We start from the raw sequence: 57671 nt of genomic DNA, 5'->3' as shown, positions 1-57671 counted from the left end.
GCCATGAGTCGCTGAGTTCCTGGCTGATGGTGCTGGCAAGACCGGCGTCGTTGTAGCCCCAGGTCGGGTCCAAGAGGAATTCGCCCGCCCAGGGGTGGGCGAGGAACTCGTTGTCTGTGTCCATAGCGATCATGGAGGCCAGGAACTCGAACCTGGAGCAGGCCTCGCGGAAGGCGATGTCACTGGGTTCGACAAGACGGAAGGGCTCACGAAGCTGATCCTTGAGCCAGTGGCTCTGAGGGTAATGCCACTTTCTTCCATCATCGGTGCGGTACGTGCTGCTGAGGCCATCGGTCTCGAGGACCACGATGGGGTTGAGGTACCAGGCGGGCTTCTGACGCGGGTGTCCGGAGGAAGGATCTGCCCACTCAGGGCGGGCGAGGACGCTGGCCAGCAGCTCTTCGCGGTGGCCCAGGACCGCCGCGACTCCGATCGTCCATGTCGCCAGGAGCGCCGGCAGGTGACGCAACTTCTCCAGGTACTCGTTGTACGGGCTTGGCCTGGTGTCACGCATGCGTACCAGACGTCCGACGGCACGGTGCCACAGTTGGTCGTGGGTGCCGGTGTCGTAGAAGACACCGTTGGCCAGGAGGTGCAGCAGGACGTCGCTGTCGGCCCGGTAGCGTCGCACACTGTCCGCGAAGACGTCGGCCCAGGTGATGGGCGTGGCAGTCATGGGATGACGTTCTGAAGTGCTGCCGTCGACGATCTGTCCGACGGCCTTGTCGATGAGGTCGGATAGTTCGATGCGACGTACCGGGTCGGGCAGAGCCCGTTTGAGCTGGACGACGGCCACGTCCCGGGTGATGGGAGCGGCCGACAGGTGGTCCAGCGCGTCGACCCGCCGCGTGAGGTCTGTGAAGAGCTCATCCGCGCTCAGTCCCTTGATGACGACTGCGTCGTGCTGGGCTGTCAGCCGGCGAGCGGCGAGACCGAGCTGGCCGTAGGTGGACCAGAACATCGGATAGCGGCGTGCTCGGGTGCCTTCGACGGCGCGGACGAGGGCCGTGTCCCAGTCCGCGGACCAGCCGCACACGATCAGTCCGTACTCGTCCAGCACCCGCTCCAGGAAAGCGTGCTGTGCCTGGGGATACGACTCCAGCTCGTCGACGGTGTTGCGCTGATCCAGGTCGGCGTAGTCACCGTGCAGCTTGATCACGGTGACCTGGCTGTGCGCGAGCGGCTTCATGGAATCGATCGCCTCCGGCCGGTGCACCACCTGGGGTGAGATGCCGACCTCTTGCAGCGCGCGCTCCATCAGCCGGTCGAAGTTGGTCGTCAAGATGACGCGGATGCTGCCTCGCTTGACCAGCTGCGCGATGGCCCGGTGCGCTGCGGTCGGGGCTTTGCCGGCATCGTCGTCGCCGTCCTCGGGCTCGAAGTACCCTGCGAGCAAGGCCTGGCGTGAAGCCGGCTTCGGTGCCACGGCAGCCAGCAGCCGGGAGTAGCCCAGGGGCTCGTCGCAGTTGGACTCCCACCACTTCGCGGGATCGGCCATGGCCTCGGCGCGGGCGTCGGGATTGTCGGGGTCGCGTACTGCGGCTACTTTCCCGACCAGGTCCTCGACAACGCCCCACCCGGTCTTCACACCCGATGCGATCGAGATCCCGGAGCCCAGCAGCAGCGCGTACACGCCCGGGCTCTCACGAACGTTGAGCGCCAGCGCCATCAACGGCTCGATCAGTTGCCCGGCCGGCACCATGGCCGGGCTGTCCACGCCGCCCAGCGTGCCCTCTTCCGTTCCCACCCCGAACGCCTCCTTGGATCGGTGACTCACCCCCCGTGGATGGGGGCATCACCACCATAGCCCACTAATCGTCACTCTGACGAATAATGAGCTCGGGGGCACCACAGCCGTTGGGCTCGGTGACGGTCTCCCGGACCCACGTGGAGACGCTCCCGGACGGCACCGAGGTGAAGCTCGGGGTGTTCCTGTCGAACACCAGGACCAGGCGCGTCAAGCTCACCGCCGACAAGAACCTGGCCGGCGTGGCGGTCGTTGGTGTGGTGTGTCGAGTACATCAGAGGCGTACGGACGTAGCGAGGCGGCGGAGCTGGCGGAGGAGTATCTCGGTCGACCCGATCACCACCGCATCAAACTGCCGGTCAGGATCCGACAACGCCCCCACCAAGGCTCCGGCCTCCGGCCGCCTGGCCCACGGCGCCACCCGGCTATGGCCCACATCGAAGAACTCCGTCACGATCCGCCCATGCCCCGACGTGATCCCCTCAGCCCGAAGCAACTGCCAGGCCCGCGAAGTCTCCGGATCTTGATGATCCTCCGTCGACACCCGACCGTAGAACGCGAACCGAAGACCACCAGTCGCAACCTGCCGGTCCACCAGGTCTGCGCCGCGGCGACGTACCCATCCGGACAGCGGCCCCTCCCCCACCCCTGAACCAGACCGGTCGGCACTCGGCTCCCCAACCACCACGACACCACCACCCGTCCAGGAACGCTCTCCGCTCTGAACCTGGCAGTCGACACGCCCCGCCATGCCACCGCACGAGCGGAATCACCCATACCGCCGAAAGATCATCTGACCTGTCATCCTGGCAAACGAGCTCACCCACCAACAGACGGAGACGTTGAGAACGTCCACAAGGCTCTGGATTCGCATCAGGCATGCCGATACCAGGCCGGCGCGGTCTGCTGGTGATGAGGCTCGTTGATTCTCCCCACCCCATGCTCAGGGTCTCCCCGGACCTGCTCTCCTTGGTTCCCCACCCACGGCGGGCTGACCTGCGGTCGGGCACCTCGTGTGGATTTCCCGCCGGGCACCCAGCTGAGTCAGCGCGCGCTACTGCTCCCGCAGCAGTGCTTAAATTTGCGTCCCGAGCGCATCATGCAGGGGCAAGGGCTGTTCCTGCGGGGTCGCACCACGGTTAGCGGCACGGTGGCGCCGACTGCTTGGCCCAAGGCCATGGCGCGTAGGAGGTAAGAGGGATCCTCGGCTGTCATTCCCTGCAGGTTCCTGCCGATCACGACGATCAATGACCCGTCAAAAGCCTTCCGATACCAGTGGGGGTAGAAGTTGAGCGGCCCAGGAGGCAGGAGAATTCCCTGGGGGCAAGTGATCGAGAGCTTGTTGCCTTCGAGTCGTGCCTCGACGCCGCCGCCGTCGATGCGTGGAATGTTGCGGAAGTCCAATAGCTGACCATCTTTGAGCTTGAGCATGCTTTGCAGATTGGTGAACCCTACCTCAAGGTAGGCTTTGAGGATGAGGTCTTCGACTTGCCTGCCGTCGTCGAATGAGCCCAATCCGCCGTAGCAGTCGGCGATGATCCCGGCTCTGTCCTGGCCGAACAGGATGCACTCAATCTCGGTACTCTCTTCTGGCTGCTTGGGCGCTGCGCCTTTCAGCTGGATCACCCCGGAGAGGATGCAGTGAGGGTGCGCCAGACGCAGTAGCATGTGGTCCATCTGTGGGTGCTGCAGGAAAAGCAATTCCGCTTCTCCGGTCTCATCGATCAAGAGATTGCAGGCTGCGCACGTCTGCCGTGAGTTCCCAAGACGGATAATGAGTGGCTTAAGGTCAACTCCATCCAGTTCCTCCAGCACGGCGTCCGAGACATTGATCTTTCGCATGCCGGCGACGGCGGTCGAACTACCGCTCTCCGGATCGGTTTTGACGACGGAGTCCCCCACAGACTGGTAAGCTCGGGCACGGAGGGCCTCCATGACGCGTTCGTCGACTCGCTGCCCATCACCCAGCAGGTCGTTGAATGTCGGCACACCGGCGTCCGGTGCTGCCTCCGATTGCAGCAACCCCAGGAGGAGTAGCGCCTCGCCTGCCTCCAACCAGTTGTCGAGATCGTGGTGAAGGACGAAGGCTTCGCGTGCATGCGCCCGGGAGCTGTCAACGTCGCCAAGCTCGCGGTCGGCACGAGCCAGGTTGAGTAGACAGTTGGCGCGCATCGGTTTGTCATCGAGCTGTTCGATGAGGCGCAGGGCCGTGCGAAATTCCCTGGCCGCATTCTCGTAGGCACCGGATCGGGCGTGATGGGCACCGATGTTGGAATGTAGGGCCGCCTTAGCTGACTGCATCCCCAACAGCTCTGACAGAGGAATGAGCTTGGTCATCGCGGCAACCCCCTGCACCTCCTCACCGATGCGGAGCTGGCAAAGCGCGGCCTGGCTCCGGGCAGTGAGAAGTACATGGAGGTCCTTCTGCTCTCCAGCGAGCTCGGCAGCTTTGTTGTACTGGTCGAGTGCCTCGGACCACTCCTCGTTCCGGGCCTGCACGTTACCCAGAGTCATCCGGCACTGAAGAATTCCCGATGTGTCGCCGGCTCGTTCGCACTGATCGAGCGCCTTGGTGATCGTGGACATGGCTTCCCGGTGGAGGCCCCGACGTGAGTAGAGCATGGCCAGTGCGCGGTAGGCCCGGGACTTGGTGGCAGGGGAGGCATGGTCGGACACTTCGGAGACGACAGACTGCAGGGTCTTGGCGCCTTCTTGCCATCGTCCCGCAACGATGAGAGCTTCCCCTAGAGCTGTCTTGATCTGGGCCATGGCCCGTTTCTCCTCGGTGGCCTCCAGGTGGCGAGCCGCTTCGGTTAGATGGCTGACGGCTTCGCCGATTTGACCCAGGTGCCAGAGGTACTCGGCTCTCTTCTGCAGAGTCCTGGCGAGTACGCCGGGATTTCGCAGATGCCGAGCCGTGTCCAGTGCGTCCGCGAAGTACGTCTCCGCTTTGTCGAGATGTCCGATACCTCCATGGTAGGAAGCTAGGTAGACGAGTGAGCGCGTGGCGTGCTCATAGTCGCCGATCTGATGGGCGAGGTTGGCGCATTCGCCCAGGAGTTCGGCTGCCCGGTGGATGTCTGCTTTATCTGCAGCCCGGTCGCCGAGTCGAAAAAGCGCCCGAATCTGGCCTTGGACGTCGTCTGTGTCGCGGTAGATGGCTAGTGCGGCCTCCAGAGGTTGGGCCGGAGCTGAGTCCGGCCGTTCCTCGACAGGTGTTTCCGCGAGCTCCATCAGCGCCTTGGCTTCCCACTCCCGGCTCCCGACAGCACGAGCTCGCTCGATGTCCTGCAAAGCCTCCCGCGCAGCCTCAGCCATGCGGCCCGTTCGGCGCAGCAGTGCGGCGATTACCCCGCGGTTCGACAGGTCAGCACGACTGCCCGCCTGGGACAAGGTCTGGCTGTTACGAAGGTATTGCTCAGCCCGACGGAGGCGGCCGATGGCCATGTGCGCCTGACCCAAGTTCCCCAGAGCTTGGGCTAGCGCTTGGTGGTCCTCGACGATTCGCCAGAACTGCAATCCGCTGCGCAGAAATGGGATTGCGTCACGGGCTCGCCCGAGGTTGATGAGCAGTGATCCCAGGGCCAACTGCGCCGAATACATCTGGTGCGGATTGCTGGCCTCATGTGCTGTTTCGGCGCTGCGCTGATATAGGTCAACCGCGCGCTGGCTGTCGCCTAGATGGCTGGCAACCATTGCCAAGTTATGCAGAGCCGTCGCCATCCACTCGGGTTTCTTGGACTGGGTACCCGCTTCAAGCACGCACTTGTAGACGCGTTCCAGATCGCTCCAATGACTCCCGTGCCACAGTGAATCCGTCAGGTCCGATACAAGCAGGACGAGCGGCTCCCACACTTGGTATTGCTGGGCCATCTCGGTCATGGCAACGGCTCCTGGGCGATCTGCATTGAGGGTGCGCAGGGCGACCACATTGCTCTGCGCAGGTACCGTTGCTTCCTGATCTACAAAGCCGATCGACTCCGTTGCGGACCGTGCCCGGATGGCCAGCATGAGGCATGTCTGGCGGATAGTGGCTTCCCGTCGCTCTGTTGTGATGGAGGCAGACTTAAGTCGCGCGAAGCGATGCAGAATTTCGTGGAGGACGAACCGGTCGTCGTCGATTTGCTCGATGAGGCTGAGTTCGAACAGCGAGTCCAACAGGTCCGTTACTTCGTCGACGTGATCGTCGTCGAGCTCGCTCAGCGACGCTGTGGCAGAGGCGATGACGTCCGTGGTGAGGGACATGTGGGGCAAGATGCCAAGCGTGGTGAAGAGATCTGCCTGCTCAGGGCTGAGCGCGGCAAAGCTTCGCTCGAGCACGGGCTCCAGTGCGGTCTGGCCGGCTCGGAGGGCCCTGACCCCACGGTCAGGGCTGGTGATGTCATCAAGGAATCGGTCAAAGTTGGCCTTGGGGCGGCGTGCCAAGTAAGCGGCTGCGACATGGAGCGCGAGCGGATGCCCGGCACAGGCTTCGACCAGGGAGGTCGTCTGCGCCTCCGTCAGGCGATCAGGGCCAGCGACCTCTCGCACCAGTTGCTCGCTGTGCTGGGCGGGCAACGTGTCGATCTCGATAAGGTGAACCAGTCCGGTGAGCCCGCTAAGCTTGGAGCGGCTTGTACACACCAGGGCGAAGGGCCCATCCATTCGAAGCACGTCGAGGAGCGCCTGTTCCGAGACGACGTCGTCGATGAGCAGTAACACTCTGCTTTGGGAGAGCGTTGCGCGCAGCAGAGCCAGTTGTTGCGCACGCCTTTCGGGCAGCGGCGCACCATCGGGGCACAGTGTGTGTAGGAGCGCCGGCACCAAATCTGCATGGTTTCCCTCGCCGGCAGAGAGGGCAACGTCGATATGGAACAGCCCATCCGGGTAGACGTCAGCCACGAGCCGCGATAGACGCAGAGCAACGACGCTCTTCCCAATGCCTGGCGGCCCGGTCAGCACGACTGCCGACCTGCCCTCACCATCCCGTTCCTCGACCAACCTCCGCCCTTCGGCGATTTCAGCCTCGCGTCCATACAGCGGACGCAACTCTCTGGGAAGGCCAGGGACCGCGTGAGGGACGGGCGCAGTGCGCGCCGTCTCCAACTGGCTTACAAACTCGTACAGACGGCCAAGTACATCCCCGGACAGTATGGCGTCGGCGTTGGCGTGACGAACGTCCTTGCTATCGTCCAGGAGCCGGCAGATCTTGTCGAAGTGCCAGATCTCCAGTCCTTTCAGCGGAAGGCGGAGTGCTCGCGCGTGTTCCTGCAGTTCCGCCTTGACCCTGTCGATACCCCCGCTGCCGGGGGCCGATGAGAGCACGACATTGCTGGTGATCAGCAGGTAATCCGGCACGCGCCCCTTCCGGACCCGATTTGAGTCCGGGTCGGCCCACGCGCGCAGCTCGGCGGTGATGTGGCGGATCAACCAATTTGCATTGTTGGCGGGTTCTTCCGGGCGCTTGCGGAACTTGGCCTGCAACACCCCGTAGCCAGTCCAGGGATCATCAGGCGAAGGAAAGCTGCTTAGACCATGAAAAGAGGCTTCGCGCCCACCGTCAGGGCCGTCTCCGAAGATCTCCACCGATGGCCCCAGCACCCGAAGGGCCAAAGCCTGGGACAGTTCCTCGAACCGGTGCGGCCCAAGGTTGGTGAGGGCGTAGTCAGTCACGGCGAACATTGTGGAGTACGGCACTGACAACGAGACACCTTGCTTCGGACGGTGGTGTGCCGTCCCCCTGCTGACCTGCGCCAGTCCCCGTCTACTCAGGTCTCTCGCGCGGACCTGGGGAAGGGCTGGTGCACACAGGTAAGATCCGGACAGCGCGCGTTCGACCGGCTCGTATGAGGCCGAAGCGGTAGCGGTGCGCGAGGGAGGGGCGCGCCACCGTCACGGCTGACGGACAGATCATCGTCGAAGGACACCCCAAGCCCTTCCCGTCCCCCTCGGCTGCGGTCACCGCGGTGACCGGGAACTTGATCAACGGATGGACTCTGTGGCACGTCCCGGGCGGCGACACCCTCGACGACCTCCGTAAGAAGCTCGACAGCATTCCGCAGTAGCACACCCCCGTGACTTCCGGGAATCACTCCTCTGGAACCCCGACTGCCCGTAGGGTCGGCCGGGTTCCGGAGCAGAGGGGACGATCCATCAGATGGCGCCAGGCGAGAAGACATCCAGCGGCGATCCTCCGCCTTCCGACTTCTGGGGAAGGCCCCTCATCGGCGGTTGGGCCAACCCCGGCGGCTACCGCACATGCGGCCACATGGGGTGCAAGAAGAAGGTAAACTCGACCATCACCGGTCACGACTGCTGCGGCCGATGCAGGGGCTCGCGCGCCCGGGACTGCCTGAGGGCCGCGCAACGTGATTACGACGGCCCCGGCAGCTTCGCTCACACCTATCGCGAAGGGCTCTTGTGCCCCGGCGTCTGCACCGTCTGCGGCGAACCGCCCGAAGCCCGCTGAGAACGACGGCCCCTGAGCGAGCAACATGAACAACAGCGGGCAGGCGGGCCGCCGCAGGGATGCGCCGCACCGCATCACGATGACGCGCCACGGCGCATCACGGGGCGCCCCAACACCGGGGCGGCCTGCCGTGCGTTACGGCAGAATCCCCCCAAGCGCACCAATCGCAGGGGAGAGCGACATGAGCGAGCACCCAACTGGCACCGTCGAAGTCCGGCTCCAAGGCCCCGCGGATCACCGGGAGGCAGCAGTCGCCGCCCTCACCGAGGCGGGTATCGCCGCGGAACCGTCCGAAGACCTCGGCGACGACTTCGTGGAAGCTCACTTCCACAACGGCGCCGACCGCCCCGACGCCGACTTCATCGCGGCCAGCGAGCGCAGCGCTGCCAAGGTCGTCAGCCCGTTCGGCTTCCAGCTCGTGGAGAGCACCACCTACACCAACAACCTACTGGCGACGAAGTGGGTGTACGACAAGGACGGGCGTTTCCTCGACACGTTCAACCCCGCCGACGTGTTCACGCCCTCGGCCGAGCGGCTGCTCGCGATCTCCGAGCGGCACGGCGTTCCCCTTGAGGAGCTCGATATCCGGGACCACCCCGATCTCGAGATGCCATGAGCCGGTGCTCGGCACGTCACCAATGCTCGGCCAAGCCCGTCCCAACGCTGGGGCGGGCCGGGTCGTTTCACGAGAAGATGTATGGCATGGAAGACCTGATCGCGTTCGTGCGCGCCCGCCTAGACGAAGACGAGGAAATCGCGAAGGCGCCCACCGGCGCAGCCTGGGCCCAAGCCAACTGGGACTACCACGAGAACGAGATAGGCGGAGAAGCCCACGTCGACCTCGGCACCAACCACCTCGACGCGACGAGCAGCCTCAACCAACTGGAGATGCGGCACGTCGCCCGACACGACCCGGCCCGCGTCCTGCGGGAGATAGAGGCCAAGCGGCGGCTGCTCGATATGTATGACTCACCCGAGACAAGCCCCGCATTGCCTGATTCGTTCAACCGATTCGCGCGTGACATCACGCGCAGTTTCTTGGGCGACATCTTCCGGCAACTGGCCACCGTCTGGGCCTACCACCCCGACTACCGGCAGGAATGGAAGCCGTGACCGACACGCCGAGAACCGGCCCGAACAGTGCGAACCCCCGTGTCTTCCGCTGCCTGACATGCAACAGCCCCGTTCTCGACTTACCGGAAGCCACCGAGGGCCACTTCCTCACCTACGGGCATGACTTCGCGAAGGGGCCCGCCGTTCCTCGCGCGAAGCCGAAGCCCGTCATCGCGCCACCTCCCAGCACGGCGCAATCCCCACCGAAGTCGAGTGGCCGCCCCATGCTGATCGCCGTCGTTGTCGCGCTCCTGGCGGTCGTGGTCTGGATCTGCGTGACCTACGAGGAGCCCGCCGAGGACTGCTTCGAGCAGGAGCAGATCGACCTGGCCGACGAACTCACCGCAGGTCCCGGTGTGGGAGAGCGCATCAATGCCGCCGAGATCTGCCGTAACCGCGCCGAACTTGGCCCCTGACCGGGCTCCGGACAGGAGATCGACAAAGCTTCCCCCTGCGCTGTAACATCCGAAGCCACAGGAACCCCCTGCCCAAAAACCACGAGGCCCCGGTCGAGCCACTCGCTCCCGGGGCCTCACCCATATCCGGGAGGTGCCGTGCCCCCGAAGTGCCCCAACCCCCCGCTCGACCGGATCCGACCCGAACACATCGTCACGCCCCAACAGGCCGCAGCCCAGTTCGGCGTCACCCCCGGTGCGATCATGCTCTGGGCACACCGCAACAAGGTCGAGCACCTGCCGCTCCCCGGCCGGCGCGTCTACCACCTCCCCACCCTCACCCTCGCCGAGCGCGACGCCTGGAAACACGGCGCCAACCGGTCAGCACGCGGCGGCCGCCCACCCGGCTGGAAGCCCTGCACCACCGCCGCCTAACCGGACAGCCCTGCACGGCCGGCCGACCCGCGACGGCACCATGGCGGCCGTGCAGTGGCCGAGCCGGGTGGCTCCGTCGTTCTCGCTCCGGCATCGAGCCACCCACGGCTACCCGCCCCGGCTGTGGGCGCGCGTGGGCGGGTAGCCACCAGCCTGGTTCCAAGGAACGGGCCACACAGCAGCAGCGCGTGCGACAGGATGTGCTCGTGGAGGACCCCGCCAGATCGCAGGCCGCGCCCGCGCCCGCACCCACCGCACGGCAGCAGTTCCGTGCCCGCGCGATAGCGGCCATCGCAGCGACCGCCCTCGCTACAGCCGCATTCGCCGCCGGCCGAGCCACGGCACCGGATCCCGAAAGCAGCGCAGAGTCCTGCGACGAGATCCACCAGGCCTACACCGACTTCATGACCGAGTCCGAACGCCAGCTGCACTGGTCCCAGAGCCGGACCTCGAGCGACCCCGAGGGTCAAGCCCAACAGGCGCGCACGGCCGCGATCTCGGCTCTCAACCTCGTGCAGCAGAACCCCGACTGTGTCAGCCCCGCAGATCGGGCGGCAGCCCAGACCTACCTGGACGAACTCGCACCCTGAACTCCGCGCCGGCCGGTATGGCGCACTCCCGCCCACCGCTATTGCTGCCCGGCCGGCGCGGCCAAGCCCTCCCAGGGCCAGGGCCACAACTCGGCCACGATCACCCGAGATATCTCCACGCCCCGGGAACGCGGCGCCACACTGACGGCATGCCGGCAACCCGAAGGAGGCCACGTGCGCATCTTCTGGTTTCTGATGAGCAATCTGGCCAGCGCCATCTGCCTGATGGCGGTCATGGTCACGTGCATGGTCGTGCCGATGACTTTCTCGCTCGCCATCACGGCGTACACCGGGCCGATCGCGATAGCGGCCGCCGTCATCGCCTGGCGCACTTGGCGGCGCTACCGCCGCTTCGAGCTTCGCGACGCCTCATAGACCACCCCGTCGGCAGGTGGTGGGCAAGGGCAGTGCCGCCCGGTAGCCCCAACTCCCGGGCGGCACACCCCACATCACGACTAAACAACACTATGCACACACCACCTGCACACGCTGGCACCATGCCGCCATGACCGACCAGCAGAAGAGACCCCGCCGCACCCTCGGCGCGCCGCCCCTGTGGCAGAGACTCACCGGCGGTGCCCTGGCCATCGCCGTCCTCGCCATCGCCGCGCTGCTCACCTGGAACGCGATCCACGAGACCCAAGACGATATCGCCGAGCGCTGCCTCCCCGCCCTCCGCGAACGCCCGGCCGGCGACACCAGCCGGCCCGACGAGTGCGACGGGCTGACCGAGGAGAACTACACCCTCCTCAACCTCAGCGTGGCCATCGACGAGTCCGGCGTCGACGACGATCTCATCGGCCGGGACCAGGTTGAGGTCGCCTGGCCGGTCCTGCCATAGCCGAAGGCGCCCGCAAGGGCCTGCCGGTGGGGCCCGGCACCGCTGCCAGAGGGCCGCCGGCCAGTGGCAGAGGTGCCAAGCATGGTGCGCGGCCGGCTCTGTGGCGAGCCTGCGAAGTCGCCGTCATGGATCTCCTAGACGCCGATCACCTCACCGCTCTCGCCCAACGCCTCGTTAGCCGCCTGGGTTCCGGCATCTTCGATCTAAGTCTGATGGCGCGCAAACCATGCCAAGTCCTGATTAGGACGAGCACACCGCAACCCTCACCAAGCCCGAGCCAGCAACGAGCCTGACCACGAGCACCTCCAACCCTACGTCCCCCGCCGTCCCAATACCGACAGCACCCGTGGTCCCGTTCCCGTATCCCAAGGGCAGCACTGCTCCGGTTGGCCGTCGCCAGTCACATACGCCCGTGTCAGCTCATCGCCTACCGCTCGCGGCCCGCCGGGAGTTCCACGAGTTCCCTCTTGCGCGTGTCCGTTTCCGCAGGGCAAGCGCCGAGGGCCCGGTTCGCGTCCGACGCGGGCTCTGCCGCCCCTGCCTCGGAGCGAATTGCGGCCACCAGCGCCCGGGATGTCCTCGCTCCGACGTGGAGCCGTTTCCGGAGCGTCTCGGCAGAGATCGGCCGCTGGTGCTCGCGCCGATGATGCGCATCTTCAGAACGGGCGCGCCGCAGGAGTTCCTGATCGACCGGCGATGCCTGCTTCCTGGTCGATCGCCTGCGGGACGTAGGTACCGGCCGACGATCCGGCACAGGGACGACCTCCCGGTGGCTCCCGCCCCGGCGATGGGAGGCGCCGACAGGCTCATTGCCCCGACCAGTCCTTCGAACCATGCCTGGCTCTTCCCGCGAGCCGACTTCTTCGTCGCTCGTCTCCGACGCGCTACCCGTGCTACTGATGGCCTGCAGCAAACCCGGCCCAACTTCCGCCCAGCCGATCAGGAGCAGCGGTCCGACCGCGTCGAAGGCGGCGCGCCCATAATGGCCGGCCAGCAGCGGCTCGGTGACGTTCAACGCCAGCGTCATCACGCTGGCGAGTACCAACAGGCGACGCGCCGGACGCATGTGCTCACGCGGGGCGCCGTTCAGCGCGAGGTAGCGCACGCCCAACAGGAGGCCAAGGACGGACAAGTCCACGGCTGGGGCGACCAGCGGAGCGACATACGCCGGCACACCCAGCCGTAGGCCCAGCGCCAACACGTTCCCGAACCCAAACAGAAACGTCAGCCCGATCACCGACGCCATAATTACCGTTACAGACCGCGCCACCACCGCCTGGCCAGTCGACGAACCCCGACTCGGCGCAGAGGGCCCAACCATCACCGCCCCCCATTCCGAGGAAAGGAGGTAGACCGCCCCTCGATCACGAGACGACCAGCGATAACCCGCTGGTCAGCTGCGCGACCGCATGCGTAGAGCCCCGCCAAAGGCACCACCCTGCACGGCCCCGACGAGCCGTCAACTCTTGGGCGCAGCGGCCCCTCATCACCGGCCAGGGCAACGTTGCACACGGCCGCCTGCCCGAGCCCTCCCCACATCCGTCCGAGGACGCGCCTTCCGTCACTCATCACTATCACCCCAAGGCAAACCGCGTCTGCCTGCTCAGGGCGTGGGCGTAGTGGTCGTGTCGGTCCTCGGACACCACCAGAAACCCCAGCTGAGCTGGGGTTCTTCTGTTTCCAAGGGCTCTCGGGGCCCCGCGCGGGCGTTGATCTCGCGGGGCCGGGAGTCGTTTCCGCTCGCGGCGTGACGGTCTTCGTGAGACCGGGTGCCGCGAGCACTCGTGCCCTCTTGACGGTGGGTCGGCCCGGCACTAGCTTCACTCCGATTTTCGAATGATGTTCGATATATCGAACACAAGAGGAGCCTCTGCTCCAGGTGGCTCCCCTGTCGTCACCTCGGTGCAGGGAACGACGACGCCGCGGCTCGACCGACCACGGCTGCCCCGCGCCGTTCGTCGTCCGAAGGCCCCCGAAGGTGACATCACCGACGCACCATGTCGGCCTCGGGCACCACGGAACCCGCCGCCGTGTGCACCGGATCCGCGCGAGCCGCCCCGCAGGACCCGTCAGCGGCAGTTCCTCGACGGCGCCCTCGTCGGAGCCACGGACGACGCCTACCGACAGAGCCATGAAGGGAGAGCCATGGTCGAGCACCGAGACCCGGGTCCCACGCTCGCCGCCATCGCACGGGCCGCGGGGGTGTCGGTTCCGACCGCTTCGAAGGTGGTCAACGACCGGGACGGCGTCGCCCCCGAGACCCGGGCGCGGGTGATGGAGGCCCTCGACCGCCTCGGTTACGTGCGGCGGCGCCGGCGAGGGGTACGGCCGGCGCTCGTCGAGCTGGTGGCCGACCGGTTGGACAGCCCCTGGTCGGGTGCGGTGCTGCGCGCGGTGGAACGTGCGGTGGGAGAGGTGGGGATCGGCCTGCTGGTCTCCAGCCCGTCCGCCGTCGCCGCGGAGAGGGGTGAGCCGGCCTGGCTGTTCCGATACCGCAGTGGGCGGTCGGACGGCGTGTTGTTCTGCCTCGACGTCTCGGCCCCCGCGGTCCACGCCTGGTTGGAGCGGTACCCGGCCCTTCCCTTCGTCCTGATCGGCCCCGGCCTCGGACCGCCGACGTGGGCGGTGTCGGTCAGCGCCACCAACCGTCAGGGGGGTGCCAGCGCGGCGGCGCACCTGCTGGGACTCGGGCACCGCCGGTTGGCCGTGATCGGCGGGCCGTCCGGTTCGCTCGCCGGGAGGGAGCGCGTGATCGGGTTCCAGAGCGTGCTACGCGAGGCCGGTCTGCCGGCGGCGCCGGTCGGGTTCGCGGACTTCGACGAGGCCCTGGCCCGGCGGCGGACTGTCGAGCTGCTGAGCCGGCCGGAGCGGCCCACCGCGCTGTTCGCCTGCAGCGACCGGATGGCGCGCGGCGCGTTCACCCAGCTGGCCGCGCTGGGCCTGCGGGTTCCCGAAGACGTCAGCGTCGTGGGCTTCGACGGCCTGCCCGAGGCGACCTGGCCGGGGGTGCGGCTGACCACCGTCCGCCAGCCCGTGAGCGAGATGGCCACCACCGGACTCGAGATCCTGCTGGGTCTGGTGGCCGGTGACTCACGGGACATCACCGGGGTGGAGGTCGCCACACGGCTTGTCGAGGGCGACACCACGGCCCGGCCCCCGGACCGCACGGGCCCGCGCGCGCCGCGAGTCGGCGGCAAGGCGATGTCGAGACACCGTCCCTCATGGTGATCAACGACCGCACCGGACGCCCCGCCAGATGGCGGCGACGCATAGGCTTCCAGGCGTCCGGATCACATCAGTGTGATGCGCGAAAAGCACACCGGCACATCACTCCCCAATACCGCCGGGCCGTCAACGGATCCGGCACCCGTCGGGCTCTCCGGCAGGAGTGACCGCACCGGCGCGCAATGGAAATCGCATCGCCAATAGCGCGATATCGACTTCGGCGCCCTACGGCACAGAGCGCCGGTGAGGCAAGTAGGCGGCGCGATTTTCGAGAATAATCGGGCCGGCCGGAAGAGTATTTCGCAGAGGCTGCTCCTGAGGGTTGACGGCTCAATGTCATGTGGATAACTTCGAGTTGCGGCCCGCCAATTCGCGTGAAATCGGCGTACGCCCGGCGAGGGTATTCGATGTCGCACAGCACCGCCCCGGCGGACACCGAACCGAGTCGCCGTGGCGTGCCACCCCCGCCCAGTTCCGTGGAGTCCGACCCGGACGTCGACATCGCATGGCGCACCCCCACACATAACCGGAGGCCCTCGTGTCACCACCCCCGCACAACCGTCGCGTGTTCCTGGGTTCGCTCGGCGCGGCCGGTGCCGCGTTCGCTCTGGGCGGTGCCCGCGACATCGCCTTCGCCCCGCCCGCGGCAGCGGCCATCCCCGGGCCGACCAGCTACTCCCCGACCTGGGAGTCCGTGGACCAACACCCGCCCGCCGCCGAGTGGTTCCAGGACGCCAAGTTCGGCATCTACTTCCACTGGGGGGCGTTCAGCGTCCCCGCCTTCGACAACGAGTGGTACCCCCGCAACATGTACGACGCGGGGTCGAGGGCCAACAACCACCACCGGTCCGTCTACGGTGATCCGGCGGCCTGGCCCTACCACAACTTCATCAACGGCGCGCGCGACCGGGCGGGAAACCTCGTGCAGTTCGCGCCGCGGCTCAGGTCCGCGGGGGGAAACTTCGACCCCAACGAGTGGGCTCAGCTGTTCGTGGACGCGGGCGCCAAGTTCGCCGGTCCCGTCGCCGAGCACCACGACGGCTTCTCGATGTGGAACAGCTCGGTCAACGAGTGGAACTCCGTCGCCAAGGGACCCCGCCTCGACCTCGTGCGGCTGCACGCGGACGCCATTCGGGCCAAGGGGCTGAAGTTCATGGTGTCGATGCACCACGCCTTCAACTTCACCGGCTTCTTCCAATGGGCCCCTCAGCAGTCCGACCCGTCCCTGCGAAAGCTGTACGGGCAACTCGACGCCGCCGCCCAGTACCAGCTGTGGTACGACAAACTCAGGGAGCTGATCGACGGCTACCAGCCGGATTTGATCTGGCAGGATTTCGACCTGTGGAGAATCCCGGAGTCGCACCGGCTGAATTTCCTGTCGTACTACTACAACCGAGCCGTGGCCTGGGACCGGGAGGTCGTCGCCACCTACAAGGACGGCTTCAACACCCGGGGTGAGGTCTTCGACTTCGAACGGGGCGGCCCCGCCGACATCCTGACGCCGTACTGGCTGACCGACGACAGCATCTCCAGCTCCAGCTGGTGCTACACGGTCGGCATCGGCTACTACTCGCTGCCCGCCATGCTCCACTCCCTGATCGATCGGGTGAGCAAGAACGGCACCATGCTGCTCAACATCGCCCCCATGGCGGACGGCACGATCCCCAGCGGCCAGCGCACCATCCTGCTCGGCATCGGCGACTACCTGCGGCGGTTCGGGGAGTCGATCTACGCCACCCGTGCGTGGAGCGACTTCGGGGAGGGGCCCACGCAGATGGGTGGGGGGTCCTTCGTCACCCCGATCGCCGGCACCAACACCGACATCAGGTTCACCCGGAACAAGGCCAACACCGTGCTGTACGCGACGGTGCTGGGCTGGCCCGGCTCGACGCTCAACATCACCACCCTCTCCGCCAACCGCGTCAACCTCGGTTCGCTCACCGCCGTCCAACTGCTCGGCCATACCCCGGGCAGCTACGTCAACCTGCCCAACCGCTCCCAGGACGGCGCCGGGTTGCACATCGCGATGCCCTCGGCCGCGGCTCCGTTCAACGCGCCGGCGTACGTGGTCAAGCTGACCTTCGCCGGGCAGATACCGTCGCTCGGCGCCCCCGCCCTCCCCGGCGGTTGGGCCCGGATCGCCAATGTCACCAGCGGCCTGGCCCTCGACAGCGGCGGCGACGTCGCCTCCGGGGCGGTTGTCAAACAGTGGAGCTGGAACGGCAGCACCAACCTCCAGTGGCAGCTGGTCGACCTCGGCACCGGCTACCACCGCCTCGTCAACCGGGCCAACGGCATGGTCGTCGACAGCTGGGGCAACACCGCCGCCGGCGCCGACGCCCGCCAGGCGACGTGGAACGGCGGCGTCAACCAGCAATGGCGCGTCGTCGGAGTCGGCAGCGTCGGCAGCGGCCGCTACCAGCTGGTCAACCGCGGTACCGGGGCGGCCCTGGACGGTCGCGGCGGCTCCGCCGCCGGAGCCACGGTGGGACTGTGGCCCGTGGACGGCAGTACCAACCTCCAGTGGACGATCACCGCGGTGTGAGGCCCTGGGTCGGGACCGCGTGCCGCTCCGCCGGGCGGGTCGACGCCCGGCGGAGCGGTGGCCATCCCGGCGTGTCCCCACCCGGAGTCGGAGCGACGGCCGGAGGAGGCACGCGAACCAGGCGATCCCAGGGGCGGCGACACCGCCGCCGGGAAGCGCGCGACGGCGGACGACTGACCGGTGCCGTCGTGGGTTGGTCATCGTCGACTCTCTCGGGTGCTGTGGCTGACTACCGTCAGCGTAAAAAGGTCTGATGTATCGGGTCAAGGGCTCGCGCCACGCCGGGGCCACTTGGTACCACTGCCGCCCAGTTGCAGTCCTGGGACACAGCTCATCGCCCCAGACGGTAACCGATACATCTGATGAAAGGTTCAGGCGCGCACGCCGTCACCCCACCACCGATTCCCGGCGCGAGCCGGAACCGCCAACTCCCCCGCTCCACCATTGCCCGGTTTGCCCCTTTTGCCCATGGGTACCTGTGGGGGCGGTCATGGAAAGGAGTGGGCATGCGAGGCTCGCACGACAGCCCCCGGCACGCCGTCGTCACCGGTGGTGCGGGGTTCCTCGGCTCCCATCTCTGCGCCGAGCTGCTCAGCCGGGGCACGGAGGTCACCTGCGTCGACGACCTGTGTACCGCCCTCCCGGAGGACGAGCGCCCCCTGTCGGACCAGCCCGGCTACACCATGCTGCGCACCGACGTCACCGAACCCTTCGAGATCGAGCGCCCGGTGGACCTCGTGCTCCACTTCGCCTCCCCGGCGTCGCCGGCGGACTACCTGCGGCTTCCCCTGCACACGCTGGAGACCGGCAGCCTGGGCACCCGCAACGCGTTGGCCCTCGCCCGCCGGCACGGCGCCCGGTTCGTCCTCGCCTCGACCTCCGAGGTGTACGGCGATCCGCTGGAGCATCCGCAGAGCGAGCGGTACTGGGGCAACGTCAACCCGGTGGGCCCGCGCAGCGTGTACGACGAGGCCAAGCGCTTCGGCGAGGCGCTGACGGTCGCCGAGGCCGAGGCCCACGGTACCGACACCGGGATCGTGCGACTGTTCAACACCTACGGGCCCCGGATGCGCGGTTACGACGGGCGGGCGGTGCCCACCTTCATCCGGCAGGCGCTGGCCGGTGAGCCGCTGACGGTCACCGGCGACGGCGGCCAGACGCGTTCGCTGACGTACGTGGACGACACGGTCGCCGGGGTGCTCGCCATGGCCGCCTCCGAGCTGCGCGGGCCGGTCAACATCGGCAACCCGACCGAGATCACCATGCTGGAGCTGGCCCGGACGGTGATCCGGCTGACCGGCTCCTCCTCGGAGATCCAGCTGATCGACCGGCCGACCGACGACCCGATGGTGCGCTGCCCCGACATCACCCTGGCCCGCGGCAAGCTCCAGTGGGAGCCGAGGGTCGACGCGGCCGACGGGCTGGCCCGCACCGTCTCCTGGTTCCGCGCCCACCAGGCACGCTGACCACGCCCCGGGTCCCCTCCCCCGCCTCTCCGCTCGCCCGCTCTTCCACCCCTCGGAGGTCCCATGCGTGTGCTCGGCATCAACGCCCTCTTCCACGACCCGGCCGCGGCCCTGGTGATCGACGGCAGGACGGTCGCCGCGGCCGAGGAGGAACGGTTCTCCCGGCGCAAACACGGCAAGCGGCCGGTGCCGTTCGCGGCCTGGGAGCTGCCGGAACGCTCGGCCGCCTGGTGCCTGAGCCAGGCCGGTCTCCGCCCCGGCGACCTGGACGCGGTGACCTACTCCTACGACCCGGCGCTGGCCACTCCGGCCGCGGACCTCGGGCTGGACGACCCCTGGGACGGGCTGCGGCAGGAGTACGCGCGGCAGGCCCCCGGCTTCCTGTGCGAGGCGCTGCCGGGGCTCGATCCCGAGCAGGTGCGGTTCGTCCCGCACCACCTCGCGCACGCCGCGTCCTCCGCCTTCGCCGCGCCGGACGCGGAGCGCTGCTCTGTGCTGGTGCTGGACGGGCGCGGCGAGTCGGCCTCCCACCTGGCGGCCCGGCGCGTCGGCGACCGTCTGGAGTCCCTGCACGCCCAGCGGCTGCCACACTCGCTCGGCCTGGTGTACGAGGAGCTGACCGAGCATCTCGGCTTCCTGCGGTCCAGCGACGAGTACAAGGTGATGGCGCTGGCCTCCTACGGGGACCGGAACCGGTTCCTGCCCGAGCTGCGCCGGTACGTGCACCCGACCGGGGACGGCGGCTTCGTGGCGGCGGGGGTGCCGTGGGCCGAGCTGTGTCCGCCGTGCCGGCCGGGCGAGGCGTGGACGCGGGACCACGCCGACCTGGCGGCCGGCGGTCAGGCGGTGCTCGAGGAGACCCTGCTCGACCTGGTGCGCTGGCTGCACGGCCGGACCCACGACGCGGTGCTGACCATGGCCGGCGGGGTGGCGTTGAACTGCGTGGCGAACTCGCGGATCGCGGCCGAGGGCCCGTTCGACCGGGTCTGGGTGCAGCCGGCCGCCGGGGACGCCGGCACCGCGCTCGGCGGTGCCCTGCTGCAGGCCGCGGTGGCCGACCCGGCGCCGACCCGGCCGGTGCCGAGCCCGGCGCTCGGTCGTGGCTGGCCGGACGCGGAGCTCGAGGCCTGGCTGAAGACGGCGGCGGTGCCGTTCGAACGGCCGCCGGACGTGGCCGCCGCGGTGGCCGGGGCGCTGGCCGAGAACGCGGTGGTGGCCTGGTTCCAGGGCCGTTCCGAGTACGGCCCACGGGCGCTCGGGCACCGCTCGCTGCTGGCCCATCCCGGCCGTTCCGGGAACCTGGAGCGGCTCAACGACATCAAGGGCCGGGAGCAGTTCCGGCCGGTGGCCCCGATGGTGCTCGCCGAGCGCGCGCCGGAGATCTTCGACGGGCCGCTGCCCAGCCCGTACATGCTCTTCGTGCACGAGGTGCGGCCGGCCTGGCGGGACCGGATCCCGGCCGTGACGCACGTGGACGGCACGGCCAGGATCCAGACCGTCGACCCGGCCGAGGAGCCGCTGGTGGCCCGGATGCTGACGGAGTTCGAGCGGGCCACCGGGCTGCCCGTGGTGGTGAACACCAGCCTCAACACGGCCGGCCGGCCGATGGTCGACGACCCCCGGGACGCGCTGGAGTGCTTCGGCTCCGCGCCGGTCGACATGCTGGCGATCGGTCCCTTCGTGGTGCGGCGGCGCGAGCTGTTCGACGGTGGGCGGAGCGGCGCGTGACGGCCGGCGGGGTTCCCGAGTACGCGGTGGTGGTGCCGACGCTCGGCCGGCCCTCGCTCGGACGGCTGCTGGCGGCGCTGGCCGAGGGCGAGGGACCGGCCCCGGCCCGCGTCGTCCTCGTCGACGACCGGCCGCCCCGGGTCCCCGAGCCGCTGGACGTCTCGGTGCCGGAGGGCCTGCGGGACCTGGTGGAGATCGTGCCGGGCGGCGGACGCGGGCCGGCGGCGGCGCGCAACGCGGGGTGGCGGCGGGTGCCGGAGCCGTGGGTGGCGTTCCTCGACGACGACGTGGTGCCGGCCCGGGACTGGCGCCGGGCGCTCGCGGCCGACCTGGCGGCCGCGGAGCCTGGCACCGGCGGGATCCAGGCGCGGATCGTGGTGCCGGCACCGAGCCACCGACGGCCGACCGACTGGGAGCGCGGCACCATGGGCCTCGCGTCGGCCAGTTGGATCACGGCCGACATGGTCTACCGGCGGGCCGCGCTACGGGACGTGGGCGGGTTCGACGAGCGCTTCCGGCGGGCCTTCCGGGAGGACGCCGACCTGGCGCTGCGGGTGCTCGAGGCCGGCTGGCTGCTGACCGTGGGCGAGCGGGTGACCACGCATCCGGTGCGGCCCGCGGGACCGTGGGCGTCGGTGCGGGCGCAGGCGGGGAACGCGGACGACGTGCTGATGGGCCGACTGCACGGCCCCGGCTGGCGGCGGCGGGCGCGCGCGCCCCGGGGCCGGTTTCCCGGGCATGTGGCGGTGACACTCGCCGGGCTCGGCGCGCTGGCGGCCCTGGCCGCCGGCCGGCCACGGGTGGCGGCGGCCGGCGCGGGTCTGTGGCTGGCCGGCACCGCCGAGTTCGCGGCGGCGCGGATCAGGCCGGGACCGCGCACGGTGGCCGAGCTGCGGCTGATGGCCGTGACCAGCGTGGCGATCCCGCCGGTGGCCGTGGCGCACTGGGTCACGGGCCTGCTGCGGCACCGCGGGGTCGGGCCGCGGCACGGGGTCCCGGCCGACATGTTTATATCGGGCATTTCGGGCAACTCGCTGGTTCATGACTGACCGCACGGCAGCCGGCGGAAGCCCCTGGCTTCTCGCCCCGGGCCCGCGGGGAGCCACGCCCCGGCCCCTCCCGTCCGGGAGCCGCTCCCGGGTCCCGGACGCCGTGCTGCTCGACCGCGACGGCACCCTGATCGAGGACGTGCCGTACAACGCCGACCCGACCCTCGTGCGGGTGCGCCCCGGGGTGCGGGCCGCGCTCGACCTGCTGCGCGCGCACGGCGTGGCGCTCGGCGTGGTCAGCAACCAGTCGGGGGTGGCCGCGGGCCGCTTCGGCCGGGCCGAGGTCGAGGCCATGCGGCACCGGATCGAGTCGCTGCTCGGTCCGCTCGGCGTCTGGGCGGTCTGCCCGCACCTGGCGGCCGACGGCTGCGGCTGCCGCAAGCCGGCACCCGGTCTGGTCACCGCGGCCTGCGCCGCGCTCGGCGTGGCGCCGGACCGCACGGTGGTGATCGGCGACATCGCCAGCGACGTCGCGGCCGCGCACGCCGCCGGAGCGCGCGGCGTGCTGGTGCCCACCGCCGCCACCAGGACCGAGGAGGTCGCCGCCGCGCCCCGGTACGCCCCCGACCTGCTCTCCGCCGTGCGGACGCTGCTGACCGGCGCGCCGCTCGTCGCGAGAGGTGCCCCGTGAACGCGCCGCTCGCCACCGGCGCCGGCGCCCACCCGCCCCGCACCCTGGTCGTCCGACTCGACAACGCGGGCGACGTCCTGCTGGCCGGGCCCGCGATCCGCGCCGCCGCGGCCGGCTCCAGCACCGTCACGCTGCTGTGCGGCCCGCTCGGCGAGGCCGCCGGCCGGCTGCTGCCGGGGGTCAACCGGGTACTGGTGTACGACGCGCCCTGGGTGCGCCTCGCGGCGCCGGAACTCGACCCGGCCGAGGTGACCTCGCTGGTGCGGCGCCTCGCCGCCGACCGGTACGACAGGGCGCTGATCCTGGCCTCCCACCACCAGAGCCCGCTGCCCGCCGCCCTGCTGCTGAAGCTGGCCGGCGTGCCCTGGGTCGCCGCCGACAGCGAGCACTACCCGGGGTCGCTGCTCCAACTGCGCCACCAGCGGGCGCCCTACCGGCACGAGGCCGCCGCCGCGCTCGAACTCACCGAGGCGGCCGGCTTCCGGCTGCCCGACGGCGACGGCGGGGAGCTGCGGGTGCGCCGGCCGCCCGACACCACCGGCCTCACCGGTGCCGGCCCCTACCTGGTGGTGCACCCCGGCGCCTCGGTGCCCTCCCGGACCTGGAGCGCCGAACGGGCGGCCCGGGCCGTCGCCGCGCTCGGCGCGGCGGGCCACCGGGTCGTGGTGACCGGCGGCCCCGACGAGGCCGGGCTGACCCGGCGGGTGGCCGGCCGGCACGCCCTCGACCTGGGCGGCAGGACCGAACTGCCGGAGCTGGCCGGCGTGTTGCGCCAGGCCCGGCTGGTCGTCGTCGGCAACACAGGGCCCGCCCACCTGGCCGCGGCCGTGCGCACCCCGGTGATCAGCCTCTTCTCCCCGGTGGTGAGCGCCGACCGCTGGCTGCCGTACCAGGTGCCCCACCTGCTCCTCGGCCAGCAGGACTCGCCCTGCGCCGGCACCCGGGCCAGGGAGTGCCCGGTGCCCGGCCATCCGTGCCTGGACTCCATCACCGACGAGGAGGTCCTGGCCGCCGTGGCACGGCTCACCGTCAGTGGGCCCCCCTGCGACTCGCTCGGACGAAAGGCGCGGACATGAACATCCTCCTCTGGCACGTCCACGGCTCGTGGACGACGGCGTTCGTGCAGGGCAACCACACCTACCTGCTGCCGGTGCTCCCCGACCGCGGCCCCGACGGGCTCGGCCGGGCGCGCAGCTGGACCTGGCCCGACTCGGTCGTGGAGCTCCCGCCGTGGCGGCTGCGCGACGAACCGGTGGACGTGGTGGTGCTGCAACGCCCCCACGAGGCCGAGCTGGCCGAGCGGTGGCTCGGCGGCCGGCGCCCGGGGCGCGACCTGCCGGCCGTGTACCTGGAGCACAACGCGCCGGACGGCCGGGTGCCGCTCACCCGGCACCCGGTGGCCGACCGGGACGACGTGACGCTGGTCCACGTCACCCACTTCAACCGGCTGTTCTGGGACAACGGCGGCACCCGCACCGCGGTCGTCGAGCACGGCGTGGTCGACCCCGGGCACCGCTGGACCGGCGAGTTGCAGCGGGCCGCCGTCGTCGTCAACGAGCCGCTGCGGCGCGGCCGGGTCACCGGCACCGACCTGCTGCCCGCGCTGGCCGACGCCGTGCCGCTCGACGTGTTCGGCATGGGCACCGCCGAACTGCCGGCCGCCATCGGCGCGCCGCCCGACCGCTGCCGGGCGTGGGAGCTGCCGCAGGAGGCGATGCACGGCGAACTGGCCCGCCGCCGGCTCTACCTGCACCCGGTGCGCTGGACCTCGCTCGGGCTCTCCCTGATCGAGGCCATGCACCTGGGCATGCCGGTGGTCGCGCTGGCCACCACCGAGGCCGTGGAGGCGGTACCCCGCGAGGCCGGGGTGCTCTCCACCAGGCCCGAGGCGCTGGCCGAGGCCGCCGAGCACTTCACGCGCGACCCGGAGGCGGCGCGCCGCGCCGGGGACGCGGCCCGGCAGGCGGCGCTGTCGCGGTACGGGCTCAAGCGCTTCCTCGGCGACTGGGACCGGCTGCTGGAAGAGGTGATCCGCTGATGGCCAGAGCAGGACGGGAGCGGGGCGACCGACTCGACGTCGCGCTGGTCTCCGAGCACGCCAGCCCGCTGGCGGCGCTCGGCGGCGCGGACGCCGGCGGGCAGAACGTGCACGTGGCACAGCTGGCCCGGGGCCTGGCGGCGCGCGGCCACCGGGTGACCGTCTACACCCGCCGGGACGCGAGCGCGCTGCCGGCGACCGTGCGGCTCGGCCACGGCATCGAGGTGCGGCACGTGCCCGCCGGCCCGGCCGGACCCGTGCCGAAGGACGAACTGCTGCCCCACATGCCGGAGTTCAGCGAGCGGCTGGAACGTGAGTGGCTGCGGCGGCCGCCCGACGTGGCGCACTCGCACTTCTGGATGTCGGGCCTGGCCACCTGGTGGGCGACCCGGGCGCTCGGCATCCCCTTCGCGCACACCTTCCACGCCCTCGGCAGCGTCAAGCGCCGACACCAGGGGGCCGCCGACACCAGCCCGCCGGGCCGCGTCGACTGGGAACGGCAGGTCGGCAACGGCTGCGACGTCACCGTGGCCACCTGCCGGGACGAGGTGGCCGAGCTGACGGCGCTCGGCGTGCCGGCCGACCGGGTGCGGGTCGTGCCCTGCGGCGTCGACCCCGACTGGTTCGCGCCGGCGACCGGCGCCGAGGCTGCCGCGCCGGACCGGCGGGAGCGCCACCGGCTGCTGCAGCTCGGCCGCCTCGTGCGGCGCAAGGGCGCCGAGGTCTCGATCGAGGCCCTGGCCGGGATCCCGGACGCCGAGCTGGTCGTCGCGGGCGGCGAGGCCGGCACCGCGGTGGCGGACGACCCGGAGGTGCGGCGGTTGCGGCGGGTCGCGGCGCGGCGCGGCGTGGCAGACCGGGTGCGGTTCACCGGCGCCGTGCCGCGCCCCGAGGTGCCGGCGCTGATCAGGAGCGCCGACGTGGTGCTCTGCCCCGCCTACTACGAGCCGTTCGGCATCGTGCCGCTGGAGGCCATGGCCTGCGGCGTGCCGGTGGTGGCCAGCGCCGTCGGCGGGCAGCGGGACACGGTGGCCGACCCGGCGACCGGGCGTCTGGTGCCGCCGGGCGACCCGGCCGCCCTCGCGGCGGCGGTCGGCGGACTGCTCGCCGACCCGACGGAGCGCGCCGCCAGCGGGGCGGCCGGCCGGCGGCGAGTGCTCACCCGGTACCGCTGGGCCTCGGTGGCGGAGGCGACCGAGGCGATCTACCAGAGCCTCCACGGTCGCCACCCGGCGGTGGTCGGGGACCGGGTGTGAGCGCCGGGCCCCAGGGGCGGCGGCCCACTGCGGGAACCGGCGCCCGGACGTCGACCGAGAGGAAGGAGCACCCGTGAGCGACGAACGCGCGGCCCCCCAGCCGCACACGACGACGGCGCGCCCGAGTCGCCGCACGGCCGGAGACGCGAGGCTGAGGGCACCCGTGAGCTCATCAGCCACCGCGCGTGCGCACTGCGAGTCGCTGCGGCGTGCGCTGCGGCACTTCCAGGGCGATCAGGAGGCGGGCCTCGCCGAGGCCACCGAGTGGGGCCGCCGACTCGCGGTCGTCCTCACCTCGGGCGGCCGGCTGCTCGCCGCGGGCAACGGCGGCAGCGCGGCCCAGGCCCAGCACCTGACCGCCGAGTTCGTCGGCCGGTACGCCGGGGAGCGCGGGCCCTACTCGGCCATCGCCCTGCACGCGGAGACCTCGGCCGTGACCGCCATCGGCAACGACTACGGCTTCGACGAGGTGTTCGCCCGGCAGATCGCCGCGCACGGCCGCCCCGGCGACGTGTTGGTGCTGCTGTCCACCTCGGGCCGCAGCGACAACCTGCTGGACGCGGCGACCGCCGCCCGGGCGGCCGGGGTGCGGGTGTGGGCGATGACCGGGCCCCGGCCCAACCCGCTGGCGGCCCAGGCCGACTCGGTGGTCTGCGTCGAGACCCCCTCCCCCGCCACCGTGCAGGAGATGCACCTGCTGGCACTGCACCTGGTGTGCGAGGCGTTCGACGAGGAACTGGCGGCGGCCGACCGCGCCGGGACCGTGCCCGCCGCCGTGCTCACGAAGGAGAGCTCATGAGCGGACGGCCGATCGTCGTGGTGGGGGACGTGCTGCTCGACCGGGACGTCACCGGCGAGGCCGGCCGTCTCGCGCCGGACGCCCCGGTGCCCGTGGTGGACGTGGCGTCCGAGCGGTGCCGGCCGGGCGGCGCCGGGCTCGCCGCCGCGCTCGCGGCACGCGACGGCCGTGAGGTGGTCCTGGTGACCGCGCTCGGCCGGGACGAGGCGAGCGAGACGGTGCGCGCGCTGCTCCCCGCCGGGGTGCGGCTCGCCGAACTGCCACTCGACGGCACGCTGCCGGTCAAGTGCCGGGTGCTGGCCGGGGACCGCCCGCTGATGCGGATGGACCACGGCGGCGGCACCCCGGGGCCGCCGGGCCGCGCGGTGCTGGCGGCGCTCGACGAGGCCGGCGCGGTGCTGGTGGCCGACTACGGGCTCGGCACGGCGACCGCGGTGCGCGCCGCGCTGCTCCGGGCCGCCGGGCGGGTGCCCGTGGTCTGGGACCCCCACCCGCGCGGCGAGCCACCGGTCGCCGGGGTGCGCATGGCGACGCCCAACGAGCGCGAGGCCCGCTGGTTCCTCAGGCACCACCGGGCGGCCGCCGAGGGAGCCGTCGAGGACGCCGACGACTCGCTGCGCGCGCACAGCCGGCGCGGCTCGCTGCTGGCGGAGCACTGGCAGTCGCTCTCGGTGACCGTGACGTTGGGCGAGCGCGGCGCCGTCCTGGCCCGCGCGCACTGCGACGACCCGCTGTACCTCCCGGTCGACGCGTGCGGGGAGGGCGACCCGTGCGGGGCCGGCGACTGCTTCGCGGCGACGGCCACCACGGTGTTCGCGGACGGCGGCCTGCCGCCCGAGGCCGCCGATCTCGCGACCCAGGCCGCCGCGGCCTTCGTCACCCAGGACGGCGCCCGCCGCGGGTTCTGGTACAGCGAGAGCCGCCCCGCGGCCGGGCCCGGGCCGGACGGCGCGCGGGTCGACAAGCCGCGGCGTCTCGACGAGATCACCGCCCTCGCCGACCGGGTGCGGGCACGGGGCGGGACGGTGGTGGCGGCGGGCGGCTGCTTCGACCTGCTGCACGCCGGCCACGTGCAGTTCCTGGAGAACGCGCGCCGCACCGGCGACCTGCTGATCGTGTGCGTCAACTCGGACGCCTCGGTGCGCCGGCTCAAGGGCCCGGGCCGCCCGCTGAACCACGCCGCCGACCGGATCCGGGTGCTCGCCGGGCTCGGCTGCGTGGACGCGGTGGCGGAGTTCGACGAGGACACCCCGCAGCGGTTGCTGCGGGCACTGCGGCCCGACATCTGGGTCAAGGGCGGCGACTACAGCGTCCGTGACCTGCCGGAGGCGGCCGAGCTGCGCGAGTGGAACGGTCAGACCCTGGTGCTGCCCTATCTGGACGGCCGCTCCACGACCGACCTCGCCCGACGGGCCGCCCGCTGCCGGTCATGACCGGCCAACGGCCGGACCGCGTCCTGGTGTTGCGGGCGCTCGGCCTCGGCGACCTGCTGACGGCCGTGCCCGCGCTGCACGCGCTGCGACACGCCTTCCCCGACCACCGGCTGACGCTGGCGGCCCCGGCCACGCTGACCGGCGCGGCCGCCGCCACCGGCGCCGTCGACGAGCTGCTGCCGACGGAGGCGGCCGGCCGCGGCGTGCCACGCGCCGTCCCCTGGCGCGGCCCGCCGCCACGCATCGCCGTCGACCTGCACGGCTGCGGGCCGCTGAGCGTCGAGCCGCTGGCGGCGCTGCGCCCCGGGCGGCTGATCGGCTACGCCCGACCCCCGGGTCCCGCGTGGCGGGCGTGGGAGCACGAGCGGGACCGCTGGTGCCGGCTGCTCGGCTGGCACGGGGTGCCCGCGGACGCGTCCCGGGTGGGCATCGCCGCGCCCCGGACGCCGTCTCCGGCGCCCGGGGCCGTGGTGCTGCATCCGGGTGCCGAGGCGGGGGCGCGGCGCTGGCCGGCGGAGCGGTTCGCGGCGGTGGCCGCCGCCCTGGCGCCGCGCCGGGTGGTGGTGACCGCAGGTCCTGGCGAGGAGCGGTTGGCCCGGCGGGTGGCGGCGCTGGCCGGGCTGCCGCCCGGCGCGGTGCTGACCGGGCTCTCCTTCGACGGGCTTTCGGCGCTGGTCGCCGGGGCCGCGGCGGTGCTGGTCGGCGACACCGGCGTGGCGCATCTGGCGACCGCGCACGGCACCCCTTCCGTGGTCCTCTTCGGGCCCGTCTCGCCCCGGTTGTGGGGGCCGCCCCCGTTGCCCCGTCACCGGGCGCTGTGGTGTCCGGGGCCGGAGCGGGGACCCCGGGTCGGGGATCCGCACGGCGCCCGTCCCGACCCGAGGCTGCTGCGCGTCGGCGCGCGCCAGGCGGTGGCCGCGCTGGAGGACGTGCTGGCCGCCGGCGCCCGGGGTCAGCCGATGTAGCGCCGCGCCTTCGAGGTGCGCTGGGCCTCCTCGAGCAGCGTCAGGCGGTGGTCCACCTCGGCCGGCAGCGGCCGACGCTCCCGCAGCACCCAGGGGACGCCGGCGGCGGCCCGGGCCAGGGCCCGGGCGGTGGTGAGGTCCCGCGGCACCGAGCCGAGGAGCGCCGCGGTGCGGCGCAGCGCCGACCGCGGGGTGCGGCGCAGCCAGGTGAACCACAGGGTGTTGCGGATGCCGTCGGCGCGGCGGCGGCTCGGGTCGCGCAGCGTGGACGGGCGGTGGTGCAGCAGCATCTCCTCATCGAAGACCAGCCACCAGCCGGCCGCCATCAGGTCGGCGGCCAGCAGCTCCTCCTCGCCGCCCAGCCAGAGCCGGGGCGAGAAGCCACCGGCCCGCCGGAACGGCTCGGCGCGCAGCACGCTGGCCCCGGCGAGGAACGAGCCGAGGGCCGGCCCGGGCAGCCCCGCGGGGCGCGGCAGCGGCGATCCGCGCAGTTCCTCGACGATCGGGTCCTCGTGCCCGGCGGGCTCGACCACGATCCGGGCCGTGACCGTGGCGACCTCGGGGTGCGCGTCGAGCAGGTCGACGGCCCGCCGCAGCGAGCCCGGCTCCCACCAGGTGTCGTCGTCGCAGAAGGCGATGTAGGGGGTGGTGACGTGGCGGGCGCCGAGGTTGCGGCCCACGGCGCCCAGGTTTCCGCCGGGGCGCAGCAGGGTGACCTCGGGGTGCCGGTGGGCCACCGCCTGGGCGGTGCCGTCCGTGCTGCCGTTGTCGACCACGACGACCGGCGGCCGCTCCGGCAGTTCGGCGAGCCGGTCCAGGGTGTGCAGCAGCTCGCGGCGCCGGTTGTGGGTGATCACCAGCACGGTGACCCGGGGCTCAGCGGGTGGGGTCACGGGTCAGCTCCAGGTGGCGGACGGCGGCCTCCACGGCCGCCGGCAGCGGGCGCCTGGCGACGAGCGCGGCGGGCAGCCTGGGCAGCAGCTGGCCCAGGGCGCGGCGGGCTTCGCCGTCACCCAGGGCCAGCCGCGCCAGCCGGCAGGTGTGGGCGAGGGCCACTGGCAGCGGTCGGCGCAGCCAGGCGGTGAGCGCCTCGTTGCGGTGGATCACCGTCGCGCGGCCGGGCCGGGGCCCGGGGTCGGGCCCGTGCACGGCGACGACGCGCGGGTCGTGGCAGAGGACCCAGCCGGCGGCGGCCAGGTCGTACGCCAGCAGGGTCTCCTCCGCGCCGAAGAACAGCAGCGGGTGGAAGCCGCCGGCCGCCAGGAAGGCGCTGCGCCGCACCACGGCGGCGCAGCCGAGGAAGCCGAGCACGGAGGGTCCGGGCAGCCCCGCGAGCCCGGGCAGTGGGGAGCCGGCGAGCAGCTCGTTCAGCGGGTCGGGGGCGCCGTCCGGTGCCACCCGGGTGTGGGCGGCGACCAGGCCGACGCGGGGGTCGGCGTCGAGCAGTTCGACGGCGCGGGCCAGCGAGCCCGGCTCCCACCAGGAGTCGTCGTCGCTGAAGGCCACGTAGGGCCCGGGTGCGGCCGCCACCCCCTCGTTGCGGGCCAGCGCCCCCCGGTTGGCGGGCAGGCCGAGGGTCCACACGGTGGGGAAGCGCTCGGCCAGCATGCGTCGGGTGCCGTCGGTCGAGGCGTTGTCCACGACGAGGATCAGCGGGTTCTCCGGTAGCTCGCCGAGCCGCCGCAGGGTGCCCGCGAGCCGGTCGCACCGGTCGCGGGTGGCGATGACCACGGTCAGGGCGCTGTCCGGCACGCCGCCCGGGTGCCCGGGCGCCCTCGGCTCAAACCAGGGCCGAGCCGGCCTGGGCGGTGAAGCGCAGCGGGAAGTGGTTGAGGGTGGCCGGGATCGGCTCCCCGACGCGCGGCCGGACGGGCGAGTCGAGGCGGTAGCTGTGGTCCTCGAGCAGGGCCGCCAGCCAGGTGGAGGCGGTCAGCAGCACCAGGTTCTCGCCCGGGCAGCGCGCCGGCCCGGCGCTGAACGGGGCCAGGGCAGGGTCACGTTCCGCCCGGCCGTCGAGCCAGATCTCGGGCTCGAACTCGTCCCCGTAGGGGCCGGCGACCTCGACGCGGTGGAAGTAGGGGGTGTGAGCGACGAAGGCGGTGCCGGCCGGCACCAGGGCGCCGCGCCACACCGTGTCGAGGGTGGACTCGCGCAGCAGCAGCGGGGTCGTGGGCCAGAGCCGCACCGCGTCGAGCACGCAGGCCCGCAGGTAGCGCAGCGGGTGCGGCCGCGACAGGTCGGCGCCGGCGAACTCGGCGCGCGACTTGGCGAGCCGCCCAGGGTGCCCGGTCAGCAGTGCCAGGGTGCGCAGGGTGGCGGCGCCGGCGGCGTCGAAGGCGAACAGCCAGTGCGGCACCTGGCCCACCGGGTCGGTGCCCGGGGCGACGTCGAGCCCGTGCAGCCGGCCGACCAGGGTGTCGTCGCCCGCCTGGGCCGCGTAGCGGCGCAGCCTGCGGAGGAACTCGGCGCGGGTTCTGCGGCGGGTGGGCCGCAGCAGCGACCAGTTGGCGGCGGTCCGCAGGCCGGCGAGCGAGTCGGTGATGCGGCGGTCGGCGCGGGCGGCGTCGCCCAGCACGAGCCGGCGCACCGAGCGCCACCAGCCGGCGGCGAAGACGTCCCAGGTCAGGCCGGTGGCCTCGGCCCGCTTGCGCACCGTGGCCGCCTCCTCGCGGATCCGCCGCACGGCGGCGGGCGCGATGTCGTGCAGCGGCCGCTCAGTCTCCAGGGCCAGCTCGTTGACCCGCCGCCGCTCCCGACGCTCGGGGCCGACGCTGATCAGCGAGCCGTGCGGCTGGAACTGCTCCAGCGCCCGTCGCTTCTCCAGCACGGCCGGGGTGAACGGCTCCGGACTCTCGCTCAGCACTCGCGCCAGGTCGTCCGGGTCGAGCAGCAGGGCCATGGACCGGCCGGTTACCCGCAGCCCGAGCGGCCCGCGCCCGTAGCGCACGCGCAGCTCGCGGAGCGTGTCGACGGCGGCCTGGTCGGCCCGCAGCCGCTCGGCGAGCGCCATGACGGACGGGCGGCGCTGGACCAGCCCCTCGGCGACGGCGGGCAGCAGCACCCGCGCCACCACCCGCGCCTGGTCGGCGGGCCTGAGCCCGGGCAACGTGGTGGTTTCCGTGGTGGTCATGCGGCCCTCCCGGATGCCGAAACGAGTCAGGCGGGCCCACGGGCCCGCCCTTCGAGTCTGGGCCCACCCCGCCCGCGCCACATCTCGAAAGCCGCGCCGTGCCGGGTCAACGACGGCCCGGGTCGCGCGCCGGCCGGCGGCGGTAGGTTGCCGGCATGAGGCGGGCGTGGGTGGCGGCGGTGCTGGCGGTGGCGGCGGTGTTAGCGGTGTTGGCGGTGATTTCGGTGTTGGGGTTGCTGGCGGTGTTGGCCGGGGCGGGCGGTGGGGCGGAGAGCGGCGAGGGTGGGGGTGGGGACGTGCTGGTGGTGCGGGTGTCCGGCGGGATCGCGGGGGTGGACGACGTGATCACGGTCGCGGCGGACGGCGCGGTCACCGTCGAGCGGCGCGGCGGCGTGGAGGAGCGGCGGCTGGGTGAGGAGGAGCTGGCCGAGCTGACGGCGCTGCTCGCGGGGCCGGAGTTCGCGGCGCTGCCCAGGGATGTCACGGGCTCGCCGGTGGCGGACGCCTTCGGCTACGAGTTCCGGTACGGCGGGCGCGCCGTGCGCGCCGACGACACCAGTCTGGTGCCGCCGTTGGACGAGATCCTCGCCCTGATCCGCTTCTGACGCGGACGACAGGACCCCCGGCGGGGGGCGGCGGCCGGTGATCGGAGGGACCGCGCGGCCACCAGGAAACCCCGGTCGGCTCCGGCGGCCTGGTGTGACGGGCGGGAAGCCGCTACCGTCCGGCGAGGCGTGACGCTCTCGCAGATCCGGCCCGTCCCGTTCCACCAACTCCGGCTCTGGACACGCCAGTTCCCGAGGAATCACCCCCCATCGCCTTTGGAGCACAGATGCAAAGACGACGCTGGGCGAGTGCGCTTCTCCTCGCCCTGTCGCTACCCCTGCTCGGAGTGCCCGCCGAGGCCGACTCCCCCGCGGAGCCGGCCGCCTCGGCGGCGGTGCCGCTCGAGGAGGTCACCGCGAGCGCCACCCAGGTCGCCTTCGGGCTGCGGCGCCCCGTCGCCATCGCCGCGCCGGACGACGGCACCGACCGCCTGTTCATCGTGGAGAAGCGCGGCACGGTCCGCGTCTACCACCCGGACACCGGCCTCGCGGCCACCCCGCTGATCGACCTCACCGCGACGGTCGACGAGTCGGGCAACGAACGCGGGCTGCTCGGCATCGCCCTCGCGCCCGACTTCAACGCGAGCCGGGAGCTCTACCTGGCGTACACCGCGCTCCCCGACGGCGCGGTGACGCTGGGCAGGTACGACCTCGACGACGCGAGCCTCACCCCCCTGCTGTCGCAGGAGCACGCCGAGTACAGCAACCACAACGGCGGGCAGATCGCCTTCGGGCCCGACGGCTACCTCTACTTCGGCATCGGCGACGGCGGCGGCTCGGGCGACCCGTACGACAGCGGGCAGCGCCTCGACACGCTGCTCGGCAAGATCCTGCGCCTGGACGTGAGCCGTTCCTGCGGCTCCCTCCCCTACTGCGTGCCCGCCGACAACCCGTACGTGGGGGTGGCCGGGGCCCGTTCGGAGATCTGGATCAGCGGGGTGCGCAACCCGTGGCGGTTCTCCGTCGACCAGGCCGACGGCTCGCTGTGGATCGGCGACGTCGGGCAGGGCAGGTGGGAGGAGATCGACCACCTGGAGGCCGGCGAGCAGGCCGGGGTGAACCTGGGCTGGTCCTGCTACGAGGGCTTCGAGGTGTTCGACGAGGCCCAGTGCGAGCCCGGCGCCGACTACACCGAGCCGGTCTTCACCTACTCGCCCTACACCGGCGGCTGCGCGGTGATCGGCGGCCGCGTCTACCGGGGTGAGCAGTACGCGGACCTGGTGGGCGGCACCTACATCGCCACCGACTACTGCTCGTCCACGGTGTGGGCGCTGCGCGAGGACGGCTCCGGCGGCTACCAGCAGGCCGAGATCGGCGAGTTCCCGACCCAGGTGACGGCCGTCGGTGAGACGGCGGACGGCGAGTTCTACGTCGTCAACGACCTGCCGGGCGGCCTGCACCGGGTGGAGTTCGAGCGCACGGGTCCGGCCTGCCGGGTCGCGTACGACGTCACCTCCTGGGGCACCGGGCTGACCGTCGACATCACCCTCACCAACACCGGCACGACGCCGATCGACGGCTGGCGGCTCGAGTTCCCACTGCCGCTCGGGCAGACCATCGTCTCCGACTGGAACACCGACCTGAGCCAGTTCGGCGACGTCGTCAGGGCCAACAGCGCCACGCACAACGCCTCGATCGCGCCCGGCGCGAGCATCACCCTCGGCTATCTCGCCAACCACACGGGCGACGCCTCGCCACCCGCGCGGGTCACCCTCAACGACCGGGCCTGCGCCGTCACGCGCTGACCCGGTGGGCCCGCCGCGTCACGCGACGCGGCGGGCCAGGGCCGGGGCCGGCTCCCCCGCCGCGGCGGGGTGGAAGATCCCGGCCAGCGCCTCGACGCCGTCGACCAGACGGGGCCCCGGGCGGGCGAAGGAGGCGTTGGCGTCCACCGCCCACAGCGGGAGCCCTGGCGGCAGCCGGTCGGCCACCGCGGCGGCCAGCCGGGCCGACTCGTCGAGGCCGAAGCCGCACGGCGCGCACACCAGCACCTCGGCGCCGGCGGCGGCCACCTCGGCCCAGCCGGTGCGGAAGGACTCGGTGCCGGAGCTGCCGAGCACGCAGCGGCCGCCGGCGGCCTCGACCATGTCGGGCACCCAGTGCCCGGGCGCGAACGGCGGGTCCGTCCACTCCAGCAGCAGCGCCGGCACCGGCTCCCGGCCGGCGACCCGGGAGCGCACCGCGGCCAGCCGCCCCGACAACTCGGCGACCAGCCGTTCGGCCCGGTCCCGGGCGCCGGTGGCGGCCCCGATGGTCACGATCGACTCCAGCACCTCGGGCAGGGTGTGCGGGTCGACGGTCAGCACGTCGGCGCGGCAGGCGAGGAAGTCCAGCGCGTCGTGGACGGTGGAGACGTCGACCGCGCACACCGCGCACAGGTCCTGGGTGACCACCAGGTCGGCCCCGAGGCCGGCCAGCGCGCCGTGGTCCAGGTGGTAGAGGTCCTCGCCGGCCGCCATCCGCTCGCTCACCACCCGGTCGATCTCACCCGGCGGCAGCCCCTCGGGCAGCGCGCTGGTGGAGACGACACGTCGGGTGCGGGCCACCGGCGGGTGGTCGCACTCGAAGGTGACGCCGACGACGTCGTCGCCGGCGCCGACCGCGAAGAGGATCTCCGTGGCCGAGGGCAGGAGGGAGACGATCCGCATCCCCCCACCGTACGTGCGGCGGGACGGGGGGTCAGCCGTCCTGGCGGGGCAGCCCCGGCGGGTTGATCTCCGACTCCTCGACCGCCTCGTCGGCCAGGCCCCAGCGGTCGAGCACCTGGGCGTAGGTGCCGTTGTCGATCACCTCGTTGAGGGCGGCGGCCAGGGCCTCGACCAGTCCGTTGTCCTTCCTGGTGGTGGCGGCGATCTCGCCCTGGATCTCGTCGCCGCCTCCGGAGACGGTGCCGATGATCTCGGTCTCGCCGCTGACCCGGGAGTGGTAGGCGGCGCTCGGGTTCGGCCCGAGGTAGGCGTCGAGGCGTCCCGAGGAGAGCGCCAGGTAGTAGTCGGTGGGGGTCTGGTAGTAGGCGATGTCGGTGGCTTCGAGCCCGGCGGCCTCGTTCTGCTCGCTCCAGGAGATCAGGATCTCCTCCTGGTTGGTGCCCGAGCCGACGCCGATGCGCCGGCCGGCCACGTCCTCCGGCCCCTCCACCCTCCAGTCGGCGCCGGCCGGGGCCTCGAAGGCCACGTTGTCGAGCCGGTAGGTCGCGAAGTCGTACTTGTCCTTGCGCTCCTCGGTGACCGTGATGTTGCTGAAGCCGGCGTCGTAACGGCCGCTGTCCAGGCCGACGAAGATGTTCGCCCAGTCCACGGTCGACTGGCGCAGTTCGAGGCCGAGCACGTCGGCGACCAGGCTGGCGATGTCGGTCTCGACGCCGATCACCGTCTCGTCGTCGGTGGCGTAGAAGTTCAACGGCGGTGTGGCGCCGACCGAGTTGACGACCTCCAGGGTGCCGCGGTCGCGGATCTCGGCGGGGACGAGGGCCGCGATGTCCGGCACCTCGTCGGTGCGGATCCGGTCCTGGTCAGGGCTGGTGTTGACCTCGGCGGCGCGGTCGGAGCGGCCCGGGTCCTGGGCAGCCTCCTCCTCCGGCTCGCCGCAGGCAGCGAGGGAGAGGGCGAGGGCGGTGGCGGCGAGGGCGGTGGCCAGGCGGCGGGTGGGCGGCATGCGCGGTTTCCTTCCGCTGAGGGGCGACGGGGCGGGGGCAGTGGAGCTGGGTGTCAGAGCACCCGGGACAGGAAGGCGCGGGTCCGCTCGTGCCGTGGGCGGTCCAACACCTCGTGGGGCGGGCCCTGTTCGACGATCCGGCCCTCGTCCATGAAGACCACGGTGTCGGCTACCTCGCGGGCGAAGCCGACCTCGTGGGTGACGACGATCATGGTGGTGCCGGTCTCGGCGAGGCTCCGGATCACGGCGAGCACCTCGCCGACGAGTTCGGGGTCGAGCGCGGAGGTCGGCTCGTCGAAGAGCAGCACCTTCGGTTCGAGCGCGAGCGCGCGGGCGATCGCCACCCGCTGCTGCTGCCCGCCGGAGAGCTGGCGCGGGTAGCTGGCGGCCCGGTCGCGGAGGCCGACGCGGGCCAGCAGCGCCAGCGCCTGGGCCTCGGCCGCCGGCCGGCTCCTGCGGCGGGTGGCGATCGGGGCCTCGGTGACGTTCTCCAGCACGGTCAGGTGCGGGAAGAGGTGGAAGTTCTGGAAGACGAAGCCGATGTGCGCGCGCTGCCGCAGCACGTCGCGCTCCTTCAGCTCGCGCAGCGTCCGGCCGGCGCGGCGGTAGCCGATCAGTTCGCCGTCGATCCGCACGGAGCCGCGGTCGAGCCGCTCCAGGTGGTTGATGCCGCGCAGCAGTGTGGACTTGCCGGACCCCGAGGGGCCGAGGACGACGGTCACCTCGCCGGCCCCGACGCGCAGGTCGACCCCGCGTAACACGTGGAGCTGCCCGAACCACTTGTGGACGCCCCGCACGTCGACCATCGCCACGGGGGCGCTCATCCGGCACCACCCCGCTCGGCGAGCTGCCGGCGGCGGCCCGGCGCGGTGGCGCGGAGCTCGTCGAGCCGCGCCCGCAGCCGCCGCAGCGGGCCGGGCGTGGGCTCGCGTTCGGCGCCGCGCGCGAAGCGCCGTTCGACGTGGTACTGCGCGACGGAGAGCAGCGTGGTCAGGACGATGTACCAGACGGTGGCGACCATCAGCAGCGGCACCACCCGCCCGTTGCGGCCGTAGATGACCTGCACCTGGTAGAAGAGTTCGCCGATCGCCATCACCGAGACGATGGAGGTGCCCTTGAACAGCGAGATGATCTCGTTGGCCGCGTTGGGCAGGATGCTCCGCATCGCCTGCGGCAGCACGACGCGCCGCAGCTGTCTGAGTCGGGGGATGCCGAGCGCCGCGGCGGCCTCCCGCTGTCCGGGGTCCACGGCGAGCACGCCGCCGCGGACGATCTCGGCGGCGTAGGCGGCCTGGTGGAGGGCGAGGCCGATGACGGCGGCGGTGGTCGCGCCGATCAGGTCCATCGTCTCGACCCGCCACAGCACCGGGCCGAACGGGATGCCGAAGCCCAACTCCCGGTAGAGGTAGGCGAGGTTGAACCAGAAGAGCAGTTGGACGATCAGCGGGATGGAGCGGAAGGCCCAGACGTAGGTCCACGCGACGGTGCGCAGCACCACGCTGTGGGACAGCCGCATCAGGCCGATGACGACGCCGAGGGCGAAGCCCAGGGCGGTGCCGTACACGGTGAGTTGGACGGTCAGCCAGACGGCGCCCACGACGCTGTCGGCCAGCAGGTAGTCGAAGAACACCGGCCAGTCCCAGCCCGGGTTGGTGACGAGCCCGTGGGCGAACTGGGCCAGCAGGACCAGGACGGCGAGCCCGGCGAGCCAGCGGAGGTGGTGTCGGGCCGGCACGATCCGCAGCGTGCTCAGGTCGTCGTCGAGGTCCGGGTCGGGGCGGGCGGTGCCGGGGGGCGCGAGGTCCATGTCGGCGTCTCCGGTCGCTTGGGCGTACGGGGAGATGGCGGCGGCAGGTGCTTCTCGAACGCCAGGGGGCCGATGGTCTCGGGGTCGGCCTCGGTGTCGAAGAGCGGGGTGTAGTCGCTGGCCAGGTAGAGGCCGCGCGCCTCGGGTTGGCGCGGCCCGGTGGTGAGGAAGATCCGGCGGTAGCCGTGCGCGGCGGCCGCCCGCTCCAGTTCGTGGACGACGCGCCTGGCGAGGCCGCGCCTGCGGTGCGCCGAGTGGGTCCAGATCCGCTTGAGTTCGGCCGTGGCCGGGTCGTACCTGCGGTAGGCGCCGCCCGCCACGGCCGCGCCGTCCCGCAGCAGGAGCAGCAGCAGGCCGTGCGGCGGCGCGAACTCCTCCTCCGGGTAGCGGGACATCTCGTCGGCGGCGCCGCCGCCGTACCGGGTGCGGTACTCGTGCTCAAGTTCGGTGAGCAGCGGCCGGGTGAGCGGGTCGGAGACGCGGGCGCGGACGACGGCGAGGCCGTCGTCCCGGCCGGGCGTGCGCGTCCCGTGGTTCGTCGACGTCACGGCTGAGTTCTCGCTTCCTGTTCCGAGGGAGCGGTGGCTGGCGTGCGCGGGGCACGGCCCGGCGCCGGCGGGGCGCGGGGCGCGGAACGGGAACTCAGCTACAGAGACAGCTGGCGGAACGGCTCAGGTCGATCGGGAGGCACCGGACCAACGGCGGTGCGAGAACGGGTCCGTGCACGGCCGTACCCCCTCACCCGAGAGCCGGAAGGCGACGCCACCCGGCGGGCGTGGCCGGGTGGAACGAACGTGAAGCTAACAAAGGCGGTTCGGGCTTGTCCACGGCCTCGGCGAACCGTCCATGCCCCCGCCACACGCCCGCAACAACCGGGGCGCGCGCGGGGCGTTCGGCGTGCTTTCCGGGCTACGCGTCACGCGCCCCAGTAGCCGGGGGACTCCTGCCCGGCGGGCAGCGCGCCCTGGGCGGGGACGGGCGCCGGCACGTACCAGTCACTGCCGTAGAGGACCTGGCACATGCCAGTGAGCAGCCGGGCCACGTCGGCCTGCGGGCGGACCACGAGGCGGAGGTAGGAACTGCTGCTGTGCAGCTTGTTGCCGCACTCGCGGACCAGCACGCCGTGTTCGGCGAGCAGCCGGTCGCGCAGCAGCGCGCCGTCGACGCCCTCGGGGAGCTTCACCAGGATGAAGTTGCCCTGGGAGGGGAAGGCAGTGATGCCGGGCAGCTTGCTGAGCTGACGCAGCATCTCCTGCCGGTCGGCGTGCACCTGGTGGAGGCTCTGGCGGTACTCCTGCCGGTGCTCCCGGATCGCGAACACCACGTACTCGGCGAGCGAGTTGAGGTTCCACTTGGGCAGCGCGTCCCGGACCCGCCTGGCCAGTGCGGGGTTGGCGACCAGGTAGCCGAAGCGGATGCCGTGCAGCCCGAAGTTCTTGCCGAGGCTCTTGAGCACGACGACGTTGGGCAGCAGCACCGCCTCCTGGGCCACGCTCGGCTGCGGCTCGCTGCTGACGAACTCGATGAAGGACTCGTCGACCACCACCAGGTCGAGGTCGATCAGGGCGTGCAGCATGCTGATGACGGCCTGCCGCGGCAGGTAGCCGCCGTCGGGGTTGTTGGGGTTGCAGATCACGGCGGTGCGCGAGCCCCGGGACTGCACGAAGGAGACGAAGGCGGCCGGGTCGAGGGCGAAGCCGCGCTCCTCGGGCAGCGGGAACATGTCCACCCGCTTGCCGGTCTCCATCGGCTGGTCGGTCCACCGACCGAAGGTGGGCACCGGGACGGCGAGGCTGTCGCGGACCAGCAGGTGGTCGATCCAGGTGATGAGCTCGGTCGAGCCGTTGCCCATGGCGACGGTCTGCGGGTTGAGTCCGAGCACCGAGCACAGCTCGGCCGCGATGGTGTCGGCGCCGCTCGGGTAGTAGGTGAGGATCCCACGCAGCTCGCGTGCCAACCGCTCGAACATGGCGGGGGTCGGGAAGTACGGGTTGCAGGGGATGCAGAAGTCGACCGTGCCCTCCGCGCCGCCCGCCCTGCTCAGCGAGAAGAACGACGGGCTGTGGGCGGTGCTCGCCCGGAACAGCTGCCGCACGTTGTCCGGCCGGCCCCCACCGCCTGTGGTGGCGAGACCGCCCGCGCCCTCCGACGGGTTGATGGCGACAGTCAATCCGACGACCTCCTCGGTCACTTCGCTGCCCGGACCTGCCGAACCGCGACCCTCCGCTCCCCCGGTGTCCCGAGGGTGGCACCGGGAGCGCGGCGGGTGGGCGGATTGCGTCTAGGTGGATAAGAAACGCGTCGCGTAGTACTTCCTTGAGGATCAAGGAGCCGTGCCAGTCACCCACCGGAGGTCCCGATGTCCGTTCGCCGTGTCATGCCCGTCATCCAGTCGGAGGCCGTGGCGGAGAGCCGGGGGTTCTACGGCCTGTTGGGCTTCGAGGAGGTCATGGATCTCGGGTGGATCACGACGTTCGCGTCCCCGGCCACCCCGGCGGCGCAGATCAGCGTCATGACCGCCGACAAGACCGCTCCGGTCACCCCGGACCTGAGCGTGGAGGTCGACGACGTGGACGCGGTCCACGCGGCGGTGCGGGAGAGCGGGGCCGAGATCGTGCACCCGCTGAGCGACGAGGAGTGGGGCGTGCGGCGCTTCTTCGTCCGCGACCCCAACGGCCGGGTGATCAACGTGTTGAGCCACCGCTGACGTCCTCCCCCGATCCGCCCGACCGGCGGCCGAGGACGGGCGTCCCGACTGTTTACATCGATGTATATCTGCGCCACCCTGTTCACGGGCCCGGCCCTCCCCCCCCACCACCCGAGATCGGGAGACACCTCATGAGCCGTGTTCTCGCGCTGTGTCTCGGCGCGATCCTGGCCGCGCTGCTCGGCGTGCCGGCCGCCGCGTCACCGCCACCCGCCGCCTCCCCGGCCGACGTCGGTACCACCGCCACCGGCACCCTGCTGCGGGACGGCACCGGGCTCTACCCCAGGGCCGTCCGCCTCGCGCACAGCGGCGCGGCCAACGGCCGGGTGCTGGCCAGCGTCGTCACCTTCGACGGCGACAACGGCCTCGGCGCTATCTACGAGAGCACCGACGACGGCGCGACGTTCCGGCAGGTCGGCACCGTCGCCGACCACGACTCGGCCGGCGGCCAGGGGCTCTGCTGCGCAACGCTCTTCGAACTGCCGCGCCAGGTCGGCGCGTTGCCGGCCGGCACGCTGCTGTGGGCCTCGTCGGCCGGGCAGGACGAGACGGACCGCAGGATGGACCTGCGGATCTGGCGCAGCGACGACGTGGGCCGGAGCTGGTCCTACCTCTCCTCCTGCGCCACGGCGACCGGCACCGGCGGCCTCTGGGAGCCGGAGTTCTCGATCGCCGCGGACGGCGCCCTGGTCTGCCACTACTCGGACGAGACCGACCCCGACCACAGCCAGAAGCTGGTCGCGGTCCGCAGCTACGACGGCGTCACCTGGAGCGGCCGGCACGACACGGTCGCCAGCACCTGGCAGCCGGACCGTCCGGGGATGCCGGTGGTGCGTCGCCTGCCCGACGGCACCTACTTCATGAGCTTCGAGATCTGCAACCCCGGCGGCCAGTACCAGTGCGTGGTGCACTACCGCACCTCCCCCGACGGCTGGGACTGGGGCGACCCGGCGCACCTCGGCTACCGCCCGGAGACGGCGGACGGCAGGTACTTCCGCGCCACCCCGACCATCGCCTGGGCGCCGGCGCCCGACGGCTCGCCCAACGGCCGGATCGTGCTGGTCGGCCAGATGCTGCTCAACCGGGACGGCTCGACGGCCGCCGGCAACGGCCACACGATCCTGGTGAACGGCGAGAACGGTGCCGGCCCCTGGACCGCGATCGAGGCACCGGTCACCGTCCCCGCGCCGTACGTCAACTTCTGCCCCAACTACAGCTCCCCACTGCTGCCCTCGGCGGACGGCCGCCGGCTGCTCCAGATCGCCACCGACTGGGACGGCGACGTCTGCAAGCCCTACTACGCGACGGGCGAGCTCGGCGGCCCGGGCGCCGCCGGCGGCGACGCGCTCACCGGCTGACCCCTGACGCCGGCCCGGCGGGGAGGTCGCCCGATCGGAACACCGTCACCACGCCGGGCACGCCACCGGTGACACGGCTGTTCCCCCAGGGCGGGGCGCCCACCTCGCGGGTCTGCCACAGGTTCCGGTCGAAGAACGCCTCGTCGTACCGGCCCCGGCCCAACTCGCCGTCTGACCCCACGTGATCGCCGTCGAGGGAACAGAACAGAAACGCGAACACCTGCCCCGCGGCTCATCTGGTCTCCCCGTCCGACCGATCGACACGGAGGAGCCCCTTGCCGAAGGCGAAACCCGTCGCCCCGCCGGTGAGCGCCGGTCCCACACCGCCCGACGACCCCGGCACGCGGGCTCATTCACGACCGCCCTGCTTTCGCTTCCAGCGCCCGCAACGGCCAAAATACCGGAGAAACCAGCGCCGATTCAGTCCTCCGGCGCTCCCTGGCTGGGCCTACGCCTCTCTGACAACATAGACCGATGACCACGACCCGCATTGATCACGTTATGGCAAAGCCGCTCTAACGCCCCAGCTCACAAAGGGCGTTCCCCGCGCGAGCGGTGGAGTTCCGTCTGTGAGGGGGTGGGGTGCTGGACGGATCTCGTTCTCCCCGCGCGAGCGGGGGTGTTCCGTCTGTGAGGGGGTGGGGTGCTGGACGGATCTCGTTCTCCCCGCGCGAGCGGGGGTGTTCCGGCCTTGGCCGCGGTGACGGGTGCGCTGCTGCCGTTCTCCCCGCGCGAGCGGGGGTGCTCCGGGTTCGCCGACGTCCTGGTCGTGACCGCCGCCGCGCGCCCGGCTGCCCCAGTGCCAGCCAGGGCAGGATCGTCGGCCACGCTCAGGGCGATCGACATTGCCTCCCGGCACCAGCGGGCCCGGCGCACCAACACGGCGAGGTTCCGTGCCGCTTCGGCGGAGAGTCGACGCCGGCGGCGAGGTTGCGGCAGCGGTTGGCGGCCATCCACCCGAGCTCGTTCTCCTCGACTTCGACCAGCACCTGGGGGGCGAGCAGGTATGGCCTCGGCCAACGCGGTGCGGCCCTGGTCGGATCCGGCGTGGGCGTGGCCGGCGCTGATAAGCCCGGAAGGCGGTGGGTGAGCACGACGTAGCTGCACAGGTGGACGTCCACTGCCGCGCGGTCGAGTTCGAGGTGCTTCCGTCCGGGCGGTGGCTCGCTGAGCTGGCCGATGGCGAGCATGGCGTCCCGCGGCCGAGCCGCGAGGACTTCGCCGAGCGCGGCCTGGTCCAGCGGGCCGGCGACGAGGTGGCCGGTGGCGGCCTCGGTGGCCGCCAGGTTGGTGAGCAGTCGCCGTCGCCGCACTGGGTCTTCCTCCTACGGCTGTGGTCGTGGTCCGGACACGATAGGCGCGGGCGGGCCCGGGAAAGCGGTGCTTGCGGGGGTGCCGTCCCGGGGAGCCGTCTGGTTGGCGGCGGCGCCGACGCGGCGAGGCCGAAGGTCTCCGGTGGGATGCGCTGGGCCTCGGCGAAGGTGCGGAGCACGGTGATGTCAGTCATCACTCGATGGGGTGGCAGGTGCCATCCGGCCCGAACACCCCGCGCGGCGGCCCGTGTCCCGCCACCGCGCTGTCGCAACTGGGCGGCACAACTCGGGCCTCCGCCTTGAGGCGAGGCCATTCGCTGTTCCCCCAACTCCCGCCGGGGGTACCGTCCGAGGTGTCAGCGCGAGGACGGCAACATGGAGTCCGCTATGCCTGCACCAGCCGCCGCGCCCATAGAGGGCATCGGCACGCGCATCCAAGAGGTCCGGCAACTACGCGGGTTCACCCTGCGCGAGCTGGCGCGACGTGCGCATGTCTCCCCGGCCCAGATCTCCCGAATCGAACAGGGGCAGCGCTACGCGAGTCCCACCATCGTGGCCAGCATCGCCCGTGCGCTGAGCGTCAGCGTCAGCGTGCTGCATGGGCAGCCCTACATCCACATGCTCCAGCAGGACCAACTCGACGCTCTGCTGTCTCCCATCGCCAGCGCGTTGGACGACTGGGACATCCTCCCCGATGAGGACGATCCGCCGCCCCGGCCGTTGTCGGTGCTGGAGGCGGAGGTCCGTGCGCTCGATGCCAGGCGCGAGGCGGGCCAACAGTTCGAGCTCGCCGAAGCGCTCCCCGCGCTCATCAGCGAGGTCAACCACGCGACACTGCTGCACGACCGCCCCGGCCGGGATCGCGAGCGTGCGTACTGGCTCCAGGCCGAACTCGGCCGCACCACCTACGTGGCGACCCGCCGCTTGGGCTTCGTCGACCTCGCCCGACACGCTCTCGGCCGCATGTCAGCCGCGGCACCGCGTTCCGGGGACGCTCGACAGGTCGCGATCGAGCGGTGGGACCGGGCACGGCTTCTGGGCGATGGCGCCCGGCACGACAAGGGATACCGACTGATCCGGCAGGCGTTGCGGGACTTGGATGACGACGGCACCACCGGGACGCGTGCCGTGCGCGGCGCGCTGTACCTGGAGGCCTCGGTGCTCGCTCGACGAGCCGGGGCAGCCGAGGCGGTGTCCGATCTTCTTGGAACCGCCGGGGAATTGGCGGAGCAGACCGGTGAGCTGTCGGACTACGGTCTGGTCTTCGGCCCCGCGAACGTGGCCATTCACACGATGTCGGTGGCCGCCGACCAGGAAGAGCACGGCGAGGCGCTCAAGGTGGCCGAGGCCCTCCGCCTCCCAGCCGACTACCCGAAGGCCCGGTCGGCCTCGTACTGGGCGTCGCGGGCGCGCGCCGAGGCATGGACGGCCCGGCCGGAGGCGGCGTTGCGCTCGCTCGCCACGGCCAGGAGCGTGGCCCCGCAGCAGACCCGCTATCACCCGGGTGTGCACGAGACGGTCGGCACGCTGCTTCGCGCACGGGCGAAGGCCCCGGACGCGCTACGCGACTTCGCCACCTGGTGCGGCGTGTAGCGCCAACCATGGTCGTCGTCAAGCGCCTCCCGTGAACTCAGTGTTACCAGCCTGGTGACACCGAGGGGTTGAATCGGCGAAATCCTGTGACTGTCAGCGCATGAACAGTCACAGGAGTCACCGACATGCAGTCTGAACAGTCGTCAACTGGCCCCGACCGCGGAGCCGTGCCCGACGTGACCGCCGTCGAGCCGAAGCCCGACGACGGCATCACCATCGTGACCGGGCTCGAGCGGGCCGTCGACCTCGCCGAGCCGGTGACGTGCCTCTACTGTGGCAGCCACATCCTCCGGAACGACGACCACATGGTCGACTGCTCTTGGCGTCCCGGTAAGGCCGCACTGTGAGCCCCGACACCGGCGTGCGCTGGACCGGTCACGCGTTGATGGGCCTGTTGGTCGAGGATCCGGCGACCGGGCGCGTCGGCAGGCTGGCCGCCGTCCTGGAACACGTTGATCGTCCCGGCAACCGCGTCGTGCTGGCCGAGGCACACGTGCGCCCCGTGGACGGCAGTGGCATCGAGTGGACGGCGGACGCCGCCAAGCTGAGGGCGGTGGCCGATGGTTCATGACCACCTCGGTGGTCGCAGCCGCCCCCGGCCGGGACCGCCCGGCCGGGGGCCGGAGGGCTCAGGCGGGGTCGGTGGACTCGATGGCGGCGGGCCGTAGTTGGGCCGCGCGGATGCGGGAGATGTCGAGCTTGGGTGAGCGGTCGAAGCGGTAGATTCCGTTCTGTTCCTGGAAGACGTCGGTGAGTTGGGTGTAGCAGTAGCCGAACATGTCGGGATTTTCGAGGAGCACGCCGGTGAGGCCGGCGAAGCGGGTGTGGAACTCCTCCTCGTCGCGCGGGCGGTCGCCGTAGCCCCAGGACTCGTGCCGGTCGTCGCCGCGTGCCTCGGCGGCGGTCTCGGGGTGCCACCAGATGCCGCCGAACTCGCTGACGAAGTACGGCTGGCCGCGGTACGGCAGGGACCAGGGGCGGCCGTCGGGTGAGGCGTTGACGAACGGGTCGCCCTTGGCGAGGCCGGCGAGGAGTTCGCGGAAGGCGGTCGGGTCCTGCTCGTAGCTGTGGGAGTCGTAGACGTCGCTCTCCGGCACCCGGTGCGCGTAGCCGGAGGCGTCCAGGACCGGCCTGCTGGTGTCCATGGCCTTGGTGGCCAGGTACATGGCGCGGGTGACGTCGTCCAGGTCCGTGATGCGGTCGTGGAGCCGCTGGTGGGTCTCGTTGAGCGGGCACCAGCCGACGATCGCGGGGTGCGAGTAGTCGCGCTCCAGGGCCTCCAGCCACTGCGCCACGTAGGAGGCGTCGGGGCGCTGGTTGTCGTCGGCGGTGGCGCCGGTGTTGCAGCCCCAGTCGCCGAACTCGCCCCAGACCAGGTAGCCGAGCCGGTCGGCGTGGTACAGGAAGCGCTCGTCGAACACCTTCTGGTGGAGCCTGGCGCCGTTGAAGCCGGCGGCCATGGCGAGTTCGATGTCGCGCACCAGGGCCTCGTCGCTCGGCGCGGTCATCAGGCCGTCCGGGTACCAGCCCTGGTCGAGGACGAGGCGTTGGAAGACGGCGCGGCCGTTGAGGGTGATGGCCCGGCCGCGCCTGCCGACCGAGCGCAGGCCGGCGTAGCTGTCCGCGGCGTCGACCGACGTGCCGTTCGCGTCGAGGAGTTCGAGGCGCAGAGAGTAGAGGTGCGGGTCCTCGGGGCACCAGGCGCGGGCCCGGTCCTGGGGCACCGGCAGGTGGAGGCGGGGGGCCAGGTCGAGGTCGGCGCGGACCTCGGCGCGCGCCACCTCGCCGGCGGCGTCGGAGAGCACGGCCCGCACCCGGTGTCCTGGCCGGTTCTCGGAGAGCGGCAGTTCGAGGTGGAAGGCGGAGCCGGCCAGGTCGGGGGTGACGCGGGGCCTGCGCAGGTGGGCCTCGGGGACGGGTTCGAGCCAGACGGTGCCCCAGATGCCGGTGGTCCGCGTGTAGTTGCAGTCGTGGTTGGCGTACTTCACGGCCTGCTTGCCGCGGGCCTGCGGGCCGTGGCGGTGGTCCCTGGCGCGCACCACGAGGGTGACGGAACGGCCGGGCGCGGGCACCTCGCCCAGGTCGGCGGTGAACGGGGTGAAGCCGCCGCGGTGCCTGGCGACCTCGACGCCGTCGGCCCAGACGGTGGTGTCGTGGTCGACGGCCTGGAAGTGGAGCAGCGCCCGGCGCCCGGCCCACTCGGCGGGCAGGGTCACCGTCCTGCGGTACCAGACGGCCTCCAGGAAGTCGGTCTCGCCGACGCCGGAGAGCTCCGACTCGGGGCAGAAGGGGACGGTGATCTCACCGTCGAGTTCGCGGTCGAGCAGGCCGCGTTCCAGGCCGCTGTCGCCGCGGTCGAACTCGAACTGCCAGGCGCCGTTGAGGTTGAGCCAGTCGCCGCGGACGAACTGCGGTCGCGGGTACTCGGGCCGCGGCACGGCGGAGGGGGTGGACACACGAACTCCTGTCTGAGCTTTCGGGAACGGTCAGGCGCCGCCGAGGCCGGTGGTGGCCACGGACCTGACGACGCGTCGCTGGAAGAAGAGGAAGACGACGATCAGCGGGGCGGCGGCCACCACCGCGGACGCCATGGACTGGGCGTAGACGAGGCCGAAGGTGTCCCTGACCGTGGCCAGGCCGACCGGCAGCGTCATCAGGTCGGGGTCGTTGGTGACGATGTAGGGCCACAGGAAGTTGTTCCAGGCGCCGATCAGCACGAACACCGAGACCGCGGCCACGATGGGCCGGGAGAGCGGGAGCACCACGGAGCGGAAGACCTGGAGTTCGGACGCGCCGTCCAGCCGGGCGGCCTCCTCGAGCTCGCGCGGGATGGCGTCGAAGAACCGCTTGAGGACGAACACCATCATCGGCGCGACGGTCTGCGGCAGGATGACGGCCCAGTAGGTGTCCACCAGGTCGAACGCCAGCATCTGCTGGAACAGCGGCACGATCAGCAGCTGCGGCGGCACCAGGATGGCGGCCACGGTGACGCCGAGCAGCGCCCGGCGGCCGCGGAAGGTGCCGCGGGAGAGGCCGTAGGCGGCGAGCGTGGAGACGACGACGGTGATCACGGTGACCGCGCCCGTGATCAGCACGCTGTTGAGCGCCCACAGCGGCACGTTGCCGCCCTCGAAGATGCGCCGGTACGCCTCCAGGGTGAGGGCGCCCTTGAGCGGGTTGAGCCCCGGGGCCGCGGCGTCCTGCTCGCTCTGCAGGGAGGTGCACACGGCCCAGACGAACGGCAGCAGCCACAGCGCCGCGAACAGCGTGAGCGCGCCGCCGGCCAGCACCCTGGGCAGCCGGCCGGCGCCGAGCGTCAGCGGCGCGCCCCGGTCCTCGTGGGGCAGCCTGCGGCGGGGGCGGGGTGCGGTGGTGACGAAGGACACAGGTCAGCCCTCCCGGCGCGGCATGAACCGCAGTTGGGCGATCGATATGACGATGACGAGCGCGAAGAACAGGTAGGAGATGGCGGAGGCGTAGCCCAGCCGGTAGCCGGTGAAGCCGACGTCGTAGACGTACTCGAGGATGGGCCGGGTGGTGCCGTCGGGCCCGCCCTTGGTGAGGATGAAGATCTGGTCGAACACCTTGAGCGAGGCGAGCACCTGGAGGGTGGCGACCAGCACGGTGGTGCGGCGGAGTTGGGGCAGGGTGACGGACCACAGCCGGCGCCAGGCGCCGGCGCCGTCGAGCGCGGCGGCCTCCTGGAGGGTGTCGGGCAGCGACTGGAGCGCGGCCAGGTAGAGCAGGAAGTTGAAGCCGACGGTCCACCACACGGTCAGCGCGGCGATCGACCACATGGCCCAGGACTCGTCGGAGAGCCAGCTGACCGGGCCGAGGCCGACCGCGTCCAACGCCTGGTTGGCGAAGCCGAGTTCGGGTTGGTAGAGCCAGTTCCAGATCATGGTGACGACGGTGACCGGCAGCAGGTAGGGAGCGAAGAACGACAGCCGCCACACCCACTGGCCGGCGAGGCCGGTGTGCACCAGCAGCGCCATGGCCAGCGCGACGATGACCAGCGGGACCGCGGAGATCACGGTGAAGAACACGGTGTTGCCGAGGCTGCGCCACATGTCGGGATCGCCGAGCGCCTCGGCGTAGTTGGCGAGGCCGACGAACTCGGTGCCCCGGAGGGTCAGCGACTCGTCGGTGAGGCTCATCCACACGCCGTGCGCCACCGGCCAGAGCAGGAAGAGCGCGAAGAGCACGGCGAAGGGGAGGACGAAGAGGGCCCCGGTGCGGCGGGGGCCGGGCCGCCGGGCGGCGGCCTCGGAGGGTGTGGTGGTGGCGGTGGTGCCGGCGCGGGCGGCCGCCGCGGGCGTCGAGGCTGTGGTGGACACGCGGGACTCCGGGGACGTGGGGACGCGGCGGCCGTCAGACGACGGGGTTGGGCTGGTCGAGCAGTTCGGCGCACTCGTCGATCAGCCGCTCCACCGCCGCCTCGGGTGAGGCGTCGCCGAGCAGCACGGCCTGGAGCGGCTGGCACATCTCGTTCTGGAAGGTGGAGCCGGCCCCGGTGAACCAGGTGGGCGGGTCCAGGACCGCGCTCTCGGCGGCCTCGACGTAGGAGGACTGCGGCTGGAGTTCACGGTAGGCGGGGTCGGCCGTCACCGGCTGGTAGGCCGGGATGTGGCCGGCGCTGGCCCAGGTGAGGCTGCGCCGGAGGATCTCGGCGACGTAGCGGTGTGACGCGCGGCGCCGCGCCGGGTCCGGGTTCTCCTGGTGGGGCAGCACGAAGCTGTGCGAGTCGGCGAAGGCGCCGGGCCGGCCGAACACCGGCGGGAAGGGCGCGGCACCCAGCGGCCGGCCGGCGGCCGCCAGGGTGGGTAGCTCCCACTCCCCGCACATCAGCAGGCCGCCGCGTCCGCCGGTGAAGGCGGCCATGGCGCCGAAGTAGTCCAGGTTGTTGGGGTTGGCCCGGCCGTCGAAGAGGTCGCGCATGAAGGTCACCGCGCGGAGGGCGGCGTCGGCGTCGATCTCCGGCGGGCCGCCGTCGGGCAGCGCGAAGGTGGCGCCGGTCTGGGCGTAGAGGCCGTGGAAGAGCCGCCAGGTCTGCGCGGGGTCGAGCACGTGCCCGAAGAGCATGCCGGCGGCGCCGCTCGCCTCGGCCAGCGCGGCGCCGGCGGCCAGCGTCGCCTCAGGGGAGTCGAGTTCGACGAGCCGGCCCTCGCCGTCGAGCAGCCCGGCGCGGTCGGCGATCTCGGTGTCGTAGAAGACGACGAAGGGGTGGGTGTCGAGCGGGACCGCGTAGAGCCGGCCGTCGTGGTGGGACCGCTGCCAGAGCCCGGGCACGAAGTCGGCCTCGGTGATGCCGAACTCGGCGAGCAGGTCGAGGTCGAAGGGGTCGAGCAGGCCGCCCGGCGCGTAGCCGGCCATCCGGGAGAGGTGGAGCACCGCGACCTCGGGCGGCCGGCCGCCGGCGGCGGCCATGGCGAGCTTGGTGTAGTAGGACGGGCCCCACTCCAGGATCGTGCGGTCGACGCGGAAGCCGTCCCGGCCGCCCGAGACGTCGGCGATCATCTCGTCCATCAGCATGCCGTCGCCGCCGGAGAAGGGGTCCCAGACCCGCAGGTGGTCGGGGCCGCCGGCGGATCCGGGGGCGGCGCAGCCGCCGAGCGTCCAGGGGGCGAGGGCGGCGCCGGCGCCGGCGAGTCCGAGACCGAGGAGCCGGCGGCGCCCCGGCCGGGGCGGGCCGCCGGGATCGGCGGGTCCAGGGGGATGGCCAAGGGGTCGGTCAACGCTCATCTCGCACCTCTTTCGACGCCCTCCGTTGGACGCGCGGCCTTTTTTACATCGATGTACATTCGCTGTAAAGGCCTCGGTCACGACGTGAAGGGGGCGGGGCACGCGGCACGTAGGATCGGGGGTCGGCTCCGAGGAGGTTGGGTGGCCAGGCCCAGGATCAAGGATGTGGCGCGGCGCGCGGGCGTCTCCGAGAAGACCGTGTCGAACGTGATCAACGACTACGCGCACGTCTCGGAGCGCACCCGGCGGGTGGTGCGGGAGGCCATCGAGGAGCTGGGCTACCGGGTCAACCTGGCCGGCCGGCACCTGCGCCGGGGCCGCACCGGCATCGTGGCGCTGGTGGTGCCCGAGCTCGACATCCCCTACTTCGCCGAGCTGGCCAACGCCATCATCGCGCACGCCGAGCGGAACGAGCTGACGGTCCTGGTGCACCGCACCCGGGCCGACCGGGAGCACGAGCTGGCGGCGCTGGAGGGCTTCCGCTCCGACTTCGCGGACGGCGTGATCCTCTCGCCGCTCGCCCTCACCGGGGACGACCTGCGGGAGCGCCGCGGCACGCTGCCGCTGGTGCTGCTCGGCGAGACCGTGGAACCGGGGCTCGCCGACCACGTGGCCATCGACAACGTGCTGGCGGCGCGCGAGGCCACCCAGCACCTGCTCGGGCTCGGCCGGCGGCGGATCCTGGCGGTCGGCGGCCGGGACCGTCCTGGCCCCGGCACGGCGGAGGCCCGCACCCTGGGCTATCGGCGGGCGGTCGAAGGGGCGGGGCTGGCGTACGACCCGGCCGCGGTGTGGCCGGTCGCCGAGTTCCGGATGCCGCACGGCGCGGCCGCGGTCGCCGAGGCGCTGGCCGCCGGACACCGGTTCGACGCGCTGCTGTGCCTCAACGACCAGTTGGCGCTCGGCGCGCTGCGGGCCCTGCACGAGCACGGCCTGCGGGTGCCGGAGGACGTGGCGGTGGTCGGTTTCGACGACGTGGAGGCCGGCCGGTACAGCGTGCCGACGCTGACCACGGTCGCCCCGGACACCGACGCCGTGGCCTCGGTCGCGGTCGAGCTGCTGCTGAACCGGATCGCCAAGGCGGGCGACGACGGGGAGCCGCCGGCCCCGCCGGACGAGCGGGTGGCCCCGCACCGGCTCGTGGAGCGGGAGAGCACGACGGGCGTCGAACGTTCCGTTCGGTGACGCCGATGACGGGGGTCACTGTCGACCTGGACCCCCCACAAGATATCTTGACGTCAAGACGACGTAGACGTGAGAACGTGAAGCGGAGTAGCGGTGACTGACTCGACCATCATCTATACGCACACCGACGAGGCCCCGGCCCTGGCGACGTACTCGTTCCTCCCCGTGGTCCAGGCGTATGCCGCGACGGCCGGCGTCGGCGTCGAGACCCGCGACATCTCGCTGGCCGGGCGGATCATCGCCTCCTTCCCCGAGTACCTGGAGGAGCCGCAGCGCATCGACGACGCGCTGGCCGAGCTCGGCGAGCTGGCCAGGACGCCGGCCGCCAACATCATCAAGCTGCCGAACATCTCGGCGTCCATCCCGCAGCTGAAGGCGGCCGTCGCCGAGCTGCGCGAGCAGGGCTACGCGCTGCCGGACTACCCGGACGACCCGCGCACCGACGAGGAGCGGGAGATCCGCGCCCGCTACGACAGGGTCAAGGGCTCGGCCGTCAACCCGGTGCTGCGCGAGGGCAACTCCGACCGCCGGGCGCCGGCCTCCGTGAAGAACTACGCCAGGAACCACCCGCACCGGATGGGCGCCTGGTCGGCGGAGTCCAAGACCAACGTCGCGACCATGGGCGCCGACGACTTCCGCTCGACCGAGAAGTCCGTGACGATCACCGAGGCGGGCTCGCTGCGCATCGAGCTGGCCGGGGACGACGGCTCGACCACGGTGCTGCGCGAGTCGGTGCCGGTGCTGGCGGGCGAGGTCGTGGACGCCTCCGTGATGCGGGTCGCGGCGCTGCGGGAGTTCCTCACGGCGCAGGTCGCCAGGGCCAAGGCCGAGGGCGTGCTGTTCTCGGTGCACCTGAAGGCCACCATGATGAAGGTCTCCGACCCGATCATCTTCGGTCACGTGGTGCGGGCCTTCTTCCCGAAGACGTTCGCCGCCCACGGTGAGACGCTGGCGGCGGCCGGTCTCACCCCGAACGACGGTCTCGGCGGCATCCTCAAGGGCCTGGAGTCGCTGCCGAACGGCGCGGAGATCAAGGCGTCCTTCGAGGCCGAGCTCGCCGAGGGCCCGGCGCTCGCCATGGTCGACTCGGACCGGGGCATCACCAACCTGCACGTGCCGAGCGACGTGATCGTCGACGCCTCGATGCCGGCCATGATCCGCACCTCGGGCCACATGTGGGGCCCGGACGGCCAGGAGGCGGACACCCTCGCGGTGCTGCCAGACAGCTCCTACGCCGGCATCTACCAGGTGGTCGTCGACGACTGCCGCGCCAACGGCGCCTTCGACCCGGCCACCATGGGCTCGGTGCCCAACGTCGGCCTGATGGCGCAGAAGGCCGAGGAGTACGGCAGCCACGACAAGACCTTCGAGATCCCCACCACCGGCACCGTGCGCGTCGTCGACGAGTCGGGGAACGCGGTGCTGGAGCAGGCGGTCGGCGCGGGCGACATCTTCCGCATGTGCCAGACCAAGGACGCGCCGATCCGTGACTGGGTGAAGCTGGCCGTCGGCCGGGCCCGCGCCACCGGCGACCCGGCCGTGTTCTGGCTGGACGAGGACCGGGCGCACGACGCCCAGCTGATCGAGAAGGTCCGCGCCTACCTGCCGGAGCACGACACGGAGGGCCTGACCATCGAGATCAAGGCGCCGGTCGACGCGATCGCCTTCTCGCTGGAGCGGATCCGCCGGGGCGAGAACACCATCTCCGTCACCGGCAACGTGCTGCGTGACTACCTGACCGACCTGTTCCCGATCCTGGAGCTGGGCACCAGCGCCAAGATGCTCTCGGTGGTGCCGCTGATGAACGGCGGCGGCCTCTTCGAGACCGGCGCCGGCGGCTCCGCGCCGAAGCACGTGCAGCAGCTGGTCAGGGAGAACTACCTGCGCTGGGACAGCCTGGGCGAGTTCCTCGCGCTGGCGGTCAGCTTCGAGCACCTGGCGCAGACCACGGGCAACGCCCGCGCCCAGGTGCTGGCCGACACCCTGGACCGGGCCACGGCCACCTTCCTCAACGAGGACAAGTCGCCCAGCCGCCGCCTGGGCGGCATCGACAACCGGGGCAGCCACTTCTACCTGGCGCTCTACTGGGCCCAGGAGCTGGCCCGGCAGAGCGACGACCCGGCCCTGGCCGAGGCGTTCGACGGCCTGGCGAAGACGCTGACCGAGCAGGAGTCGACCATCGTCGAGGAGCTGGTCGCGGTCCAGGGCTCGCCGGTCGACATCGGCGGCTACTACCAGCCGGACCCGACCAAGGCGTCGGCGGTCATGCGCCCGTCGAAGACCTTCAACGACGCGCTGGCGGCGCTCGGCTGACGACCGGCCGAGCAGGGCGCGGAGGGGCGCGGACCGCACGGGCGGCCCGCGCCCCTTCCGCGCGATGTCGGCGGTAGCGTTGTCCTCCACCCGGGGGCGGTCCACCCGGCGGTCGGAACCCCGACGGCCACGCCCCTGGCGCCAGGAGGGGCCGGATGACCGCACCGACCGACCGCCACCACGACCGCGTGCCGCAGGACCAGGCCGTTCCCGGGCCGGCCGCCGCCGAGCCGACGCCGTCCGAGGAGCGGACCGGCGGGGTGCGTGAGGTGAAGTCCGCGGCGCGGACCCTGGAGCTGCTGGAGTTGCTGGCCGCCAGGCAGAACCGTCCGGCCAGGCTGCGGGAGCTGAGCGAGGCGCTCGGCATGCCCCGCAGCAGCTGCTACGCCGTGCTGCGCACCCTGACCAAGTACGGCTGGGTGCGCACCGACGCCTCGGGCACGCTGTACGGGATCGGCATCCGGGCGCTGCTCGCCGGCACCAGCTATCTGGACACCGACCCCTATGTGCACACCGCCAAGTCGGTGCTCGACCGGCTCGGCGAACACCTGGACGAGACGTTCCACCTGGGCCGGCTCTCCGGGACCGACGTGGTCTACCTGGTGACCAGGGAGTCGGGGCAGTACCTGCGGCCGCACAGCCGGGTGGGGCGGCGGCTGCCGGCGTACTCGACGGCGCTCGGCAAGTCGCTGCTGGCCGGTCTGGACGAGGCGGAGCTGGCGGAGCACCTGCCGGCCGAGTTGGCGCCGCTGACCGAGCACACCCTCACCGACCGGGCGGCGCTGAGGCGGGACCTGGCTGAGATCAGGGAACGCGGCTGGGCGGTGGACCGGGAGGAGAACACCGTGGGCGTGAAGTGCTTCGCGCTGCGGCTGCGGTACGCGGAGCCGGCGACCGACGCGATCAGCTGCTCGGTGCCGCTGGCGCGCCTGACGCCGGCCCGGGAGGAGGACGTCGTCACGGCGCTCGGCCGGGCCCGGGACAGCATCGAACAGGGCGTGCTCTCCCTCGGGTTGGGGGCCTGGGGCGCGGACGAGGGCTGAGCGTCGGGAGCATCGGGCGTCTTCATTTCTGACCACTGTCTACCTATATAGACGGCACGTGGTTAGACTGCCGCCGTACCCGTCCGATCGCTGACGAGGTCGTCAGCTGCCGTCCGCCGGAGGGCCACGGTGCCAGAACAACCGTCCAACGAGCCGCACCGCATCCGCGACATCCGGATCACCCCCGTCGCCTTCCGCGACCCGCCCCTGCTGAACACCGTCGGCGTCCACGAGCCGTTCGCGCTCCGCGCCATCGTCGAGGTCACCACCGACTCCGGGCTCCACGGGCTCGGCGAGACCTACGGCGACGCGGCCCACCTCGACCGGCTGCGGGCCACCGCCGCGCGGCTCACGGGCGTCGACGTGTGGCACCTCCAGGAGATCGCCCACCGGACCCGTCAGGCGCTGGCCGCGGACGCCACCACCGGCGGCCACGGCATGAGCGGCATGGTGACCGGCACCAGGGCCGCCGACCGGGTGCTCTCCCCCTTCGAGGTGGCCTGCCTCGACATCCAGGGCAAGGTCCTCGGCCGCCCGGTGAGCGACCTGCTCGGCGGCGCCGTGCGCGACCGCGTCGCCTACAGCGCCTACCTGTTCTGCAAGTGGGCCGGCCACCCGGGCGCCGAGCCCGACGAGTGGGGCGCCGCGCTCGACCCGGACCAGCTCGTGGCGCAGGCCCGCCGGATGATCGACGACTACGGGTTCACCGCGATCAAGCTCAAGGGCGGCGTCCTCCCGCCCGAGGAGGAGGTGGCGGCGATCCTCGCCCTGCGCGAGGCGTTCCCCGACCATCCGCTGCGCATCGACCCCAACGGCGCCTGGAGCGTGGCCACCTCGATCCGGGTCGGCAAGGAGCTGGCGGGGGTGATCGAGTACCTGGAGGACCCCACCACGGACATCGAGGGGATGGCCAGGGTCGCCCGCGAGGTGCCGATGCCGCTGGCCACCAACATGTGCGTGGTCGCCTTCGACCAGGTCAAGCCGGCCGTCGCCCAGGACGCCGTCCAGGTCATCCTCTCCGACCACCACTTCTGGGGCGGGCTCGGCCGCTCCAGGTCGCTCGCCGCGATCTGCGACACCTTCGGGCTCGGCCTGTCCATGCACTCCAACTCGCACCTGGGCATCAGCCTCGCCGCGATGACCCACCTCGCCGCCGCCACCCCCAACCTCACCTACGCCTGCGACACGCACTGGCCGTGGAAGGACGCCGCCGACGACGTGATCGTGTCCGGCGCCCTGACCTTCGAGAACGGCTCGCTCGCGGTGCCGACCAGGCCGGGACTCGGCGTGGAGCTCGACCGCGACGCGCTGGCGCGGATGCACGAGCAGTACCTCGCGTGCGGCATCAGGGAGCGCGACGACACCGGCTACTACCGGCGCGCGCACCCCGGCTTCGACCCCACCCCGCCCCGGTGGTGAGGACGTGCGGATCCTGCTGACCGACCCCATCCTCGACCGGTTCCGCTCCGAGCTGACCAGGGGCGGCGCCGACGGCCACGACTGGGCCTTCCTCGCCGGGGCGCCCGACGCGGCCGTCGCCGCCGAACTCCCGACCGCCGACGTGCTGGTCGCCTCCCGGGTGACCGCGCCCATGGCCGAGGCCGCCAGCCGGCTGCGGCTGCTGCACGTCACGGGCGCCGGCGTCGACCGGATCGCCCTGGACCCGCTGCCCGCCGCCACCACGGTGTGCACCACGGCGCACCACGGTCCCTCGATGGCCGAGCACGTCGTGATGGTCACGCTGATGCTCTCCCGCCGCGTGCTGCGCGCCGACCGGCTGATGCGCGAGGGCCGTTGGGAGTCGGTGGCGGTCGACCCCGGGGTGCCGCTCGGCGCCACGCTGGCCGGCCGCACCGTCGGCGTCGTCGGGCTCGGCCAGATCGGCGGCCGGGTGGTCGGCGCGCTGACGGCGCTCGGCATGCGGGCCCGCGCGGTGCGGCGGGACCCCGCCGCACCGCTCCCGGCCGGCCTGCGCCCCGAGCAGCTCGACCGGGTGGACGGCGAGGACGGCCTCGACGCGCTGCTCGCCGGGTCGGACGTGGTGGTGCTCACGGTGCCGCTCGCGCCGGCGACCAGGGGTCTGATCGGCGCGGCCCGGCTCGCCCTGATGCGGCCCGACGCGCTGCTGGTGAACGTGGCCCGCGGGCCCCTCGTCGACGAGGACGCGCTCTACGAGGCGCTGGCCGGCGGCGTGATCGGCGGGGCGGCGCTCGACGTGTGGTGGAGCCACCCCAAGGACGGCACCGGCGGCCGGGGCTACAGCCGCCCGTTCGACGCCCTGGAGAACGTGGTGCTGACCCCGCACCACTCGGGTCACACCACCGAGACGTTCGGCGGCCGGGCCCGGGAGATCGCCGACAACATCGCCCGGCTCGGCAAGGGCGAGCCGCTCACCGGCGTCCTCCGGAGGTGAGCCCCCTGAACGGCGGCGGGGCCCCCCGGGGGTTGGCCACCCCGGGGGCCGGGCCCGCCCGCCGCGGGGGGGGGGGGGGGGACCGGGCGGGTGGGGGGGCCCCC

49 protein-coding genes and 2 pseudogenes (1 of these 51 running past the window's edge) are annotated in these 57671 nt (G+C 72.0%); 32 read left to right on the top strand and 19 right to left on the bottom strand.

Features of this window, described 5'->3' with window-relative positions:
• The 3 genes from ACFWI8_RS11940 to ACFWI8_RS11930 all read right to left on the bottom strand — a co-directional run.
• On the bottom strand, window positions 1-1747 hold the 5' portion of the coding sequence (locus ACFWI8_RS11940) for an SIR2 family protein (RefSeq protein ID WP_387089014.1). Its footprint begins 101 nt before the window's first position; 1747 of the gene's 1848 nt are visible here — the first part of the coding sequence; it begins with the start codon at window positions 1745-1747; its stop codon lies off the left edge, out of view.
• 64 nt (window positions 1748-1811) lie between these two features.
• Window positions 1812-1967: a hypothetical protein gene (locus tag ACFWI8_RS11935; protein WP_387089011.1), complete on the bottom strand. Its 156-nt coding sequence runs from the start codon at window positions 1965-1967 to the stop codon at window positions 1812-1814.
• Window positions 1968-2791: 824 nt separating this feature from the next.
• On the bottom strand, window positions 2792-7399 hold the full coding sequence (locus ACFWI8_RS11930) for a tetratricopeptide repeat protein (protein WP_387089008.1): 4608 nt from the start codon (window positions 7397-7399) through the stop codon (window positions 2792-2794).
• Window positions 7400-7614: 215 nt separating this feature from the next.
• Between ACFWI8_RS11930 and ACFWI8_RS11925 the strand changes: the two are divergent.
• The 8 genes and pseudogenes from ACFWI8_RS11925 to ACFWI8_RS11890 form a co-directional block, all read left to right on the top strand.
• Window positions 7615-7791: pseudogene (locus ACFWI8_RS11925) on the top strand (DUF4357 domain-containing protein); the annotation flags it as partial.
• A gap of 585 nt (window positions 7792-8376) precedes the next feature.
• On the top strand, window positions 8377-8811 hold the full coding sequence (locus ACFWI8_RS11920) for a hypothetical protein (protein WP_387089005.1): 435 nt from the start codon (window positions 8377-8379) through the stop codon (window positions 8809-8811).
• An 86-nt stretch (window positions 8812-8897) separates the two neighbouring features.
• Entirely contained in the window at window positions 8898-9308 is a 411-nt protein-coding gene (locus ACFWI8_RS11915) for a DUF6221 family protein (protein WP_387089002.1), read from the top strand.
• Window positions 9305-9724 carry a hypothetical protein gene (locus tag ACFWI8_RS11910; RefSeq protein ID WP_387088999.1) on the top strand — a complete coding sequence of 140 codons (420 nt, stop codon included), beginning with the start codon at window positions 9305-9307 and terminating at the stop codon, window positions 9722-9724. The genes ACFWI8_RS11915 and ACFWI8_RS11910 overlap by 4 nt, the downstream gene beginning before the upstream one ends.
• A 138-nt stretch (window positions 9725-9862) precedes the next feature.
• Window positions 9863-10138, top strand: coding sequence for a hypothetical protein (locus ACFWI8_RS11905; protein ID WP_387088996.1), 276 nt, complete (start codon window positions 9863-9865; stop codon window positions 10136-10138).
• Between the two features lie 206 nt (window positions 10139-10344).
• Window positions 10345-10728: a hypothetical protein gene (locus tag ACFWI8_RS11900; RefSeq protein WP_387088994.1), complete on the top strand. Its 384-nt coding sequence runs from the start codon at window positions 10345-10347 to the stop codon at window positions 10726-10728.
• A gap of 174 nt (window positions 10729-10902) precedes the next feature.
• A complete protein-coding gene (locus tag ACFWI8_RS11895) occupies window positions 10903-11103 on the top strand; it encodes a hypothetical protein (protein WP_387088991.1) in 201 nt (66 codons plus the stop codon).
• Between the two features lie 130 nt (window positions 11104-11233).
• The gene (locus tag ACFWI8_RS11890; RefSeq protein WP_387088989.1) at window positions 11234-11569 is read left to right on the top strand and encodes a hypothetical protein; all 336 of its coding nucleotides are present in this window, start codon (window positions 11234-11236) and stop codon (window positions 11567-11569) included.
• 427 nt (window positions 11570-11996) lie between these two features.
• On the opposite strand, the gene ACFWI8_RS11885 is transcribed toward ACFWI8_RS11890, so the two are convergent.
• Window positions 11997-12806, bottom strand: a complete 810-nt coding sequence (locus ACFWI8_RS11885) for a SpdA protein (protein WP_387088986.1) — start codon at window positions 12804-12806, stop codon at window positions 11997-11999.
• A 908-nt stretch (window positions 12807-13714) separates the two neighbouring features.
• On the opposite strand from ACFWI8_RS11885, the gene ACFWI8_RS11880 reads away from it, so the two are divergent.
• From ACFWI8_RS11880 to ACFWI8_RS11825, 12 genes are all read left to right on the top strand, one after another.
• Window positions 13715-14797, top strand: a complete 1083-nt coding sequence (locus tag ACFWI8_RS11880; RefSeq protein ID WP_387088984.1) for a LacI family DNA-binding transcriptional regulator — start codon at window positions 13715-13717, stop codon at window positions 14795-14797.
• Between the two features lie 562 nt (window positions 14798-15359).
• Window positions 15360-17339 carry an alpha-L-fucosidase gene (locus tag ACFWI8_RS11875; protein WP_387088981.1) on the top strand — a complete coding sequence of 660 codons (1980 nt, stop codon included), beginning with the start codon at window positions 15360-15362 and terminating at the stop codon, window positions 17337-17339.
• Window positions 17340-17845: 506 nt separating this feature from the next.
• Window positions 17846-18805, top strand: coding sequence for an NAD-dependent epimerase/dehydratase family protein (locus ACFWI8_RS11870; protein WP_387088978.1), 960 nt, complete (start codon window positions 17846-17848; stop codon window positions 18803-18805).
• Between the two features lie 63 nt (window positions 18806-18868).
• Entirely contained in the window at window positions 18869-20533 is a 1665-nt protein-coding gene (locus ACFWI8_RS11865) for a carbamoyltransferase (protein WP_387088975.1), read from the top strand.
• Window positions 20530-21582 carry a glycosyltransferase family 2 protein gene (locus ACFWI8_RS11860; RefSeq protein WP_387088972.1) on the top strand — a complete coding sequence of 351 codons (1053 nt, stop codon included), beginning with the start codon at window positions 20530-20532 and terminating at the stop codon, window positions 21580-21582. The genes ACFWI8_RS11865 and ACFWI8_RS11860 overlap by 4 nt, the downstream gene beginning before the upstream one ends.
• Window positions 21575-22213 carry a D-glycero-alpha-D-manno-heptose-1,7-bisphosphate 7-phosphatase gene (locus ACFWI8_RS11855; protein ID WP_387088969.1) on the top strand — a complete coding sequence of 213 codons (639 nt, stop codon included), beginning with the start codon at window positions 21575-21577 and terminating at the stop codon, window positions 22211-22213. The genes ACFWI8_RS11860 and ACFWI8_RS11855 overlap by 8 nt, the downstream gene beginning before the upstream one ends.
• The gene (locus ACFWI8_RS11850) at window positions 22210-23289 is read left to right on the top strand and encodes a glycosyltransferase family 9 protein (protein ID WP_387088966.1); all 1080 of its coding nucleotides are present in this window, start codon (window positions 22210-22212) and stop codon (window positions 23287-23289) included. The genes ACFWI8_RS11855 and ACFWI8_RS11850 overlap by 4 nt, the downstream gene beginning before the upstream one ends.
• Window positions 23286-24251, top strand: coding sequence for a glycosyltransferase (locus ACFWI8_RS11845; RefSeq protein ID WP_387088964.1), 966 nt, complete (start codon window positions 23286-23288; stop codon window positions 24249-24251). The genes ACFWI8_RS11850 and ACFWI8_RS11845 overlap by 4 nt, the downstream gene beginning before the upstream one ends.
• The gene (locus ACFWI8_RS11840) at window positions 24251-25507 is read left to right on the top strand and encodes a glycosyltransferase (RefSeq protein WP_387088961.1); all 1257 of its coding nucleotides are present in this window, start codon (window positions 24251-24253) and stop codon (window positions 25505-25507) included. Before ACFWI8_RS11845 ends, ACFWI8_RS11840 begins: the two co-directional genes overlap by 1 nt.
• 163 nt (window positions 25508-25670) lie before the next feature.
• Window positions 25671-26306 (top strand): SIS domain-containing protein, encoded by a 636-nt coding sequence (locus ACFWI8_RS11835; RefSeq protein WP_387088959.1) that lies wholly within the window; start codon window positions 25671-25673, stop codon window positions 26304-26306.
• Window positions 26303-27739: a D-glycero-beta-D-manno-heptose 1-phosphate adenylyltransferase gene (gene rfaE2 / locus ACFWI8_RS11830; RefSeq protein WP_387088956.1), complete on the top strand. Its 1437-nt coding sequence runs from the start codon at window positions 26303-26305 to the stop codon at window positions 27737-27739. The genes ACFWI8_RS11835 and rfaE2 overlap by 4 nt, the downstream gene beginning before the upstream one ends.
• The gene (locus ACFWI8_RS11825) at window positions 27736-28704 is read left to right on the top strand and encodes a glycosyltransferase family 9 protein (protein ID WP_387088954.1); all 969 of its coding nucleotides are present in this window, start codon (window positions 27736-27738) and stop codon (window positions 28702-28704) included. Before rfaE2 ends, ACFWI8_RS11825 begins: the two co-directional genes overlap by 4 nt.
• On the opposite strand, the gene ACFWI8_RS11820 is transcribed toward ACFWI8_RS11825, so the two are convergent.
• The 3 genes from ACFWI8_RS11820 to ACFWI8_RS11810 are packed head-to-tail and all read right to left on the bottom strand — an operon-like array spanning window position 28692 to window position 31834.
• Window positions 28692-29597: a glycosyltransferase family 2 protein gene (locus ACFWI8_RS11820; protein WP_387088951.1), complete on the bottom strand. Its 906-nt coding sequence runs from the start codon at window positions 29595-29597 to the stop codon at window positions 28692-28694. The two genes, ACFWI8_RS11825 and ACFWI8_RS11820, sit on opposite strands and share 13 nt — an antisense overlap.
• Window positions 29581-30456 (bottom strand): glycosyltransferase family 2 protein, encoded by an 876-nt coding sequence (locus ACFWI8_RS11815; RefSeq protein WP_387088948.1) that lies wholly within the window; start codon window positions 30454-30456, stop codon window positions 29581-29583. Before ACFWI8_RS11815 ends, ACFWI8_RS11820 begins: the two co-directional genes overlap by 17 nt.
• Window positions 30457-30484: 28 nt before the next feature.
• Window positions 30485-31834, bottom strand: a complete 1350-nt coding sequence (locus ACFWI8_RS11810) for a cytochrome P450 (RefSeq protein WP_387088945.1) — start codon at window positions 31832-31834, stop codon at window positions 30485-30487.
• Between the two features lie 155 nt (window positions 31835-31989).
• Between ACFWI8_RS11810 and ACFWI8_RS11805 the strand changes: the two genes are divergently transcribed.
• Together ACFWI8_RS11805 and ACFWI8_RS11800 are read left to right on the top strand one after the other, a co-directional pair.
• Window positions 31990-32439 (top strand): hypothetical protein, encoded by a 450-nt coding sequence (locus ACFWI8_RS11805; protein WP_387088942.1) that lies wholly within the window; start codon window positions 31990-31992, stop codon window positions 32437-32439.
• Window positions 32440-32666: 227 nt separating this feature from the next.
• Entirely contained in the window at window positions 32667-34184 is a 1518-nt protein-coding gene (locus ACFWI8_RS11800; protein ID WP_387088939.1) for a PQQ-dependent sugar dehydrogenase, read from the top strand.
• 18 nt (window positions 34185-34202) lie between these two features.
• Here the strand turns inward: ACFWI8_RS11800 and ACFWI8_RS11795 are convergent, their stop codons facing one another.
• The 6 genes and pseudogenes from ACFWI8_RS11795 to ACFWI8_RS11770 all read right to left on the bottom strand — a co-directional run.
• On the bottom strand, window positions 34203-35087 hold the full coding sequence (locus tag ACFWI8_RS11795) for an ABC transporter substrate-binding protein (RefSeq protein ID WP_387088936.1): 885 nt from the start codon (window positions 35085-35087) through the stop codon (window positions 34203-34205).
• Between the two features lie 31 nt (window positions 35088-35118).
• Window positions 35119-36093 carry an ABC transporter substrate-binding protein gene (locus ACFWI8_RS11790; RefSeq protein WP_387088934.1) on the bottom strand — a complete coding sequence of 325 codons (975 nt, stop codon included), beginning with the start codon at window positions 36091-36093 and terminating at the stop codon, window positions 35119-35121.
• Window positions 36094-36146: 53 nt separating this feature from the next.
• Window positions 36147-36917, bottom strand: a complete 771-nt coding sequence (locus ACFWI8_RS11785) for an amino acid ABC transporter ATP-binding protein (protein ID WP_387088932.1) — start codon at window positions 36915-36917, stop codon at window positions 36147-36149.
• Window positions 36914-37900 carry an amino acid ABC transporter permease gene (locus ACFWI8_RS11780; protein WP_387088929.1) on the bottom strand — a complete coding sequence of 329 codons (987 nt, stop codon included), beginning with the start codon at window positions 37898-37900 and terminating at the stop codon, window positions 36914-36916. The genes ACFWI8_RS11785 and ACFWI8_RS11780 overlap by 4 nt, the downstream gene beginning before the upstream one ends.
• Window positions 37843-38355 carry a GNAT family N-acetyltransferase gene (locus ACFWI8_RS11775; RefSeq protein WP_387089192.1) on the bottom strand — a complete coding sequence of 171 codons (513 nt, stop codon included), beginning with the start codon at window positions 38353-38355 and terminating at the stop codon, window positions 37843-37845. The genes ACFWI8_RS11780 and ACFWI8_RS11775 overlap by 58 nt, the downstream gene beginning before the upstream one ends.
• Window positions 38356-38861: 506 nt before the next feature.
• Window positions 38862-39995 (bottom strand): annotated as a pseudogene (locus tag ACFWI8_RS11770) (pyridoxal phosphate-dependent aminotransferase); the annotation flags it as partial.
• Between the two features lie 264 nt (window positions 39996-40259).
• On the opposite strand from ACFWI8_RS11770, the gene ACFWI8_RS11765 reads away from it, so the two are divergent.
• Both ACFWI8_RS11765 and ACFWI8_RS11760 read left to right on the top strand, forming a co-directional pair.
• A complete protein-coding gene (locus tag ACFWI8_RS11765; RefSeq protein WP_387088926.1) occupies window positions 40260-40607 on the top strand; it encodes a VOC family protein in 348 nt (115 codons plus the stop codon).
• Between the two features lie 131 nt (window positions 40608-40738).
• The gene (locus ACFWI8_RS11760) at window positions 40739-41965 is read left to right on the top strand and encodes a sialidase family protein (protein WP_387088923.1); all 1227 of its coding nucleotides are present in this window, start codon (window positions 40739-40741) and stop codon (window positions 41963-41965) included.
• Here the strand turns inward: ACFWI8_RS11760 and ACFWI8_RS11755 are convergent.
• Window positions 41955-42185, bottom strand: coding sequence for a hypothetical protein (locus ACFWI8_RS11755; protein WP_387088920.1), 231 nt, complete (start codon window positions 42183-42185; stop codon window positions 41955-41957). The genes ACFWI8_RS11760 and ACFWI8_RS11755 overlap by 11 nt on opposite strands.
• A gap of 610 nt (window positions 42186-42795) precedes the next feature.
• The gene (locus ACFWI8_RS11750; protein ID WP_387088917.1) at window positions 42796-43278 is read right to left on the bottom strand and encodes a hypothetical protein; all 483 of its coding nucleotides are present in this window, start codon (window positions 43276-43278) and stop codon (window positions 42796-42798) included.
• Window positions 43279-43665: 387 nt separating this feature from the next.
• Here ACFWI8_RS11750 and ACFWI8_RS11745 point away from each other — a divergent pair, with 387 nt between their 5' ends.
• The 3 genes from ACFWI8_RS11745 to ACFWI8_RS11735 all read left to right on the top strand — a co-directional run bounded on the left by ACFWI8_RS11745 (window position 43666) and on the right by ACFWI8_RS11735 (window position 45442).
• Window positions 43666-44871 carry a helix-turn-helix domain-containing protein gene (locus ACFWI8_RS11745; protein WP_387088914.1) on the top strand — a complete coding sequence of 402 codons (1206 nt, stop codon included), beginning with the start codon at window positions 43666-43668 and terminating at the stop codon, window positions 44869-44871.
• Between the two features lie 125 nt (window positions 44872-44996).
• Window positions 44997-45218 carry a hypothetical protein gene (locus ACFWI8_RS11740; RefSeq protein WP_387088911.1) on the top strand — a complete coding sequence of 74 codons (222 nt, stop codon included), beginning with the start codon at window positions 44997-44999 and terminating at the stop codon, window positions 45216-45218.
• A complete protein-coding gene (locus ACFWI8_RS11735; RefSeq protein ID WP_387088908.1) occupies window positions 45215-45442 on the top strand; it encodes a hypothetical protein in 228 nt (75 codons plus the stop codon). Before ACFWI8_RS11740 ends, ACFWI8_RS11735 begins: the two co-directional genes overlap by 4 nt.
• Before the next feature lie 58 nt (window positions 45443-45500).
• Here the strand turns inward: ACFWI8_RS11735 and ACFWI8_RS11730 are convergent, their stop codons facing one another.
• Genes ACFWI8_RS11730 through ACFWI8_RS11715 form a run of 4 tightly spaced genes read right to left on the bottom strand, consistent with a single transcriptional unit; the run spans window position 45501 to window position 50613 of the window.
• The gene (locus ACFWI8_RS11730) at window positions 45501-47327 is read right to left on the bottom strand and encodes a glycoside hydrolase family 2 protein (protein ID WP_387088905.1); all 1827 of its coding nucleotides are present in this window, start codon (window positions 47325-47327) and stop codon (window positions 45501-45503) included.
• Between the two features lie 30 nt (window positions 47328-47357).
• Window positions 47358-48257: a carbohydrate ABC transporter permease gene (locus ACFWI8_RS11725; protein ID WP_387088902.1), complete on the bottom strand. Its 900-nt coding sequence runs from the start codon at window positions 48255-48257 to the stop codon at window positions 47358-47360.
• 3 nt (window positions 48258-48260) lie between these two features.
• Window positions 48261-49208 (bottom strand): carbohydrate ABC transporter permease, encoded by a 948-nt coding sequence (locus ACFWI8_RS11720; RefSeq protein WP_387088899.1) that lies wholly within the window; start codon window positions 49206-49208, stop codon window positions 48261-48263.
• Window positions 49209-49242: 34 nt separating this feature from the next.
• Window positions 49243-50613 (bottom strand): extracellular solute-binding protein, encoded by a 1371-nt coding sequence (locus ACFWI8_RS11715; RefSeq protein ID WP_387088897.1) that lies wholly within the window; start codon window positions 50611-50613, stop codon window positions 49243-49245.
• Window positions 50614-50754: 141 nt separating this feature from the next.
• Here ACFWI8_RS11715 and ACFWI8_RS11710 point away from each other — a divergent pair, with 141 nt between their 5' ends.
• The 5 genes from ACFWI8_RS11710 (at window position 50755) to ACFWI8_RS11690 (ending at window position 57567) form a co-directional block, all read left to right on the top strand.
• Window positions 50755-51798, top strand: coding sequence for a LacI family DNA-binding transcriptional regulator (locus tag ACFWI8_RS11710; RefSeq protein ID WP_387088894.1), 1044 nt, complete (start codon window positions 50755-50757; stop codon window positions 51796-51798).
• Between the two features lie 93 nt (window positions 51799-51891).
• Complete coding sequence (locus ACFWI8_RS11705; RefSeq protein ID WP_387088891.1) at window positions 51892-54111, top strand: NADP-dependent isocitrate dehydrogenase; 2220 nt, start codon at window positions 51892-51894, stop codon at window positions 54109-54111.
• A gap of 155 nt (window positions 54112-54266) precedes the next feature.
• Window positions 54267-55154 (top strand): IclR family transcriptional regulator, encoded by an 888-nt coding sequence (locus ACFWI8_RS11700; RefSeq protein ID WP_387088888.1) that lies wholly within the window; start codon window positions 54267-54269, stop codon window positions 55152-55154.
• 129 nt (window positions 55155-55283) lie between these two features.
• The gene (locus tag ACFWI8_RS11695; protein WP_387088885.1) at window positions 55284-56573 is read left to right on the top strand and encodes a glucarate dehydratase family protein; all 1290 of its coding nucleotides are present in this window, start codon (window positions 55284-55286) and stop codon (window positions 56571-56573) included.
• A 4-nt stretch (window positions 56574-56577) separates the two neighbouring features.
• Entirely contained in the window at window positions 56578-57567 is a 990-nt protein-coding gene (locus ACFWI8_RS11690; RefSeq protein WP_387088882.1) for a 2-hydroxyacid dehydrogenase, read from the top strand.
• Window positions 57568-57671: the final 104 nt, after the last annotated feature.

This window comes from Streptomyces sp. NPDC127098, assembly GCF_042722465.1.
GTDB lineage: Bacteria > Actinomycetota > Actinomycetes > Streptomycetales > Streptomycetaceae > Streptomyces > Streptomyces millisiae.
The sequence above is the reverse complement of the archived record's forward strand: the minus strand, read 5'-3'. Positions and strand labels throughout refer to the sequence as shown.

Excerpts from the sequence above, each read along its gene's own strand:
- ACFWI8_RS11920 (WP_387089005.1), top strand. The coding sequence starts at position 8,377 with ATGAGCGAGCACCCAACTGGCACCGTCGAAGTCCGGCTCCAAGGCCCC.
- ACFWI8_RS11915 (WP_387089002.1), top strand. The coding sequence starts at position 8,898 with ATGGAAGACCTGATCGCGTTCGTGCGCGCCCGCCTAGACGAAGACGAG.
- ACFWI8_RS11890 (WP_387088989.1), top strand. The coding sequence starts at position 11,234 with ATGACCGACCAGCAGAAGAGACCCCGCCGCACCCTCGGCGCGCCGCCC.
- ACFWI8_RS11880 (WP_387088984.1), top strand. The coding sequence starts at position 13,715 with ATGGTCGAGCACCGAGACCCGGGTCCCACGCTCGCCGCCATCGCACGG.
- ACFWI8_RS11870 (WP_387088978.1), top strand. The coding sequence starts at position 17,846 with ATGCGAGGCTCGCACGACAGCCCCCGGCACGCCGTCGTCACCGGTGGT.
- ACFWI8_RS11865 (WP_387088975.1), top strand. The coding sequence starts at position 18,869 with ATGCGTGTGCTCGGCATCAACGCCCTCTTCCACGACCCGGCCGCGGCC.
- ACFWI8_RS11855 (WP_387088969.1), top strand. The coding sequence starts at position 21,575 with ATGACTGACCGCACGGCAGCCGGCGGAAGCCCCTGGCTTCTCGCCCCG.
- ACFWI8_RS11845 (WP_387088964.1), top strand. The coding sequence starts at position 23,286 with ATGAACATCCTCCTCTGGCACGTCCACGGCTCGTGGACGACGGCGTTC.
- ACFWI8_RS11840 (WP_387088961.1), top strand. The coding sequence starts at position 24,251 with ATGGCCAGAGCAGGACGGGAGCGGGGCGACCGACTCGACGTCGCGCTG.
- rfaE2 (WP_387088956.1), top strand. The coding sequence starts at position 26,303 with ATGAGCGGACGGCCGATCGTCGTGGTGGGGGACGTGCTGCTCGACCGG.
- ACFWI8_RS11825 (WP_387088954.1), top strand. The coding sequence starts at position 27,736 with ATGACCGGCCAACGGCCGGACCGCGTCCTGGTGTTGCGGGCGCTCGGC.
- ACFWI8_RS11810 (WP_387088945.1), bottom strand. The coding sequence starts at position 31,834 with ATGACCACCACGGAAACCACCACGTTGCCCGGGCTCAGGCCCGCCGAC.
- ACFWI8_RS11805 (WP_387088942.1), top strand. The coding sequence starts at position 31,990 with ATGAGGCGGGCGTGGGTGGCGGCGGTGCTGGCGGTGGCGGCGGTGTTA.
- ACFWI8_RS11800 (WP_387088939.1), top strand. The coding sequence starts at position 32,667 with ATGCAAAGACGACGCTGGGCGAGTGCGCTTCTCCTCGCCCTGTCGCTA.
- ACFWI8_RS11795 (WP_387088936.1), bottom strand. The coding sequence starts at position 35,087 with ATGCGGATCGTCTCCCTCCTGCCCTCGGCCACGGAGATCCTCTTCGCG.
- ACFWI8_RS11790 (WP_387088934.1), bottom strand. The coding sequence starts at position 36,093 with ATGCCGCCCACCCGCCGCCTGGCCACCGCCCTCGCCGCCACCGCCCTC.
- ACFWI8_RS11785 (WP_387088932.1), bottom strand. The coding sequence starts at position 36,917 with ATGAGCGCCCCCGTGGCGATGGTCGACGTGCGGGGCGTCCACAAGTGG.
- ACFWI8_RS11780 (WP_387088929.1), bottom strand. The coding sequence starts at position 37,900 with ATGGACCTCGCGCCCCCCGGCACCGCCCGCCCCGACCCGGACCTCGAC.
- ACFWI8_RS11765 (WP_387088926.1), top strand. The coding sequence starts at position 40,260 with ATGTCCGTTCGCCGTGTCATGCCCGTCATCCAGTCGGAGGCCGTGGCG.
- ACFWI8_RS11760 (WP_387088923.1), top strand. The coding sequence starts at position 40,739 with ATGAGCCGTGTTCTCGCGCTGTGTCTCGGCGCGATCCTGGCCGCGCTG.
- ACFWI8_RS11745 (WP_387088914.1), top strand. The coding sequence starts at position 43,666 with ATGCCTGCACCAGCCGCCGCGCCCATAGAGGGCATCGGCACGCGCATC.
- ACFWI8_RS11740 (WP_387088911.1), top strand. The coding sequence starts at position 44,997 with ATGCAGTCTGAACAGTCGTCAACTGGCCCCGACCGCGGAGCCGTGCCC.
- ACFWI8_RS11715 (WP_387088897.1), bottom strand. The coding sequence starts at position 50,613 with ATGAGCGTTGACCGACCCCTTGGCCATCCCCCTGGACCCGCCGATCCC.
- ACFWI8_RS11700 (WP_387088888.1), top strand. The coding sequence starts at position 54,267 with ATGACCGCACCGACCGACCGCCACCACGACCGCGTGCCGCAGGACCAG.